Here is a 57,671-nt window from a genome sequence, read left to right on the forward strand (position 1 = left end):
TTCTTTCCGTCGCTCCATGTCTTCTATCCGTCGTTGAGACCCTACTTTCCGTCGACGCTAATTCTATCCGGCGCCTCGAGTTTTTTTCCGTCGTTGCCTGGGTTCTTTCCGTCGGTGCCTGAATTCTTTCCGTCGCTCCGAGACTCCTATCCCGCGGTCATAAAAAAACAGCTGAAATGCTGAGGGCACTGAAAAACTAAAGAAATTCATTTTTTTATATTATAAATCTGTCTTTTGTTGGATTTAGAAACTCAAAAAAGTCGATTTGCATCACATTTTTTGTGGCAAATCGACTTTTTCAGTGCCCTCGAAATGCTTCAGCTGTTTTTCTCATATATGCTTTGATTTTAATCGTAGGTTTTTCCACATATGATAGTAAACACCACCAGAAGTCATTATCGCTGGAACAGTAAAAATAAAGGAACCTGTAAATCCTTGCTCTGCAATGTGTTGAATTGTCCCAGAGGTAAATGTCATAAATACCCATAATACCATAGTTATTGCAAGTGCAATTGATGCTACTAGATTTACAGGCTTTGCAAGACGAGCTAATTTATCAATAGAGGACTCAGCATCACTATAAATAGGTGTCGTTTCTGGAGCTGCCTTAAAAATATGCATATGAGCGCTTGAGCATACATGTGTCCAGCCACCGTAAGCAAATAGTTCAAAATACTCCTCTTCGTCAGCCTTCTGTAATTTACGATAATCAATACTAAAAATGACTTCTTCTGGTTCACCCTTTTCTAGCCCATAGCCTGCACATTGAAATCTTTTTAAATGCCAGCCCTCCGCAGCTTTTTTGCTTAATTCTTTCATATCGAGTGCCTCAGAAAAAGCTAAACCCATTGATGGCATATATCTCTTATTTCGCACTATTTTTGCCCCCTTTGTAATCCCTGCTCTGCTAAATGAATCATGGTCTTTCTTCTTTCAATATCTTCGAGCAATATTTCTCGACCTTTATCCGTTAAGACATAGACCTTTCTGCGAGAATCCGAATCATCATGTAGCTGAATAAGTTGTTCAGCTAATAATTTTTTAATAATTGTATAAAGGGATGCTGGACCAACTACGAAAGTACCCTTTGTTGTCTCCTCTATTAAACTCATGACCGCATAGCCGTGTCGAGGCTCTGTTAAGGCAGCCATAATATAAAAAACAGAATCTGTTAGCTGCTCTAATGATTTCATTGTCTACACCTCCAATATATCACAAAATGATATATCGTTAAATAATATATCATTTTGTGATATATAGAGCAACCCTGACCCAAACTATAAAAATCCCCACCAAGCCGTTTCTTGGAGGGGATCATACCATGCTTATTAATTTTCTCGAACTGGACGATTCCAACGTAGCTGATATCTGAACATTTCTTTTTTCGTGTCCTTATCTAACAACAGAAACTCATCTCCTGCTTGAATCGCATAATAGTTCTCTAATGTACGAACACCCGGATTTTTTTGCTCAGTATTTACAACACCTATATTTTCTTCCCAAATAGTACGATGGTCTTTCATATCATAAAGTAATACGATACGGTCAGCACTTTCTCGCTTCGTTTGTCGATAAGATACAAGAGCTGTTTGTTGTTGCAGATCCACATCTACTACCACTGGCTCTAGATTCTTGTATGCTTGAATAGCAGGTTCAGCTAATACATTGCTACTAAATTCTCGAACCTCATCATAATCCTCCAACGGTTGATTATGCGATGCAAAATAACCTGGAATATCGGATTCTATGAAAAATTTTGTGGAAAGATATTTTTCCGCTTTGTTATCTTCGCTTAAATTTTTGCCATCAAAGCGATAAAATTTCCCATCGATACCCTCAAAATAAAGATTATTTTGCAACAAGATTATGTTGTGGGAACCACTATCTAAAACATCTATTAACTGGCTGTGTTTTTTCGCAAATTCTTTTTCAGAGAGCTTTTCTTTTCCAGTTTGAATATCCAAGAGTGAAAGTTTTCCGTATTCATCATCACTACGATGAACAAGAAGTCCCCCCATAAAATTGCCAATGAGTGTCTCTTTACTTGAAGAAGATTTCGTCCACTGTTTTTCACCTGTTTGCAAATTAATTGCTACAATTTGATGATGTGAAATAATTTGCGTAATCCCATAAGTTGTACCGTTATTTTCAGATCCTCCAACCATTTGGACAGCAATTTTCTGTGAATCATCAGTATAAATAGGAGATTCGGAATTGATTGGGAAGCCTCGACCAGCTAAGCCAAAAGCAATCATCAAAATATTACCCATAAAAGCATAAAGGATAAAAATTATGACAAAAGCACCTTTATGTCGGCGTTTAAACAAAACATACAATAACAATAAAAATCCAACGCCAAGGACAATACCTAGAAAGATATCGTGGAAAAACCAACCATTAAAGCGCCACGAATCAATATATCGTTGAAAAAAATTGTCCAATTCTCCTCCTCCTCATCAGATCAATTTCGCCTTGGCGTAATTGCGTTCGGATTTTGAATTGTGCCCGCACAATTCATTCCTTTAAAAAATCCGTAACATCCGCCAGAGGCTTTATCTTCATTCAGTAGATGTTTGGACACCCTGACAAGAAACCACATCCTCATTCATCTCACCACTTTAAGAGGTAGAAGTCTTCTACTGAATGAAGATATACTGGTTTTCAAATTTAACTAAAATCAGAATAAAGGACATAACGACCACATTGTAAGCATTGAAATAAATACCCTTGATGATGCCCATTATTCATCAGTGATTCTGACAACTCCTCAGTAGAAAAACCAGTATAATTTTCAAATTGTTCTGTAATGTCCAACTCCACTAACTCACTCCAGCCAACATAGCCAATAAATGCACAATAGTCTGAGCAATGAGCCATCCAATTATTACCTTGCCAACTAACATAACCAGGCGTTCTACACATAATTTCCTCAGTGAAATTGGCATTTACAACCGTCTCATCATTTATTAAATCCTGCTGGAAAGAACCGTCGTATTTTTTAGCAGCTGCACCACTATGTATACATGTAGGACAGAGGTATTCAGCCTCTTCAATAGCGTAAATACCTCCAGTATAATAAACATCTACTTCCTGTTCACAGCAATCACAAGTAACAACTTCTTCAGTTTCAAAGATTTTGGATTGTACTGGGTCTGGCAAATATTTAAATTTAGGTATTACCGTTTTAATTGTTTTATCCTCTCTAATTTTACAAGGATACAAAGGCTTCACACAATTTGGATTATCTATGTAATATTTTATTGATCCAAATTTTTTCTGATCTTTCTTGTTCCCTAAATCCATAACTGAAGTGAAAATTTTATATGCCTCTGAATACATTCTAAGCATACAGTAGATGTCTACAAGTATCCTTAAATTCCCCTCAGTTTGCTCATGAAGTTTCACTTTTTCCTTGAACTCATGCATGTGATTAATACTAGCCGGATTAGAAGGATTAAAATTTTTCCTTTGTTCATGCCATTCTTCTAAAATAGATGTAGTCATATATTAACTCCTTCTATCATTGAAATAATAGTTTTCTCGATTTAATTCTTTGTAAAAGAATAATCTTTCATAACTTTACAAATTTCCACATTATATTGCATATACCATTTTTCTTTGCCAAATTGCTGTGCAACTAGATGTTTTGAATTTTCCTTCCATGCCTGAATAGCCTCTAGCGATTCCCAATAGGATACCGTAATCCCCTTCCCTTCGGCATTTCTAGCACTTTCTACACGTAGAAAACCAGGCTGCTTTTGTGCTAATTCATCCATTAGTTCTGCCATTTTGGCATAGCCTTCTCCATCCTCTTCTGTTCTTTCTGATGTAAAAATTACGGCATAATATGTTTCCATAGCTATTTACTCCCTCCTCATTATGTATTATTGTAAACGATAAATACTTATACGGAAATCGAAATATGGAATGCAGAAAGGATTGTGACAAATGGGGATTAATCCAAACATGGCTGAAATCGCATCTCTCCTTGGAGAAACTTCAAGAGCTACAATGCTTGCTAGTATGATGGATGGTCGTTTTCATACTGCCAGTGAATTAGCTTATATGGCAGCTATTAAACCTCAGACTGCTAGCTTTCATCTCGCTAAGTTAGTAGAAGGTAAACTTGTTAAAGTAGAGAAACAAGGTCGTCATCGATATTTTCAGTTAGCAGACGAAGAAATTGCACATTTACTAGAATCTTTCCTAGCAATTTCTCCCCCACCTGAAGTACGCTCTTTAAAACAATCTAGCCAAATGAAATTATTACAGGGTGCAAGAACTTGCTATGACCATTTAGCTGGTAAACTAGGCGTTCAATTAACAGACTCATTGATTAACGCGGGTTATCTAAAGCTAGAAGAAAAGCAGTTTCTCATAACGTCTGAAGGTGCACAATTTTTTACAGATTTCGGTCTTGATTTAGATGATTTAAAAAGAAAGCGTCGATCATTTTCCCATGCATGTTTGGATTGGAGTGAACGACGTTATCATCTAGCTGGTGCACTTGGTCAAGGAATGCTTACACATTTTTTAAGCTTGGGTTGGGTGACTCGTGTCCCATCTATTCGTGCCATTAAAGTGACTGAAAAAGGAAGGGCTGGTTTTAAAGAAGTTTTTCAGTTAGATGTTTAAACAAGCGCAAGGCTTTTCCTTCTTTCCGCGGACAGTCTATGCTCGACTATCTTTCAAAGTCTCTCCGCGGATATTTTTAGCCGTAAAGTTACGGTTCACTAAATATATACCAGCAATAATAAACAGTCCACCGACGACTAATGATGGTTTTAATGGTTCATCTAATAGTATCCAACCTGTTAACACGCCGAAAAAAGGAGCTAAAAACAAAAAGGCACTCGTTTTTCCAGGATCACTATTTTGTAAAAGATAATACCAGCCTGCAAATTGAACAATTGATGAGAAAATGCTGAGCCATAATAAAATGAATACTGAATGACTATTCACAGTAAAAAATGGTTGTTCTAACACAAAACTCGCCAGTAAAAGTAGTAAACCACCAAAAAGCATTTGATAGGCTGATAGCACCCATGTATCAAAAAGAACGCCCCATTTTTTAGCTAGTAGTGTCGCAATTGCCCAAAAAACGGCCGACAGAATGCCAAAGATAATTCCGATTTGCACTTCAACTTGTGCACCCATTGTAATCGTAACACCAATTAACCCCAACAAAACACCACACCATTGATACAATCGGTAACGTACCTTCGTAAATATCGTAGCAAATATGACGACAAGCAACGGATTTGTAAATGTTAGAATAGAAGATTCACTTGCCGTAATCGTCCGTAAGCTTAAAAAGATACAGCCCATTACACCAGCAGTTTGAAATGCTCCAATCGTTAAAATTTTAATCCAGCCTTCTTTTGAGGTCGGATGTGGTCTCTTTAAAGCGATCACGATAACAGCCAACATTACCCCTGCCAGAATAAAGCGGAGTGCAGCCAATAACAGTGGAGATGAATACGGCAATCCCAATTTAACAATGGCAAATGAAGACCCCATTAAAAAAGTCGTTAAAACTAATAAAGCTATAAATTTATAAATATTCATGATTGTCCCCCTATTTCTTTGTCTAAGATCATTATAGACAGGAAAAATTTCAACTCTTATCGAAGTATGGAATACATATAGTGGAGGAAGGAGCTTTTTTCAGTTTCATTTCATTTTTTTATGCGTATACTTAGCTGAATATAGGTAATAGGAGGAAGCTACCTTGAAAATATTATTAGCAGAAGATGATGCACGACTAAGAAGAAATATCGTTCATATTTTAAAGAAAGAATTTCACAATGTGACAGAAGCGGAGAATGGGCAGGATGCGCTAGACCATACGCTTACAGAGAAATATGATCTTGTTATTTTAGACTGGATGATGCCGCAGCTTAGTGGAATAGAAGTGTGCCAGCAGCTACGAAAGACTGGATTTAATGGTAGTATTTTAATGCTAACAGCAAAGGACGACACAGAAGACATCATTAAAGGACTTGATAGTGGCGCAGATGATTACATAGTAAAACCATTTAAAATAGAGGAACTTTTAGCAAGAGTTCGCGCTTTACTACGAAGAAAAGATAAAGTGATAGAACAGGTCATCCAGATCAATCAATTACAGCTAAATGTAGATTCCCGAGTGTTTTTGTACAATAATGAAGTAGTTGACCTTACTAAAAATGAATTTTTACTGTTAGAATATTTATTTATCAATAAAGGTCGTGTACTAACAAGAGAACAGATTTGTATTTATATATGGGGCTACGATTACGATGTTTCGAATAATTCCTTAGATGCTTTAGTCAAACTTGTTCGAAAAAAAATTGATGATAGTCAATCCAAATCACGTATTCAAAATGTCAGAGGTATTGGCTATAAACTGAGGGAACACTAATGTTTCATAAAACGAGAAAAAAATTATCCTATTTGTATGCAGCGCTTTACTTTTTATTATTTTCATTATTCGTTATAGTTCTATACTTTTCCCTCGTTAAATTAATGGAACATCAACAACTAAACGAATTAGAAGACTTTTATGTTAAGCAAGAGCACGATTTTTTTGAACACGTTTATGCAGACACAAAAACCTTAAGTTATGACCCAAATCGCAATTTTTTTTACTATATTTACACAAAGGATCATACATTTGTCCATGGTGACGAATCGTTCAAAGGACTGAAGAAACAGGTTGAAAAAGTATTTGGCAATAGCAATACAAATGAGGAACTCGTAAAACATTATGAATGGCAAGAAGAGCATTTTCTTCTTCTAAAAAAGCCAATTTTCAACAACGATGTAGTAGTAGGGTATATTTTTGTTGGTAAATCTGTGACGTCACAGCATCACTTTTTCCAAATGGCAAAGTATTTACTCATATTATTAACGTGTATTTCGACAGTCTTAATCGGTCTACTGGGCTATTATATGGCAGGTAAAGCGATGATACCTATTCAGTGGTCGTTCAATAAACAAAAAAAGTTTGTATCCGATGCATCTCATGAATTACGAACACCGCTAAGTATTTTTTATAGTTCACTTGAAATTTTAGAAGTGGAGGAAGCAAAACAATTAAGCCCTTTTGGCAAAGAATTAATTGCGGATTTAAAAGACGAGGCTGAAATCATGAAAGAGCTAATAGAAAAACTGCTGTTCTTAGCAAGACATGATCAGCAGCAGATTTCCATCCAAAAAGAAACCATACCATTATCAACTTTACTCCAAAAAGTGAGCACGAAATTCCAAAGGATTATGCCTCCTGAAATCCAGTTTTCTACTGAAATCCAAGAAGACATCGAGCTGCTTGGTGATGCTTCAAAGATACAAGAACTGCTCTATATTCTTTTAGACAACGCGATAAGATATACAAATAGTGGAGCAATAACGCTTGCGCTTTTAAAAAATAAAGACTCTATAAAAATTACTGTTGCTGATAGCGGCGTTGGTATGACTGAACAGGAATTGCCTTTAGTATTTGAGCGATTCTACCGAAGTGATGCTGCTCGTCAACGAAATGGCTCTGGTTTAGGTCTTGCCATAGCAAAAGCAATAGTGGAGCAACATAATGGGAAAATTTACGCAACAAGTAAAGTAGATAAAGGCACTACATTTCATATTGAATTCCCTATATAAATATAAAGGAATCGGGGCTTATTTAAACAGTCCCGATTCCTTTTAATTATTGTGTGACGTTGAAATATTTACTTTTTTCATGAACTGGCTTATTGTTCTTGCTACTAGTATTAACAAGGTAATTCCCGCAGAAGCTACATAAAACATGATAATCAACGCATTTTCTGTATCCGTTCCAATAAGCACTCCATGAGCAAGTGATAATACCCATGCTGGTAGCACAAGAAAGTGAAGCTTTTTCCATAACGAGCGATTCATTGTTCGAATCCATAAATCAGATGTCATGATAACCATTAAAAACAAATAAAATGCAATTGTACCAAGAGCTGATGATAGAGACTGATATTCAGCAGAGAACGGGAATAAAATCTCTACTAGACTATAAGGCTCATAATGATCGATTAAAAGCACTAACATATGCGCTATTACGGTGATTAAGCCTAGCCATCCCGCATCTTGATGTATATGATAAATTAAATTTTTATGTGATTTTACAAATGCTGATTTTCTCAATAAACCAAATATAATGGAAATTGTAAAGTAAAAATACGCTAAAAACCCTAATAATCGAATCCATTCCCACGTACTTAGGATCATTTATTTCTCCCCCGTCATCCTCCAATTTGCTGCTTGCCCTTCTTTAACGATAAAGCGAGCACTTTGTTGACAATTATTTTCGAACCATTGCTGCAATTCATCCCCATCCATAAGAAAGCACAGTTTTGCACCAACCTCCGCATCACATAAAGAGGACGTTACGACTGAAGCTTGTAATACTTCTGTATCTGCGATTTCACCTGTTTGTCCGTTCAATAAATGATGTTTCTTCATTGTTCCTTGCATCCAGCTTCGATAAACTCGATTGGATGTAGCAATAGCACCTGTTTTCATTTTAATAGAGCTAATTTCCTTGTCGTTATCCCAGGCATCTGCCACGCCGATTGTCCAAGTCTTTTCCCCAGATGACCACATTTTCATATCCCCTCCCCCGTCTATTAGTCCGAAATCAGGCGATACCTCTTGCTCAAGCCAATTCGCCAATTTTTCAATGGCATACCCTTTGGCAAATCCACCCAAATCAATTTCCTGCTGTGCTACCTTCATGACTTGCTCATCGCCTAGAAATTGAAATGGTTGATTTGCAATCAGAGGTTTGTTTTGAAATGCCTTACTTTTAGCTGAATCAAATGGGAAAGATTGATTGTAGCCATGCTGTTCTAATTGGCGTTTAAGATACGGTGAGAATAAACCATTAGAACGTTGATAATATTGATTTGCTTGCACTAAACAATCATATAATAACGAACTAATGCGAAGCGTTTCTCCGATTTTCAAATCATTTAGTTGTGATAATTCATTATTTGATTGAAATCTTGACCATTCTTTTGCTACGTAATGAAGCCATTTCTCTGCTTTTTCTTTCCATCTGAAATGAACACCTTTTGGCATAGCTATATATAATTCAGTATTCATTATTTGTAAAGTTAGTGTATCCACATGACCAACTCCATTAAGTTCTTTTCGTTTTGCGCTCGCTTTTGACAGCAGGTTGACTTGTAATTTCAAAGTTTGTCCAATCAAGCTGCACTAGTTCTTTTTCTTTTTTTGTCATATTTTCCTGATCTACATCCTGAATATTATTTGTGCGTGTAGTTTCGGCTTGTGTTGGGCTGTTAATTTGGGTTAGTATCGCTGCAGATAAAAGTATCCCTGACGCACCTAATACCCACTTTGCTTTTTTCGGATCTTTCATAGTGCTTCCCCCTAATTTGTAATTGGCTGGCAGACAAACGTTTGATTACTTTCTTGCCATTCCGCTATATAGCCTAAGCCATTTGTTATTGTACTAATAGGTACATATAATTCTTCATTTACATAAAATGCTTGTGCAGGAGATGGTGTTTTCATATTGTTATCATAGACAACGTTAGTTCCAGCACGGAAAATTAATTCATTTTCTTGATATTGGATATCTAAAATCTTACTTGCTTTGTAAAAGGTTACTTTTGCTCCTAAAACCTGTGCTACTGCTTTTCCTGGTACAAAAAATTCCCCATCTTTTGGTATAACAAAAAAGCTTTGCTCCTTATTTGTACCTTCTACCTTTAACGTGACCTTTTGAGAGCTTGTGAAAGGTAATACTTCTTTATCTGCTGCAACTGTTCGTGTCCAAATATTCCAAGTACCCTTTTCACTTACAGCGTCTTGAAAGTAGTAAGTTTCACCTTCTTCTTCATCGTCATAGTAATATTTCTCATCGTCGTCATCATCATCGTCTTTATAGTCCTTATATTCTTTATATTTTTCATGTTTTTTATCTTCATGTTCGTGATCATCTGCATGTACGACTACGCCATTTGTTATAAAACCTGCCAATATTAGAACTACAACAAGACTAATTTCTTTCATCTTCATCTACAACACTCCTTTCCTTTGCCTTCATTGTAGGTTTTTAAAATGATAGGAGACTGAATTTTTCAAACAAATTTAGACATACAAAAAAGCCATTTCTATTTACAGATTTCACTGTACATAGAGATAGCCTTTTTCATAAGCCTAAATATATTTCTCTTGTTGTTTTACTTTATATTTAGCCCATGCGACTACTAGAATTAAAAGTAGCGCTAAATAAATAAAGCCTAAAATCGCATAGCTTGAGTCAGCCACGACAACTCCTGATAACAGGCTACCCGCTGAGCCACCGAGAGCAACCCAGACATCTATTGAGCCTTGCGTTTTTGCACGAGTGTGAATAGTCGTTGAGTCAATAATAATATCCGTGCCACTAATAAAAGCCAAAGTTCCAACCTAAACCTAGTAATATAAGAGCTACCGCCAACCATAACAAAGAATCACCTGGAGTAAATGCGGCTACTAAATCTGCCGTGGCCAAAATGCGGCAAGGTATTCACTCCCCCAGCATAAATAGTGTCCGCTTCCGTTAAGGAGTCTTTCTTGAACAAGCTGAAATAGACGTACTTGGAATCGGAAGCTTGCAATGCAGAGTCGTTATCCTTATCTGTGTTTGCTGATATTCCAAAAGTGGTAGCGGCAACCAAAGTTATGCAATGTTAGTGACATTTAACAATAACTCTAAAATTACAATTTAAAAAATAAAAACCAAATACTCATTACATACAACGGATTCGGGATAGCAAACTCTTACCTCGCCCATAGTTTTTATTAATACATTGCTGTCCCATATTACATAATAAAAAGCCATCCCCTATTGGATATGACCTTTAGTTAACATTATTTTTACCCTATCATCTTTAAATCTTTCTTTAGATGACTTACGATGAAAAAAAGCAATTTCACCCTAATTCCAAAAATTTCCAATAGGATGAATACCTCCTTAACTTTCTATAACTAGACATAGAAAGGAGGAAAATTTCATGAGATACTACGGTAATATAGGTAATTACAATAACAATTGCTATTACGGTGGTGGCTATGGTGGCTCATCATTCGTTCTTATTGTCGTTCTATTTATTCTTTTAATTATTGTCAGCGCTAGTTTCTTGTATTAATGAAAACCTTTTTTGTTCACAACATAGGAATAAAAAATAGGATAAAGCAGATTAGCCTTACACCTCCTTATTCTAGGGCCACTTTTACCTGAGTGATCCTTTTTATTTAAACCTGTATGTTATTGTTTGAATTCAGATAAAAGTCTATCCCTCTGTTCTTCTTTGAGTTCACACTGTTATAGTATTCAATTTATTTTATTATTTTGTTTAATGGACTTATTACCAATCACCTTACAAATTTGAATTTCCATCACCCTCCTTTCTAAAAACACTTTACATTATATAGATAATTATCAATATCCCTTTTGAATACTGTGCATATTATAAATCATAGAAAGGAGGGAAATTACTATGTCTGAATATTATGGTAGTGGTTCTGGTACAGGTTCAGCATTTGCGCTAATTGTTGTTCTATTCATTCTTTTAATTATTGTCGGCGCTAGTTTCTTGAATAGAGGTTATTAATACCTAACACCGTCTCTAATGCTCCTAACTATTAGGATAATACAAACTTATCCTTTCCCTTCTATTCTTTACTAAGGGTCACTATCCTCCGGTGACCTTTTTAATTTTTCCTCTTTCAATTTTCAATGTCACACTTAATCTTTTAAGATATATTAAAAAGCCACACCTAGTTACATGTGACTTTATCATATATAGTTTCCATTATTATCTTTAAGGGCAACTATTTCTCGCCCATTTAAGCCTAGTTTTTGGCTACCAGTATTTTATAGGATAAAAACAGGAACCCGAAAATTCCGAGCAGATTCCGCTGGTATTATGACAGGCGTTGAAGGTACGATTTTTTATAAAGTCCCTGATGGTGAAATAGCTCTGTATTTTGATAATCCTTATATAGGTTCTAACGATTTCAGTGCACATAGTTCGTCACCAACTATTAAAGCTAGGGCTATTGGTGGTAGTGGAGATTCTTGCGAAGTGACGTATATAGTTTCCAATAAATAAACGATTATTAAAAAAACCAGCAAAGCTAATTCTTATGAGCGCCTGGTCATTTTTTTATTTGTCGTACGAAAACTCGACTTGTTCAATAAATGGCGCCATTACAGCATTCCTTTATAAATCAGAAATGTTACATACCAAAAATAATGTCACTTTTTATTTTTTTCTTTGAAGGAAATCCATTTCTTATAGATGTCCCTTTTTTGAATCAAGAATAAACATAGACGCATCTTGTCCCATAAATATTTTATTTCCTGTATAAAAAGTTTTGAATCGAATATCTCTATACCCTATTTTAGTCATAATGTCTGTTAGCTCTTCTGGATTAAATCCGTTATGAACAATATCTGAAACTATTTTTTCATTTTTATTAAAATCTACGATCAATAGATGTCCTCCTTCATCAAGAACATCAAATAATCTTGATAAAACTAATTCAACATCATGAATATGGAGTAGAACCTGAGCCATAAAAATATAGTCGGCATGTACATCCGGTATACTTTCCTTTTCAATATCAAAGCATAATGTATCTACATTCTGAATATTAAAATTGGTTACTTTTTGCTTTATTTGATTAACCATGTTTGGTGATGTATCCAGAAAAAGCATAGAATTAAACTCGTTTAACAAGTTCATTCCGACAAGACCAGTTCCACACCCAAAATCAATAGCATTCTTGCTTTTAGCGTCAACTAAATAATTTCTGACCGCATCTGATGATACCTTTGCAATTTGGATTCTTTCAGGAGTGTCATATATATTAGCTATCATTTCAAACTTATCAGTATTTCCCATTATTATCTCTCCAATCAGGAACAAACCTAAATACTAAAAAAACTTGTCATTACTTAAGATACGATTCTGCAAATAATAATTCAACTAATTGCTTCATTATTGACAGTCGTAAATTTTAAAATTCGACTCCTTTACATGCGGAGCCAGTCATACTTTTGGGAATATAAAGATAAGACTCATTAAAATAACCCACCTATCAGTTATTAGTATTGGCCATAATTGTTATAAGTCCTTAGCACATTGTTAACCTTCAACTTTTTTAGTTTATTACGGAATACATGGGGCATAGATACCATAATATTCACGTTTATGTCTGGATTACCATTTAAATACTTTTTGATAAAGTAGTTAAAGTACTGAAAATCCTCTTCAAGACTCAATATATTAGAAGATCTTTGAAAGACGTTGATAACCGTAACTTTTTTATCATTGCCAAATAAGACGAGGGTTGGTGAATATACTACTTCATTAGAATTAATCTACGAATAATAAAGCATCTTCTGTACAGACTAATTTCAGGAGGTGAAATCCATGAATAACAACAACCAAAACTTTAACAAAAAAACCCCTAATGCAATTCCAAATGCAATGAACGAAGAATTCGGGAATGAGACTGATGTTAATCAAATTAGACAACAAATCCAGCAAGCAGAAGCTAACAAAAAACAAGCTTCTGGTGCAATGAACTCGATGAACGAAGAATTCGGGAATGAGACTGATATTAATCAAATTAGACAACAAATTCAACAAGCAGAAGCTAACAAAAAACATGCTTCTGGTCGATTTGGAAACGAAAACAATACAAAATAAATTAAATTATCATCCTCAACCGGCAACCTTTTTTCTGCCGGTTTTTTTATTTTACTCATCAACCCTATATCTACAGAAGAATAATAATTTTTCCGTTAACTTTAATATGGTTAAAATAATTCTTGTCATGAGTAATTTCATCACTACCTAACCGTAACGACCTCGCCGTTATGTTTTTTATTTTTAATTCGATGTTGGTTACTCCGAAACTATTCCAAATGTTGTTGTTTAATAATCATTTTATAAACAGAAATATAAATCTTCTGCTGTAGACTTTTAGGTAGTCTCTTTCCTGTTGAGTTACGTACATGTCTGCCAGCACTCGTTGTACCGAACGCCAACAAAAGAATCTTTTTGACTACATAAAACCAATGCTATATTCATAACATTTCTTTCATTTACAACCTCAAAAAAGCTTAGGAACAACTCCTAAGCCTTTTTTATTTCACTAAAGCACCCGTTAGCCATCCATGTCGTGTACAATCAACACTACACCAAAGAAAATGAAAGATTATTACGTTCTTTCATGGGAGTTGAACAAGACGAACACAACCTTTTTGTCACAAGATACTTTTATCAATTATGCCACGGCATAATTGCGTCTGGAATCGGCTTTGTACTTAGGCCTGCATAATGCAGGTCAGTTAGCCGTTATCGCATGGATGCGATGATTTTAGGCTAACATCCTACAAAGAACTCATTTCCGATTCCGTGACATTCACCGGAGACTTTAAGTTCTTTCAGTAGGTGTTTTGACACCTGCTGAAAGAAACTTAAAAATAGCAAAAAACTGACAATGATACTCAGCCTCTTGCTAGAAAAATAATAAGTAATAGCTCATAAAACAAAAAGGATTAAATTATACTTACAGCCTTTAGCCCTATAACGGGGAATATCCGAGCCTACTAAGTGCTAATGCCATTTGATAGTATCCCCTACTATTAGGATGAACGCCTCCTGATGATAATAAAACTTTTTCATTCCCCTTAAATACACTATAGATATCAGCTACTTTAACATTTAATTCCCGACCAAAACTGTTAATCAATGAATTAACCGCTCTAATCGCCTCATCTGCTATAGGAATATCGCTAAATGGATTGTATAAATTTTGTAGGCGTAAAATATATTTATCTTGTTTGTCTAGATGGTGAATTTTTTCTAACATTTTTGAAATGTTTTTCCCTGATTGTTTAATAGCACGAGATATACTTTCTTCGTTTTTATTTATTAGAAATCCTTTAGCAGCGTTTATTAAATCATTCCCTCCAGCTGTTATCGTTATGATATTTGCACAATTTACAGCTTCCGTAACAATTGGGGCATTGAGCATAGTTAAAACATCCTCTGTCGTCGCTCCTGACCTTGCATGTTTTTGATAAGAAATACGCTTTTTTAAAGCTTGCTGGCTTAGACATCTGTAATATTCAACAAATCCAGGATCCAAAAACGGAACACCGATACCCACAGTAAGGGAATCGCCTATCGCAAGATAACGTAAATGATTGAAACCCATATTTCACCTCAACTAATTTGTTATATTCTTATACTATTCAGTAAAAGATGAATGGAGAAGCTTAAAAAGAATGGGCAAACGATGTCTAAGTTATTTTATATGTCTAAGAGGGATATGTGGTGCCCTTTCGCTTTTCGCCGCCTGTAATTCCCTCCAGAATCGGTGCGCCAAACCCAATATGTCGCGCCAAAAATAAACCGAAAAAGCTTGCCAGCGCACCCAATACCAGTGTTTGTGCAATCTGCACAGGTATGATGATCTGCAAAGGCGCGTTATCTGGCAGGGGCGCAAGCGCGTATGTAAACGGCATAACCATTACGCCAGTCACGACGCTTACGGTAGTAAGTAGGAAGAAAAGTTTCCAGTTGACTATCTTTTTCATGAGTCAGTTTCCTCCTGAATCCAATCGGAAACATCATTGATCACTTGTTGATCGACATGTTGTGCAACCTTATATTCTTTTTTCGCTTTTCGTATCTCTCCATAAACAGAGGGCATAAAGGCATGATTCAGGTTTGGATAAAGCTTATACGTTACATTTGGTCTATCTCCCAATATTGTTTTATAACCATTAAAATCCTTTTCTATCGATACATGAAAGTCCTTCTCTCCTTGCAGAATGAAAATCGGCTTTTTTAATACCTTGAGATAATTGGCAGATGGATGTTCGCCCATTTCTTTCAAGTAATAGGCTCTCACATGTTTTCCTAAAACTCTCGTTGATTTTGCTTCTTCATCATTTAGGTTATAGATGTTGTCAAACTTTGATGATAAAGCTGCTATTTGTTTTCTGGCAATCCCTTTCAAAAGCTTATTCAATGAATGCAAAACTTCGTTATTTTGATCCATTAGAATTTCTTCAAATTTGCGTGGAGACCCACCCATAATAATGATTCCAGCAAAATTACCGCCTTCTGCATCAATTCGCGGTGCTAACATCCCACCTAAACTATGACCGATAATAAATATTTTATTTGAATCTATACGTGCATCTCTTCGCAAAAACTCTGCAGCGAGGATCGCATCTTCAATGGTTTCTTCTTTTACTGTTATTGCCGTATCATTTCTCATTTCTTTACCATATACGAATGTTCTTTTATCATATCGCAATACTGCAATTCCTTTTCCAGACAAACCCTCAGCAAGATCCTTAAAAGGATAAATGTTTCCGATTTTTTCATCCATGTTGCTTGGACCAGAGCCTTGAACCAATACAACTGCAGAAAATAATCCTTTTGTTTCATCAGGAATGGTTAATATTCCATTCAGTGGGTACTTTGTTTTAGCACCTAAAACAATTTTTTCTTCACCCATTATGTTTACCTCCTTAAATTGACAACTAAAAGGTAAGTGAATGCATCAAGTAGGCACTCTCAGTTCACTTCTAAATTTGAGCTTTTAGTTTTTCAACAATACTTTTGAATTTCGGTTCATTGTGCAATGGGAAAAATGCAGGAGTTTCCACAACACTTTGTACGATACTTTCTTTTACTATCTTTTCGTCTCTAGGAGGTTCAATATCATAATCCTTCAGCCAGTTTTCAATACTGTCAAAAAAGGAATCTCCTTTCAATTTGTACGGTAAAAGGACGTTCGTACAAATGTATGTGTATTTTTCGAGCATTTCCAATGCTTTTTCCGGTTTATTTTGCATCATATAACCTTGTGCTGCGGCCAAATATAGCAACGACACCAAATTAGGGTCCAGTTTTTCTACTTCAAAGATTTTTGAAATTTCGATAAAACGTACAAGGGCCTGCTCAAATTTTTCAGGCCGATTGGCAACCAACAGCAAGTATGACTGTGCCGGCGCAAGAAGGCCGTGGAGATGTTGATACAGACTGACCTGCAAAGCTTCCTTTGCCTTCTCTATATTCCCTGTCATTTGATAAACTTTGGAGAGTAAAAAGTTATCACTAATAGGTGGCTTCATTGTTTCGTCAAGCAATTCCAAAGCTTCTACTGGCTGATTTAAGATGATATGACATAGCGCTTCCATTGAATTTGCTTGCTTCGCGATCCAAATATCATCACTTTCCTTCTTAATCCGAATACATAAATCAATGGCCTCCTGTAACAGTGCTTCCTGCTTTTCTTTTTCTGTAGCAAGGACAAAATGATTGACAAATAATTTGGCCATTTGCAGTAGCAGAGGAAAACAAGAGAAATATTTCTTTATAATGACACGGCAATGATCAAGTACATCATCAAAAGGCTTGTTGCTAAAATCCTCAGCCAGCCGTTGGTATGTTTTCTTTATATCTTCTTTTGTCATTTGCGGGAGATAGCCAATGAGTTCATCAATGCTTATATTAAAATAGGTTGCCAATTGTGGCAGCAGGGTGATATCCGGATAGCTTTGAGCCGTCTCCCATTTGGATACGGAAGCCTTCGATACACCGATATACTCAGCAAGTTTATCCTGTGTGATACCTTTTTCTTTTCTTTTTACTGTAATAACTTTTGCAATACTTATTTCTCTCATCATTTTCACTCCCTATACTAATATTAAAATGTATTTTACCGTCAATTCCAATGGAGTTATATTTTATTTTAGTAGATAAAATCAACCGTTAGGCAACAAATCCATTGATTCACAAAAATCCATTTCAGCATTTGTGAACACTTTATATATATTGCTTATAGGGATTATTTTTTTAATGACATAGCCAATACAATAACACTAAATTCTCTTAGCCAACGGTTGGAACAATACTTGAATGTAGTGTAAATTTACGGTCTAACTATTTTGTTAATAGAAATGGTTGATGGGGGGTTTTTTTGAACACATCCTAAAATTGTAGAAATGATATTACTCTAATGTACGCTCAATTCCACGCAAATAAAGCTCAACTTGACGCTAAATTGTTACGTCTTAATAAAAGTAAAGGTTGGTTAGTTCCACTGCCATTACATGTAGATTATCCGGAAAGATAATATTTATTAAACGTGACAAATTGTCTCCCTAGTTTAAACTGGGGATTTATAAATGTTTTATTAATAAAATGCATAACGAGGTAATGCTATGAGGTAATTAAGGCATGTAAACAAACAGAAGCAGATGATAAAACAAACTGCTAACTACATAGTTATTTGTTTTTATTAAGAGGAAAAGGTTCTTTCGATACACATTTCGGAGTACCGAATGCCAACAAAGGAATCTTTTGTAATAATTTCAATAATTATTCTTGCTGCATTATTCTTGTTTTGGACAAACTTAAATCTAAATTTACTTTAAAATCTTGCTTTTATATTTAATTTTATCCTTTTAAAATTTTTTATCAGTTAAAATATAATAATTAATACAAGTAAAATGGGAGAGTACTATGATTGAAAATGTTAGAAATCAAATCTTTGAACTAATTGATACAGATTATCAGAAATTTTCTGCTGCGCTAATTCCTAATATAAATAATATTTTAGGTGTTCGGTTACCGGAACTTCGGAAAATAGCAAAGAGTATATCTAAAGATGATTGGCGAAATTACATTAAATTGGCTGAAAATGAATATTTCGAGGAAGTAATGCTACAGGGTATGGTCATTGGATATGCGAAAGCTGACATTGAGGAACTTCTCACTTATGTTTCTTCTTTTGTTCCTAAAATAGATAATTGGTCAACATGTGATAGCTTTTGTTCGGGGTTAAAATTTACAAAGAATAATAAAAACCTTATGTGGGAATTTTTAAAACCATTCTTTTGTTCAAAAGAAGAATATAAAATACGTTTTGGAGTGGTAATGTTATTAAATTATTATATTGAAGATAATTACATTGATAACGTTCTTAAAATCCTAAATAGTATAAAACATGAAGGGTTTTATGCAAAAATGGCAGTTGCTTGGGCTATCTCAATCTGTTATGTGAAATATCCTAGTATTACACTAGAATATTTGAAGAACAATTCACTTGACGATTTTACTTATAATAAAGCATTGCAAAAAATTACAGAATCCAATCGTGTTGATAAGGAAACAAAAAGTTTTATTCGTAGTATGAAACGGTAATATAAATGTGAGCTGAAAGTTAAAATTAACTTAAAAAACATATATTTGCAAAGCAACAAGTCCATTATAGAGAAGAATCTCTACAATGGACTTGTATCTTTTACGCCTATTGACTATTTGAAACTTTCCAGTCTGACCATCATTTAAAACTCCACGTATTCCCTCAAATGTCCGTAGTCCAACACCTCCTCTTTTTGAAAACCACCTTTAACTTCCCATAACCTTGCAAGTTCTCTCGCTGCAATGGTAGATGCCAGGTCACGACCATGTCCAATTGTAATAGATTCAATATATGGTTGTTCTGTAGTAAGTATGTTCATTAATAGTACAAGTTCTTTTTGAGTGTGGGCTTTGCTTTTATCTCTTTTTACAGTTTAGTTATAATATATTTTATACATTTTCTTTCTCTATCTTTTCTTTTTTCCACTCTGCATATTCTTTTAGCATACAAACAGCGCATGGCCTAAAGCCTGCTACAATTGCAGTTTTTTCATCTTAAAAAAACACTCGATGCTTAATATATCCGCCTTTAGCTATGGCTCTTAGTGCCGAGGGGCAATCTAATTTCACATATATTTTTCCTCTTCGATGTCCTCCTAGTGAACCTGGTTTATCACTTTGATATATCTTCAAATCAGCGTTTAACAGAGTGTATGTCTTTTTGGATATTTCTTTTTCAGTACTATTGTCAATAATTTCATTCATCAGCTGTATCCACCTTATGGTTCAAAACCAGATTGACTAATATAAATTTGATCTTTTGAAAATACTTCCAAAAACCTGCTATATACTTTTTGATAAACTTGGGGATTGTACCATTCTTCTAATTCCATTTCGATGTATTTCTTCTCAATGCCTATTTTTTTAGTTCGTTTCCCGTCACTACCATCACCCATAAAATAATCGTCTATACATACCCTACTTACATATTGCTTTAATTTATGCGGAAAAAGTTCTCCACTTGGCAATACTGGAGCAACTGCCACCTGAGTTGGTATTCCAGCAGCGTCTAGTTTTTCTAGTGTTTTTAACCGTGCCTGGATAGGTGGTGCTTCTGGCGTAAAGTGTTTACGAATGACCTCAGAATCAGTCTCAATGGTCATACTTACTCTCACTTTATTTTTTAATTGCTGTAATAAATCAATATCTCTACTTACGAGTGGACTTCTTGTCTGTATTAGTAAAAAATCAGGAGGATCTTCAACCATGACCTCTAATAACGATCTTGTTATCTTTTCCTTATACTCGACAGGTTGGTATGGATCAGTGCTAGATGACATAAATATTGTTACATTTCCTTTAGTTTTTGCTTTACGAAGTTCTTTAGCAAGTAATGTAGCAGCATTGCTCTTCACATCTACCCAATCGCCCCATTCACCTTCTCGAAAAAGAGATACAGGCATTTGGCGTACATAACAATAGGAACATCCAAATGAACAACCTGTATAAGGGTTTAATGAATGAGTATATCCTGAAAGAAAACCGGTCCCTTTATTGAGAATTGTCTTTGGATTTTTATATAGTAATTTATTATTCAATAAAACACCTACTCTTTCAAATTTTCCAAATGCATCACTTATTTTTTCAGACTAGAATTTTCTAGTTCTAAAAGCTTTTTCTTCATTTCAAGCCCACCACGATAACCAGTTAAAGTTCCGTTTTTTCCCACTACACGATGACAAGGAATAGCTAGTAAAGCTGGATTTGCTCCAATAGCTATACCTACAGCACGAACAGCTGATGGTTTGTTAATATAATTTGCTATATCCGAATAAGTCTTTGTTTGTCCATATGGAATGTCATTAAGTGCATTCCAAACTGAAAGTTGAAACGGTGTTCCTTTGTAATCAATTGAAAATGTAAATTGTGTTCGTTTCCCTTCAAGGTATTCTATTATTTCATCTAAATAAGGGTTTAATAATTCTTTATTTTCTACAAGCGTTCGTTTAGGATATTTTTTCTTAACCCAATCACTCAATTCTTCAAACGATTGGTTTTGTGATCCAACGAATAGAAGATTATTAGAAGTTGCTGCAACATAAATTCTCCATTCTTTTTGTGTAAGTAAAGACCAATAAATGTTTTGTTCATTGTTTGTATTCATTTTTTATTCCTCCTCTTTATCCATTAATCGATGTAATTTACGATATTGAATAGGTGTATGACCAAACTTATTTTTAAATAAGGTAATGAAATAAGTAGAATTAGGTATACCTACACATATAGATATATCTGTAATCGATTTATCTGTTTCAATTAAATACTTTCTAGCAGCATTTAATCTAACATGTTGTGTATATTCTGTAGGGGTAATTCCCTTAATTTTTTTAAATGTTCGATGCAAATGAAATGGACTCCCATGCGCAATTGCCCCTAATGATTCAAGATTTAACTTTTCGGTGAAGTTCTTATCAATGTACTCCGTAACAAGAGTTATCCATTCATTATCAGGTAGGTTTTCATTTGTAGGCTTACAACGTTTGCAAGGACGAAAATTTCTATTGAGAGCTTGTTCTGCTGTTAGAAAAATACGCACATTTTCTTTTTTTGGTGCACGTGATTTACATGAAGGTTTACAAAATATCCCTGTGGTTTCAACTCCATAAAAAAATTTATTATTGTATGTTGCATCATTGTTAATAATTGCTTTCCATCTTTCATCAGTCATTATTTCTACATTACTTATATTTTCAAGACGACCTCTTTGAATGTCGGAATTTTTTTTATCCTCCATTATTTTTTCACCTCTTTCTATAGATAACGCCCTTATAAACCTAGAAATTCATTTGGAATCATGAAAAATAATTCCAAGTCCATATCGTTCTCCTGAAGTTACAGTACTTACCCCGTGGCGAACAGTCGTTTTGTAGTATCCATTTTTACCTAAAAACGGTCTATTATTAGTAGGGAAAATCAGCGCACAACCCTGTTCCAATGTAACAACATGACCTCGACTTTGAGCACGAGGAATCTGCTCTACTAATAAGGATTCACCACCTGTATAATCCTTATCTCTTTGATTTAATACAACTACTACTTGGAATGGGAAAAATACATCTCCATACAAATCCTGATGCAAACAATTAAACCCACCTTTTTCATACTTTAAAATTAATGGAGTTGGTCTAAGTTGTTCATGTCGCTCACACTTTTCTAAAAACTCCTGATGTTTAAGTGGAAATTCAGCTGGTTTCTTTAAGTATTCTGACCATCTATTTGCTGCATTAGCTAACTCAGGGTAGAAACTTTCTCTTAAAACTTCGATTATTTGAGGTAACGGATATGCAAAGTATTTATACTCTCCATTCCCAAAACGATATCTGGACATATTTATCGTTGTTCTATATGGCTCCTTTTCGTTATAAAGCTTGATAAAAAATTCACATTCATCTTTTGTTAAAATAGGTGGAAGTATCGCAAATCCATGCTCATCTAACTCGTTATGAATAGATCCCCAATCCAAATTATTGATACGTGTTTGTATATTTGAAGTCATTTGTTCTTCTCCTTGTTGTTTTTTGTACAACAAAGTATAACTGCATGTGAACGAAAAAATAAGTTATTTCTAACGTAATAGCAAGATATTGAAGTTTTTTTCGTATTACTATGTGTTAATATACCAATCGACATAATTATTTTTAACGAAGAAGGGTACGCAAATGACATTGAACAAAATTGAAAATGATATATTTATTACGCACCTAGTGATTTTAATTAGAATCAAACTTTGGATATTTAACAAGAGAGAAAAATGAATGTATGTATGAGGTTGACGGTCATTCAGTCACAAGAATTATAACTATTGAGGATACTTCGTTTTTGATACAATTACACTTTACTGTAAATAAACTTTTGATTGCCCGAATTCCAAATACAGTAAAATTTGTTGAGGACTGGCAAATTGATGCAATTACTCAATTTGTTCGTGAGTGGTTTGACCTAGATAATGATTTAACTGCATTTTATGAAATGGCAAAAGTAGACTCACTTCTTAAAATGCCAGTTGAAAAGTTTAAAAGATTACGAATTATTGGCATCCCAGATTTATTTGAAGCTTTATGTTAGGGTGTTTTAGGTCAACAAATATCAATTTACCATTTGCCTATGCATTGAAAAGGGAATTTGTAGAAAAGTTTGGGGATTATATAGAATACGAAGGCAAAATATATTGGAGCTTTCCATCTTATAAACTAATTTCAAAGCTAACTCCCGATGATTTATCCGAAATTAAGATGACCATCAAAAAAAGTGAATATATTATTGAAATAGCAAAATTAATGGATAATAATGAATTGTCTAAAGATCAATTATTATTCATGAACTTAAAAGATGCGGAAAAAAGATGAATGCAAATTAGAGGAATCGGCCCATGACTGCTAATTATGTTTGGCTGTTTTCTAAAAGATTGTTGCTATTAAAACAAAAATACACAATAAATCTACAAGATGTGTGGAGAATGAACTCTGTCTTTTTGTTTTGATATTTCGCAAACCGAATTTTTAACTAAAGCACTCAGTTTAAATATGACTTCTCATAAATTTTTGGATGTTCGTAATAAGTAGTTGATTTTCTTATTTATTATTTACTCAAAGTGTTCATTAAAATATGGTTTTGATATTCAATTTATGTTAACCTTAAAGCATAATTACATTAACATAAATTGGATGGTGTAAAATGTCTCATAGTTTTGGCTTTTATTCACTCATTGTTTCTTCAATTTTGTTTGTCATACTTGTATTTATGAATTTTTTGGGATATTGGACAGCAGATAGATTCCAACAAATTTTATATTTCTTTTGTATGGTATCGGCAGTTTTCGCTGCGGGTATTGAAACAGGAAAGAAACTGAAAAACAGAAGCTGATTAGAATCGGCTTTTTTACTGCACATTTCCCTCAAATATTCATTCAACATTGCTATGAAACCACTGAATCTGCTTAAAAAGCATCTAAAGAAAGATGCTTTTTGTTTTTTCTTATTGCTTCAACTGTGAAATAGTTAGATTTTTGACAAGCTGAAATAAGCATTTGCTCTACCCGATTTTCAAATGCAAAGTTTTGATGTAACTCAAGCCAACGATACCAGTAAAGGTAACTATCCAAATAATACGTATCAACACCTTGAAATCGTTCCATCCATCCTTTCAAACGGCGATGGAAGTTATTAACGTGTTGTATGTGGAATATCCCTTTTTTTACTCGTTGAAATAAGTTTTAATAAAAACTATATGCAGACATTTTTTTAATAAGCTTCCTACCGATCAGTCTGGACGGAGAGTCTCTTGCCTGTTAAGCTACGTAAAGGTCTACCAGTACTCGGCGTACCGAACGTCTACAAAGGAATCTTTTAGCAATGTATTCAAAAAAAATAACATACACAGAAACCTGCAATATGAACGTGTAGTAGACGTGCTATAATCTACCTACCGTTGTAAACAACCAATACACCGAAGCAAATAAAAAGCCCAGCAAATTATGCTAGGCTGGCACCCTTTATTCTTCCTCTTCAAGTAAAATAACACTTTCCAGATTATTTACAAATCTTCTTAATTCTTTTGCTAATTCATTATTTATATCACCAGCCTGATACCATTCATTTATAAGATTTCTTTGTGCTTCAATGGCTATTAAAGCTAAGTATTCTTTTTGTTCTTCCTGTTCTGAAGAATCCATTTTATAAGATGAATATTGTAAGTGACGATAATAAATTTCCACTTTTTGCACAATATCTAAAGAAAATTCATTCGTTTCTTGAACATGCTTTATAATTGATGATGTCACATAATCTTTTAAATCTTTTTTTACATGATTAATTTGTTCTACAACATCGGCTGGTAGTTTGCTCATCTTCCGTTCACGTAAAAAATGGCGTAAACGACGTTTTAACAAAGTAAACGTTCGGTTATTTAACATATCTTTTCTTTCTTTAAGAATATAGTCAATTTCCTGTTGAATTGATTCATTTAATCCATGCTCAGCCATATATTGCTTCGTATAAATTATTTCTAATTCCATCCCAACTTTTCTAGCTTCCAACATTTGTTGCCTGTACTTTTGAAATGCTTCTTCTGACTGTTTCCGCTCAATATTCAATAACATTGCGTTATATTGATTCATTAACTTTAGAGCTATAGCAGCATTTTCTTCAACTGTTTCATGTTGAATACTACGAATCGCATGTTTTAACATTTCTCTTTTTTCATTCATTAAATTTGGCTGTTTGGCTTTATCTTGTTCATTTAATAAAGGTAAAAATATGGTTGCCATTATCAAGGTGAATAAAATAACACCTGCAGCTAAAAAGATGAGTAATTGACGATTCGGAAATAATTCTCCTTGATTTGTTACTAGAGGTAATGATAATATTCCTACCATCGTGATCGTACCACGAACGCCAACAAGCGTTGTCACAATATGGTCTTTAATTGTCACTGTTTCTTCGTTCTTAAATATTTTTTTATCTACTATATTAAAGAACATCACCCAAGCAAAGCGGATGACTAACACCATCAAGCCAATTCCTAGCACATATAAAATCAGGGTACTATTGCGAATTTCCTCGCTTACTAATATAGAATTTGTAGCAGATGGTAACATCAACCCTAGCAGAAGGAAAATAACCCCATTCAATGTAAAAGTCACAATTGACCAAACATGTTCTGTAACAACTTGTTCTTGTGCTATGAAGTTTTCGGTCTTTTCTTTAACAATTGCCGCAATAATTCCACCTGTTACAACTGTAATTACCCCTGATGCATGAAACACCTCTTCTGCTATCAAATATAAAAGAAAGGGTGTTAGAACTTGTAGCAAGACGTAAAATGTTGAATCCACTATTCCTATACGGCGAAGATGAAGTCGTATCAAAAATATTGCTAATGCACCGAAAATACCTATAATTAAACCAACAAAAAACATATAAAGAAAATCACTTGTTGCTGATTTCAATGAAAAATAACCAGTTACAATCGCCGCTACTGAATATTTAAACGCGATTAACCCCGATGCATCATTGATTAAAGATTCCCCACGAACTAAATTCATTATACGATCTGGAATATGAACTCGTTTGGCAATACTATTTACCGCCACTGGGTCAGTAGGCGATAAAATAGCCATTAAAGCAAAGGCAGCCGCCAAAGGAATCGACGGAATCATCCAGTGCACAAATAGACCACCAACGATAGTCGTTAATAATACTAATACAATAGCGTTGCCTAAAATCGGTAATCGCATTTTCCATAATTGTTCACGAGGAAAATGTGCGCCATCATAATATAGTAACGGTGCAATAAACAATAGCAAAAACCATTCCGCTTCGATTTCAATGGTAAAATCCTTTGCTACTAAAGCAGCTAAAATTCCAACTGCAATCTGAATTAAAGCAATAGGGATAAAAGAAATATAATGCGCCAAGACATTTGTCACTAATAATAATACAAGTAGTATTATTATCGATATTAAGATCTCCATGTACGGCCTCCTTTTTCTAAGAAATATGTCCCCAGTTTTTCTAGGTCAACCAAATTATATTTTACTAATCCCTCCTAATTGTAAATAAATAAGGTTTTGCTGTTCAATAAAATATAGTCTTTCACAGAAGTGAGCTTCAGGAAGCCCCCTTCTTCAGAGGTGGGAGGAATGAAGTGCTTTTTTCTTTATAGAACATACGTTTATATTGTATATTGTGAATAATCGAAAAATAAAGGGGTGGCGGGTAATGACGAAATGGAAGAAAGATTGTTTTATTATAGAACTCAAGTTACTTATAGATACATGGCAAAAGGTTATCCTATTAAAACGTTTTGAAATTGCCCGTACACTCTATAATNTGCAGTAAAATACTTTCATGCAAAAATCAAAACACTATCGAAAACAATTACGTTGTTACCAAAAAGCGAAAAAAACGAATGATTCAAAAGAATTGAAGCAGACCGCAAAAGAATTAAATAACATTCGTCAATCTTTTGGATTAAGTGAATATCAACTGCATGCCAGAACTATATGCCATTCCTTTAAAAATAATTAATTCTGTATCAACTTCCATATCCCTTAATCCTTGATATAGCTCATATGCATTTGGAGTTGGAACTCTTGCATCCTTTTCGCCATGTTGGATTAAAGTGGGAGTACAGGCTGATTTAATATATGTCATTGGTGACGTTTTCGTATATATCTCTGGATCATTCCATGGATCATTTCCTAAATACATCCTAATAAAGTAAGGTATATCTGTATTTACATAATGGGTACTCCAATTAGTAATTCCACCTCCAACTGAAATAGCTTTAAATCTACTACTAAATGTAGAACAGAAAGCTGATATATATCCCCCGTTGCTCCATCCCATAACCCCTACTCTATCTTTATCTGCAATCCCTTTGTCAACTAGTTTATCCACTCCAGATATAACATCATCGTAGTTAGCAATTCCCAATTTTCTATAGATTGCTTTTAAGAATTCATTACCATAACCAGAACTTCCCCTGTAGTTTGGTTCTAAAACGATAAAGCCTTTTTCGATAAACTGTTCATGATTCCTATATTTATTGTCTTTCCAGTTAGCTGTCTTCTTGACAAATGCTACGTTTTTGCCATCATCACTTATGTTTGTACCTGATAAAGTTGGTAATGAAATACTCTCTTCTATACTTAGATATGTTTTTTCATTCATTCCCATTAATAAACCCCCTCGTTAACTCTCTTCCAATATAGCACCTCGTTAGTTCAATAAAATGTATTATACGAATAACGTAAAGGAAAGAAGATATAATAGTCATCTACATTACTAATTAAGAATTCCCCAATAAAATTCCTTTATTTCGATTATCTCCCACCACTAACATTCATAATTTCTCCGAGGATATAATTTGAAGCATCGGAAGAAAGGAAGGCAATTACCTCTGCTATTTCCATAGGTGTTGCAGCCCGTTTTATTGGTACAGATGAAGCCATACGCTCAAGTCGATTATCGCCAGGAGCAAATTTATCGTGAAAAGGTGTTTCTACCATTCCAGGCGCTACCCCATTCACGATAATTCCATATTCAATTAGCTCTCTGGACATTCCAATCGTCATTGTATTTATCGCCCCTTTAGCAGATGCGTAATGAATACTTTCCCCTGCCCCTCCAATTCGTGCAGCCGCTGAAGATACATTAATAATTTTTCCACCTTTTTTTGGAATCATATGTCTTAATACAGCTTGGGAGCATAAGAGAACACTATTTACATTTAATTTGAACGTTTCTTCCCATAGCTCTTCACTCATATCCATAAATGTACTTTGACGGATGCCACCACCAGCGTTATTAACTAAAACGTCAATTGTGCCAAATGAAGAAATAGCTTGTTCAACCATTGAGTTCACTTCTTCTTTATTAATAACATCAGCTTGAATTGCAATGGCGTCTCCATCTTTTTCTTGAATACGTTGGACGGCTTCCATGGCACCCTTCACATTTGAATTATAATTAATAATTACTTTAGCCCCTCTAGATGCCATTAACTCGGCCGTGGCAAGTCCAATACCTGAGCTTGCGCCTGTAATGAGAATAACCTTTCCTAATAAGTTATGCATAGCTTCTTCCTTCCTACAAAATGTTTTTAATAGTAATTCGACATTTTACATCGTTAAACCTTTTGAAGAATTTTTTGTATCATATAATTTATTTCAAGCTTTTCTTGACCAAATGACAACTGGAATAAGGATTAAAGATAATAGACCTCCAGCTAAAGATAATGTTGCATAGCTTGCATTAGCTACTACCCTTTGGCCCTGCAACAGCTCCAAGTGTTGTACCATTTTTAAAACCCTCTGCTTTGCGAAGTTTAGGCTGTCTCTTGCCTGTTGAATTACGTACAAATCGCCAGCCTTCGGTGTACCGAACGCCAACAAAGGAATCTTTTTAAATACATAAAAAATCAATGCTATATTCATAATTTTTCTTTCATTGAAAACCTCAAAAAAAGCTTAGGAATAACTCCTAAGCCTTTCAATCTTTCTATTATTGTGTAACGCTTGATTTGAAATCGTCTAAAGATGTAAAGTAGGTTATCATCCTTATTCCAATCAATAGAGTTAGCTATTTATATCTAATACTATATTTGCTGCCTTATCAGATGCACTTAAACGTAAAGAGGTCTATTAAAAAATTAATATAACATCTACAATTCAAGTTAACGGTAAGATACCATAAAGCAATCGGATAATAAACTCTTTGATATCAAACACATCTTCTTGAACTGCCTAGCAAATTGCAACAATTAATTAGATTCTACATTCGCATCTTTGGAGTAATTATACTGAGAAGGATCAACTGGCGTATAACCTTTTGGCGTATAGAATCTCAATAAGTCACCATTCACGACTTTATCAGATAATTCCAATTTGCGATCTACTTTATTTTTGATAGTTTTCGCAAACTCTAATTGACTATCATCTAGTTGTAAACCTGTCTCATTATCATAAAATTTCCCATTAATTGAATCAATCGTAGGACTGACAAAATCGCTATTTCTAAATGGTACAATTTGATCATGCTCTTTTGATAATAAGTCGGAACCAAATTGAACAAATTTTTGCGTATCAATTCCTAGTAAATGTAATAACGTTGGAAGAAGGTCTGTTTGGCCACCATAAGTATGGTTGGTTCCACCTTGCATTCCTGGAACATGTATAAATAATGGTACGCGTTGTAAATTAGCACTTTCATATGGTGTAATTTCTTTTCCAATGACTTGTTCCATCGCGTCATTATGATTATCTGAAATACCGTAATGGTCACCATAAAGAACAATCATCGAATTATCATATAAGCCTGATTCTTTTAATTGATTGAACACTTGTTTGATTGCTTCATCTGCATAACGTGCTGTTTGGAAATAATTATCTACACTTGCATCTCCAGTATTAGCTTTATTAATTGTTACTAAGTCTTGATTCATTTTATATGGAAAGTGGTTCCCTACCGTAATTAATTTCGTATAAAAAGGTTGTGGTAACGAACTTAAAAGACTTTCAGATTGTTTAAAGAATGGTTTATCTAACAAACCATATTCAGCCATGTTTTCTGAAGATCCAGTGTCATAATAACTAGCATCAAAGAAGTGATCGAATCCAAATGATTTATAAATCTCATTTCGATTCCAGAAGCTTCCGTTATTACCATGGAATACAGCCGATGTATAACCATAATCTTTTAAAATACTAGGAGCTGCTTGGTACGTATTTTGTGCTTTTGTAATATAAGCAGATCCTTGTGGTAATCCATACAAAGAATTTTCCAGCATAAATTCTGCATCAGAAGTTTTACCTTGACCTGTTTGATGGAAGAAATTATCAAAATACATAGTATTCTTATCTTTTGTTAATGAATTTAAAAATGGTGTAACTTCTTCACCGTTTAATTTATAGTTGATAAGAAAGTTTTGGAATGATTCTAAATGTAAATAGATGACGTTCATTCCTTTTGCTCCACCAAAATATTCTGCATTAGGTTTGGCGTAGTTAGCTTTTGTATAGTTAATCACTTCTGTAATATCACTACTATCCGCCAAAGCTCTCTGTGAAGATGATTTCATAGTTTCTACTGAATCATAAATCGTATAGTTATACATTCCTAGATATTTCACAATATAGCTTCTATCAAAACCTCGAGTTAGTAGTTGCGGACGATTAGATTCAGCTAGTCCTAAATTTAGGATTGATACTGCTAATGCAAAAGTAATGATTGCCGTTGCTTTTTTATATCCAAAACGATTGGTATCTTTTTGTATTTTTCTTGAGAATCGTAGGTAAAACATTACAAATACATCCACAAAGAACAAGATATCATAAGGCTTTAGTAAAGAAAGAACACTACCACCTAAATCTCCGAAGTTCTGTGTTTGGAAAATCGTAGGCAATGTAATGAAATCACTAAAAAATCGGTAATAAACAATATTAGCATATAAAAGAATAGACATCAGAGTGTAAACTACAACTAGTGATGTATATTTTCTCTTTCCTCTAAATAAAAATGAAAATCCTAGAAATAGCATTGCGGAACCTAGTGGATTTATTAGTAAAAGGAATTGTTGAAGCGATCCTTCTACGCCTAGTTTAAATTGTGCTGTTTGAGCGATGTATGTTTTAATCCATAACATTAAAACAGCTAATATATATATCCCTAAAAAGTTGTTTAATAGGTTATCTTTTTTACTTATTAAATTTTTCATTTTTGCACCTACCTTTTACTTATTAAATTTAAATCTAAGTGTATATTAACTTAGATTATAAGTATTTTTGTATTGCATTGCATTTGAAAAAATGTTACTTCACAATAGCTTTTTCGTAGCTTATGTATATTACTCCCCATTTAGACTTCTGTCAAGTTGTTAAACATCATAAAAGACAATTAGTATAATTATTTCCAACAATCATAAATCTCGTCATAAAAAATACCCCGAAAACGTTAGTTATTTAACTAACATTTTCGGGGATTTTAAGCCATAACTTTTTCTGTTATATCTCCGTTAAGTTCAACCACGCAACCGTTTCACAATGTGGTGAGTGTTGATGGTGTACAAAGTTTTAGAAGTAGTAGGGTCACCAAAATATAAAAATTCGCTTTCCTCTATTAATCAAGTATAAGCTTTACGGAACCTTCTCAGAATTTATTAAAGACAATTCCTTTGCAACAATTGTTTCAATAAGAAAAGAAAAACCAATAGCATCCCATGTACCATTATTATTGAATAAAATTGAGGATGAATATTACCTCACAGGTCACTTTGCATATGGAAACCCTCTTTGGAGGACTTTTCAGGACATAGATGAAATATTAGTTATATTTAATGGTCCACATGCGTATATTTCTTCTTCTTGATATGAAAATGAAAATGTGCCAACCTGGAATTATCAATCAGTTCATGTTTATGGAAAAGCAAGTCTCATGGAAGGAAATGAGTTAGAACAGGATTTAACTAATTTACTTGAAAAATATGAGAAATTCTGTAAAAATTCTGTATTGTGGGATAAACTTTCTCCTGAAATGTTACAACAAGAGATAAAAAGAATAAAAGGATTGAGAATTAAAAAAAAAGAAGTTCAAGCTGCCTATAAATTAAGTCAAAATCGTAATGCTACTGATTACGCAAATATTATAAGCGAGCTTTAAGGATCCTAATGCTTCTGCAGTGGCAGAAGCCATGAAGAAAAATAGAAAATGACTAAAACAGAAGGCAGAAATGTTGTTATGTCAACGTTTCTGCCATAAATATTTTATTTAAGTGGTTTTGTCATGATGATATCAATTTGTTCTTCAACACCCATATAAAAAGAGTGAGCCCCAGTTTGGATAAAACCTATTTTCTTGTAAAAACCTATGGCATTATCATTCTTTTCCCAAACACCTAACCAGATGTTTTTTTTGTTTTGTGCTACAGCTATTTCCATCGCTTTGTTGATTAAAAGTTTTCCAAGTCCTTTTCCTTGATATTTATTTCTAATGTAAATTCTTTCAATTTCTAGTGATTCATCCCCCATTTGTTCTGATTGAGCCGCATTGACATTTACCTTTAAATAGCCAGCAGTTTCTTCGTTGTAATAGATGAAATAGAATTCCGAATTTGGATTGGACAATTCTTTCTTCAGCCGTATAGTATTAAATGCTTTCTCTAAATAAGTTCTCATATTTTCAGGTGAGTTCTGATCTTTAAATGTGTCATGGAATGTTTCGATACTGACTTCTTGAAGTTTTATTAAATCTCCTATACTACACTTACTAAATTTTACTGTCATTGATTACACTCCTTTATAGTTAACTCTCTATAAATTTAATTTATTTTTATTGTATTTGCAATAAAAATAACTAAAAGAGGTATTAAATATGAAATATGCATTTTATGTAGTAGGCATTTTAATCTTAACATTGGGGATATCTTTCACTATTCAATCTACCCTTGGCATTTCACTTTGAAGTAACGCCTTAAAGACATTGGTTACTCCGAAACATTTCCAAATGTTGTTGTTTAATAACATATTACAAATAGACAAAATTTTCTACCGTGGCACTTTAGTAGTCTCTTGCCTGAAACACAACGTCTTACCATTGAATAATCAATTCCTAATTCTTTCGCTAATGGTTTTTTAACTCATACCCTCTTTTGATTAGAATGAATAAAGTTATTTAATCAAAAATGTAAGAGTCTTACTACAAAATAGAAATCTAATGAACAACTAACTACGTCATTTTTTGTTTTATTGATTAAATTTATAGACAACAAAGAATTAGATGTTAGATGAACATACGCAAAAAAAGAAACAAATAAGAATACAAATAGAATAACTTCAACTTAAATAAGTCGTATTCCTTACTATGCGCTAAGGAATCGACTTTTTGTAAATGATTATTAACAGTTATAAAAATTGACTAGTATTTATTCTAGTGGAATCTCCCTATTAAACTACCTACTTTAAAGCTACTATGGAATATCAAAACTGTCCTGAATAATTTTGATTACTAATACTAGCTTTTTTGTCTGTTGCTCTATTAACCAAAACAAATATTATTAATGCTACAATTACTAAAATGGCACTACCAATACCAACATAATTAATTGAACTAATACTAATTACTCCTCCACCTACTATTGCACCTAGACCTATCCCCATGTATAGGGCTGAAGCGCTGAAGGATAAAATCATTGACGCTTGTGAAGGATTTAAAGAAATTAGGAATGAATTAAGAGCTGGATTCATTCCGAAACCAGGAATCCCCCATAATAAACTAGCTAGTCCTACAAGAATTATTGATAATGTGGATGGAGTTAGTAACATTAACAATGAGAACACCGCTAATAAAATTGAAAATCCAAAAAGTGATAATTTAAGTGTTTTTGGAGCACCAATTCGATCAGTTAAGTATCCCCCGACCAAATTACCGAACAAAGCACCTATTCCTAATAAAAATAAGAAAATACTTATATTTTCCACGCTTGTAATTTCTGTAATTATTGGTGCTATATATGTGTAAGTCATGAAACCACCTGTTGTACTAATAATGCTAACGCTTAATGTTAGAATAATAATCTTGTTGAAGCTCTTTAATCTTTCTTTAATACTCAATGATGCTTCCCGTTCTATTTTAGGTAAGAAAATCATAACTCCTATAACTGTTATTAAAGAAATTACTGCTACAAATACAAAAGAATATCGCCAAGTTATAGCATTTCCAATTGATGTACCAATGGGAGCCCCTAGAATTAATCCTACTGTTATACCAGCAATTACAAATGACAAAGCTTTTCCTCTCATTGTGTCGGGAACTAAACTTGTAGATGCAGCCATAGCTAAGGGCGTAAACACTGCGGCGGCTAAGGAAGCCAATATTCTTGTTAAAAATAATAACTCTAAAGAAGTCACAATTGCAGAAAGACAATTTGCGATCGTAAATACAATCATCGATACGACTAATAAAGTTTTTACAGGTATATTTAAAGTTAGAGTTCCCAAAACTGGTGCACCGACTGCATACGCGATTGCAAATGCAGTGACCAATTGTCCGGCTGTTGCAATTGATACATTCATATCATCCGCAATACTAGGTAACAAACCTGCAATAACAAAATCATCTGTTCCTATAATAAAAGTTCCGAGTACTAATATAAGTAGACGATAGTTCAATTAATCCCTTCTTCCTCTTTTTTCTTTTCTTCTTGCCAAAATTTAAGAAGTGTCTCTAAATGCTGTTCAGTGCCCCTGAGATGTTGGATTTGTTCACGTACACTTATTAATTTTTTTGAGTACAGTTCGATGGCTGAATCTGCACATCCATTATTTTTAACTATTTGAAAATTATTACAAGAAATAATAGGATAAATTTCGTCAGTGTTTAACCCTAATTCCAAAAACAGCTGAACAGCTTGCACTTTCTCGATATCTGATTCTCTAAATTCACGATAACCATTTTTTAATCTAGAAGGACTAATTAGTCTCTTTTTTTCATAATATCGTAACGAACGCTCACTCACTCCCGTTCTCTTCGAAAGCTCCCCTATCATCATTGGTGTTCCCTCCTTTTTTAGTGTTGTTACTGCAATAATAAAGTATTACACCATGTCAGGGTCAATGACTTTTATTTTTTTCACAAGAAATGAACATATGAACAAATGTCTTTTGCCTGAAACCCAACGTCTTACCATTGAATGATCAATATCTAATTCTTTCGCTACTGTTTTATAACTCATACCCTCTTTTGATTTTCATTTAATAAAGTTATTTAATTTTAATTAAAAAGGTAAGAGCCTTACTACAAATTATAAGTAGCAAGGCTCTTTAAGTTTTTTCGTTTACATCCAATAATTATTTATCCCTTAAAAAATGAATAATAAGTTTATATTTCTTATTCAACAAACGCATCCGTTAGCCATCCATGAAGCGCAATAAACAGCACTTCACCACAGAAAATGAAAGATAATTAAGTTCTTTCATGGGAGTTTAAGTGCATTTCTTCACAATCCTCATAGTCAAAATAATATAAATATCCAATAAGAAATCATCTCACCCCTATGAATCTAATGGATTTTAGGAATGGTATCATTTCACTTATAACCAAACTTTGTAAAGCCATTGGTTACTCTGAAACTCTTCCGAATGTTGTTGCTTAGTTACCATTTTAATAAAATCACCAACTGTGGCACTTTAAGGGCGGTCTGTTGCCTGATAAGTTTTCTAGCATGGTCTGCTAGTTCGGTGTACCGAGTGACATCAAAAGAACACCATCAGACGCCCCTGTTTGTGCGAGTATAGAGATTAGCTCTATTTCTGTTGTTCTAAACATTAGTGCTACAACTAAAACCACAACAAACAAAATTACTTTAATTCGCTCTTTCTTTGCCATTTCGTGGGTAACTCTTTGTGCAAACAAGGAATTTTCAAAAATATTTGCCCCTAACTTTAGTCAAGAAGGTTCCAATCCATTATTAGAATACCCAATAGTTCTTTCATTATCTAAAGGAACATTAAATGAGTTCGTTAACAAATGTACCCTTCTAATTATCAACTTCATTAGGGATGCAAGCTGAATAGCCTACTTTCTCGACACCCTCTTAAGTTATCTACTAAATACATGAAGCCAATCTAAAGTATTTTCGCTAAAATCCTTTAAGGTAAAGACGATTTCCTTTTCTGCCCAAGTGACAAATGTTTTCGTTTTATCATCTGCATAAAAGTGCATTTGTCCTACAATTTGTGGTCTTGGGTAGTAGCCACTTTCTGTACCATTTGTTATTTCACTTACTAAATCTTTTTCTTTAATCCATTCAACCAGCTCTTGCTCGGATTTTTCTCTTGAATAAGCAAAAACATACCATCCGCTATTATTTGTCCAGTTGACGACACTTTCGTCGCCAGCAATGAATGGATAAATTAATTCCGGACCCGCATCAGCAACATAATCATCGTGTAATGTTAGCTGTATTTTTACATCATCATCTGCTTTCAATTCATCTTCATAACGAGTAACAGTTAATTGTCCGATGTAGTAGCCATCTGTTATGTTCGGTGCATCTAGTGCTACTTCTTTATCAAATTCATAAAATTCGAATGTAATTTCATTTTCTGTAGTCGTCGTTTTTGCTGTTAAAAATTTATCTTCTGCTATAGGGTAATTTGTAGGAAGTTGAACTTGCCATTCAGCCGGTATAGCCGATTGAAAATCAACATATTGAATTTTTTCTTCATCTATTTGATTATTGTTGTTATCTATTTCAACCTCGTTCTTGTTTGTTTCCTCAGCGGGTTCTTTATTTGGCTCCTCGTTTGAGCTATTGTTACAAGCTACAAGTAGTAACGCTGTGCTGAGTAACATAATAAGTATTTTTTTCATTGTGATTGTATCTCCTTTATTAGTTAGCCGTTGGTGATGGAATGTCCACAGGCTCTCCCCATTGTAAAAATGTATTGCTTGTTGTATCGGATAACCCACTTATTGTAGCTGTGGCAATGTAATATGCACCTAAATAATTGCTTGTGACCCAAAGCTGGACATCTGTGAGTACAGCTCCTCCTACATTAATTGGACCTTCTGGAGCGAGATGCCAAGCTGTATCAACAAAGGCATCTGCATCAGGCACAGGACCTTGCTCAACGACATGCCAAGTAGGTGATTGTGCAAAGTTTTCAGCAATAGTCAGTGGGTAACCAAAAACACGCGTCAATTTCACTACATTAGAAGCAATCACTTCATCTGCATCATTTGGTTCATCTGTTTCCTCCACCCAACCCCCGCCAGGGATTTTCATCCACCCTTTATCGCCATCAACAATCACTGTGCTATCTTCACTTTCAACATACATCGAAAAATCAGGGGTCCACTTGAAATCTACCTTTGAAGTGGCATTAGATGAGATGACTTTATGTGAGCCACTACCCGCTGCTACCATGGCATCTCCCATACATGTGGCTAAATTTTTACCATCAATAACAGCTCCTGTTTCAAATAAAATACCTTCACAGGAAACAGGTAAAGGTGGATTGGCACCAGTATTTTCTTCTCCGACTTCTTTCTCAGATTCCTCCTCGTTATCAACAACTTCTTGTTCAACCTCTGTTTCAGCAGTTTTTTCATTATTCTCTTCTTTTAGAACAGCACTATTATTACTACTACATGCTGTTAGTAGCATTACGCAAAAGACTATACCAAAAAGTTTTTTCATTATAAAAAAAATCTCCTCATTTTAAAATTTCAAGCTATCAAAAAAAACTTAATTGGAAATGTGAATATTAAGATAATTAGGGAGTTAGTATTTATAAAATCATATTAATAGATACTATCACTAGCATTGCATTAATTAAATCATATGATTCGAAATACTAATAATTTTCAATCTTCAATAGATATATGTTTAAACAAAAAAAATCCTTTACAATGGAAGTACAGGGGTTCCTATCCAAATCCAATAGTAAAAGATTACCGTTATGGACAAGAATACACAAATTTCGTCATTTTGTAAATGGGTATCACCCTTAAATATTCAAAAACTGACTGAACTTGTTAAGGAACATAAACAAGACCACTACACAAGGGCCGCATGAGGTAATCAAGATTATTCGGTACCAGCTGGGCTATGATGGGAAATTGGAAAATATCGCGAAAAGTTTAAAGTTTAATAAAGATTACCTGATGGGGATTATTTATACTTTGGAGGAAATCGCCGCTCCGCTCAAAAGCATGGAGGATTTCGCCGGCCGGTTAAAACAGTTGGAGGAAATCATGAATGCCTCCAAATTCAAGAAAAACGAAAATGCAGTTACACTTTCTACCTTTCATAGCTCAAAAGGATTAGAGTTTAAAAACGTATACTTGGTTGATTTGATGCAGGGTGTAATCCCTTCCAAAGATGATGTAGAAGATAAGCATCGGTCCCAATTAACCGACTCATTGATGATTTCTTCAAATCTGATTTCGTCCATAAGGTTGGATAACAACTGTGCCGGCCCTACATCCAAGGTAAGAACCTGATCAGACATAAAATTTACTTCCACATCGATATTTACTGTAAAGTTCAATATCAAAGGGCGAAATCCTTCAAAAAATTAGGAATTAGAATTTTTCACATGCGAAATGTGAGTTAAAAGATCTAGCAAAAGGGAACGAGAACATCCTGGTAATCGGGAATGATAAACAGATGAACAGACTTCTCCTTATGACTATACTACGAGAACGGTTGAGCAACGAAGACGGCAGGTATTTTAAGGACCGGGATGACTTAGACTTAAAAAGTCTAGCTCCTCAATTAATGGAGCTCAAATCAAATACGGTGAAGTCATATGAAGATGCACGAGAGTTCGATCGCTTTATGCCGTTTATTCCTATATTCATAGATGAAATCAACACACCAGCTATAGCTCAATTTTTCCTTGAATACTGTGTTGGTCTAAGAAATCGTGTAACAGCTACATACACCGGATATGGTAGTTAATTATGTCAATAATATTGTTAAAGTTTTTATCATTTATGCAGAAGAAGATGGACAGAAAAAAATCGCTGTAGTTGATAACAGGAGGCAATAAAAATGCACTACTGAGATATACCGAGAACATATACTCTCGTTATATTTTTACGTTCAGGATTAAAGCTTTTGCTATTTTCATCAATTTCCTTAGATTTTGTTGTTTCACAATATCTTTCGAATGATCCTCACAATGGTCAGCAACTCATTTTTAAGTTATGAACGAACAATTACAATTAGTACCTAAGGCAATTTACTTTTTTATTGCACATTAGAAATCCTTCACAAAAAAATGTCTGCTTTCCATCATGTGCAGACATTTTTTATTAATAATATTTTTTGAGATATGTATTCTATATCAACAAAATGACTGTAGGAAATGGGGTTCATTTTATTAAAGACATATGCATTGGTTACTTTGAAACTCTTCCAAGTGTTGTTGTTTAGTTTATGCTGCTGTTGTTAGTTCGGAATATAGTTTGATTTAAAAATGCTATTCATTCCTTATTTAACAGCAAATACAAAAGCTCCATTCTGAAAAAAGATTGATCAAAATGGAACTTTTCGTTTTAACTAAGTTTGAGACTTTTATAAAAAAGTTTGATCATTTCCTAATAGTGTTCCTTTACAATCGCACCCTTTAATGGAATAACGAACTAGCTTCTATTAGCTGATTTGTTGAATAAAGAAGTATCATTTCTGGAGTTTTTCGGCTTCTTTATTATCCTGATTTGCTAATTCGCTTTCACCAATTTGCTCATAACAATTTGCTCTGAGTTTATATAGTGGAATTTTATCTTTATTAAGTTCTAACGCAGTAGTATAATATTTAATTGCTAATTCAAATTTATCTTGGGATTTCAATAAGTCAGCGATGATTCTATAAGGAATAGTTTCGTTAGCTTTAAGCGTAATAGAGTTCTTTAAGTCAGAAAATGCTTCTTCATTTTTACCTATTTCCACATATGCAAGTCCCCTATTATTTAGTACAATAGGGTCATTGGGATTATTATACAAGTATTCAGTTAAGTAGTCTATAACATCTTCATACTCATTAATCTCACCGTACATAAGCCTTAAATAATAGCGTTTAATCAGTTCATTATCCAATAATATCCTCCTCAATTTCGTACTTTCTTTCAGTATATTTTAACATAATTTTCCTAATTTCGATATTGAGTGTTATTCAAAAAAATGGCTCGTTTCTGGAACAAGAAAAAATCCTGCATACCGACACAGGATTTTTGATCAATCTTTTTTATAAACGATCAGATTTTATTATAAATGATCAATCTTTTTTACAAAGCTCCAGCTGAAGGCCCGTTTGTTGAACACAAGTTAAACAACACTCTTCAACTAACCGCCCCGTTAATTCAATAAGAAAAAATAGCTGCATATGTAACTCAATGATCTTCAAGTAAAGCACTCCGTTACTTCAATAAGGCTGTGCATTAAAAGTAATCGGGGATATCAAGTGATATGGAGCCAATATCATTTTCTTTTGAGTAATACATACAAACACTGTCTTTATATTTTTGACTATCATTAGGTAGTACAATAAAACCTAATCCTTTGTAAAATTCTATCCCAATATCACTATAAAGGAAAAAGTTGTTACATTTTTCTTCCTGTTCTAATTTATTTATCGTTTCTTTGACCAATAAAGAAGCATATCCGTTTTTTCTTAAATTTAAGGGAGTAGCGATTGAACCAATCCCTTTTACAATTTGGTTTTCAGAAAGATTTAATTCATATACGATGAGGGAACTTAATAGTTGCTTTGTATCTGTTGCTTCAAGAACGTACCACTTTCCCTTTTTATACTTATTAGAATCCTGGCACATAGTTATATATTCTTCATATGGCAGATTATCTCCCCAAACATCATAGCCCATCTTATAAATTTCTATCATATCCTCTTTTATTGCTTCCCTAATTTTTTTCAAAGTACCTCTCCTTGTGTTTTATACCGTTTATACATTCTTTTCGACATTAAGGTTATCAAGACCTCTATTCTAATTGTGCTAAACTGCTCCGTTAATTCAATAAGAAAAAAAGAGCTGCATATGCAACTCAATGATCTTCAAGAAAAGCTACTCGTTAGCCATCCATGTAGCGCAAAAACCAGCGCTACACCACAGAAAATGAAAGATTATTACGTTCTTTCATGGGAGTTCAATAGCGTTTTGCTTATCTTAGAAACGGCCTTATTTTAAGTATAATTCTTCAGAAATTCTCGATATTTGTAATAAGTAGTGGATTACCTTATTTATTAATTTCCTCATATTGTTCTAGTTGATTTAACTAAATTACTTCTAAATCATCCACTTCAAACAATCTTTTTTTACAATCTAAACAGTAAGCATATTTACTTATTTTATGGTCTAAAAAATCGTAGTAATCACCGTTTTCTGCTTCCGAACCATCAAAATGATGTCTATGAATGGTACTTCCTTTTACATAATCCTTTGTATAGAACCCTTCTGTTGAGTCACAATGAGGACATTTTTACTGGTGCTACATACATAATTCCGCACCTCCTAACTGCACAATCTTTATCTCAAAATACTTAACATGAATATTTTTTTCAAAAGAAACTATTAATTAGATTAATGCCATCTCTCATTTTTATAACTCTACATATTATAGATTGTAGAAAGGAGGTATTTTTATGGAAAACTGTGGAGAATTTCGCGAAGAGCGTCGCAACAATGGTTCAGCATTCGCTCTAATCATTGTACTATTCATTCTTCTAATTATTGTCGGCGCTGCTTTCATGAATAACTCGTATTAACATTTCCGAATTTTATTATTGTCATAGATGCTTAATGTACAAAAATCACAATTAATAACCACTAAAACTCCCGTTGCTCATAATCATAGTAGGGTAAATCTAATTTAACCTAACACCTCTAGATTTGTTGGTCAGGGTCACTTAGCACCGGGTGACCCTTTAATAGTTTCTTTCCTCATTTATTTGCCTACTTTACTGAACATTTTCTTTCAGATATTCACTTAATATAGTGATGTAATTTAAAATTCCACTTTGATATATCTTTTAAAGTAACCTTCTACTCCTTCTTATTCAACTAACCTGCGCCGTTAGTTTAAGTACATTTCTTCACAATCTTCATAATTAAGATAAATATCCAATAAGAAATTATCTCACCCCTAAAAATCTAATGGATTTTAGAAATGGTTTCATTTCACTTATAACCAAATTTATAACGCCATTGGTTACTTTGAAACTATTCAAGTGTTGTTGTTTAGTAACTATATTATAGTTGACGTTGTAATGATCGTATTGCCAAATCTAGAATAACGAATTTGTGTAAAAGTCTTTGTTATTCAAATTTTATCATACAACTGTTTTCTTCTTGTGAAGAACTGGAACAACGGCTAAAACCTTAATAATAATAAATGTACGTTTAGCTTGCTTTTAAAGCAAAATGCTTGAAAAGAATCATCAACAATTTTTCATGATTTTTACCCGCCTTTTTGTTATTACACCGCTCTTAGATATATACATTATGTTTAACATTTGATTACGTTTCATCGCTTTCATAAGCCGTTCTTTCATCCTCTACCATCCCCCAACAAGAATATTTGTTTGTTATCGCAAAAGAACAAACGTTTGTATTCAAGCAAGCGTAAAATAATGGTAAATGAAAAAAGACCAGCTCGATTCTTAAAACGTAATTGCCAATCCGCTGTCTTTTAAATGTACTTTTGTATCCAAAACTGATAATTTAATTTTTAATTATTGTCAATGCTTACAATTTTATAACGACTAATTACATTTAAAAATTATCAAGGAATGAACATATGAACAAATTAGAACAAATAACTAATGAATTACTTGAAGCTGGATATACAATCGAGGAAATTATAGCAGCCTATAATAAGGTAATTAAGGCAAGTAAACAAACAGAAGCAGATGATAAAACAAATAGCTAATTACATAGTTATTTGCTTTTATTAAGAGGAAAAGGTTCTTTTGATTTACATTTCGGAGTACCGAATGCCAACAAAAGAACCTTAAATTAAGTTGTTTTTTAATAAAGTTTTATTTAAATTCACTCTAAATTCTTGATTTTTCACTACATGTTTTGAAAAAATTGCATTACTTTGAAACTATTTTAGACACCATTAAAAATTTTAGTATCAATAAGTTATCTCAAGCTTTTCTAGACCAAATGACAACTGGTATAAGAATTAAGGATAATAGACCTCCAGCTAAAGATAATGTTGCATAGCTTGCATTAGCTACTACCATGCCTGAGAGCGCACCACCAGAAGCTCCTGCTAGTGCAACTAAAACATCTATTTTCCCTTGCGTTTTTGCTCTAGTGGAAGGTTCAGTTGAATCAACTATTTGTGTAGTACCACTAATTAAGCCAAAGTTCCACCCTAATCCAAGTAAAGAAAGAGCAATGATTAATAGAACCATAGAATCACTCGGTGCGAATGCCGCTAATAAACCAGCAAATAACAACGTCACTCCGGAAGCAATACTCATGACTGTTCGTCCGATTTTATCAACAAGAATACCTGTTACAAGCGACGGAAGATACATTGAACCTACATGAAAACCAATAACAATTCCAACCTCCGATAAACCGTGACCATGATGTTTCATATGTACAGGTGTCATTGTCATAATTGCAACCATTACAATTTGAGTAAGTACCATAACCGTTGCACCGACTGTAAGACCTCTTTTATTTAGTGCTTTTTTATTTAAGGATTCTGTCTTATTTCCATGCTCATTTTCTTGTTTGTGTGCTTCTATCATTTTTGCAATTTCTAATGGATCGGGACGTAACATAACAAAAAGGACAAGACCCGCTAAGATAAAGGCTGTTGCTGATAAGATAAATGGACCCGCAAGAGCCGGTACACCAATAGAAACAGCAAATTCCCCCATAATATCTACTAAATTTGGCCCTGCAACGGCACCGAATGTTGTCATAACCATTGTAGTGCTGATAGCTGTTGCTCGTTGTTTATTATTTGCTAAATCTGTACCTGCATATCGAGCCTGTAAATTTGTTGCAGTCCCTGCGCCATAGATTAGTAGAGAAGCAAATAGTAAAATGACACTATTCATCATAGCAGCAATTACTACACCAATTGCACCGAGTCCACCGACAATAAAACCTGTTGATAAACCAGTGCGACGCCCATAACGTTGTGATAGTTTCCCTACAATTAAAGCTGCTCCTGCTGACCCTAAAGTAAATAAAGCGGACGGTACTCCTGCATAAGCATCCGTTCCCAGCATTTGCTGAGCTAAGAGAGCCCCTACCGTAATACCTGCTGCAAGACCCGCTCCACCAAAAATTTGTGATAGACTTACAATGAGCAAGACTCGCCTATATAGTTTTTTTAGCTTTTCAGGTGATTCTATATAACTCTCAATTGAATCTTGTGATTTATCGAACACTTATCAACACCTTCTTTCTATAATTTATCTAGATGGTTAAAACGTAACCATCTTATCAGCCCATTCTACAACTTTAATGCAATCATCCATTGTAGAAATTGGACAGGAAAATGTTTTATCAAGAGATCGCAATTTTTAACATGTTCCGCAAGCTAAAAGTTCACCCATTAACTCTTTAAATTTATTCATTTCTTTTTTAACATTAAACCTTGGATGTTCAATGTTTTCACATTCTACAGCTTCACCCATTTTAACTTCATAAAAAAGAGAAGTACACTTTTTCATCCTGTATCCCATGATTGTTGCTTAATAACCATGTGAAAAAGTACATTAAAACATCATAAAGAAGGTAGAACTATCAAAAATAGTATACAGATTTGACAGTTCCTTTTTTACTGTTATTCAATGTGCATGCATAACAACATTCTTTTTCTTTGAATATAGTAAAAAAGTGATTGTTAAGCTTAAGCTAATAATACCGAAAACAAGCCCCATTCCACTTAAACCAATTAAATCTAACATCATACCTGTCGACAATAAAACGACCTGAAAAATGACTGAATCTATCATATTGCGGAATGAGAAAAATCGACCATGGAAATCTTTTGGTACCTGTTTTTGAAAAATCACCATTGTCGTTGGGAAAAAACAGCCTACTGAAAAACCAAACACTCCAAACGCCATGAGTGCAAAGAATTTAATATCCGATAATAATAGCATTAGCTCCATCGAACCAATGATAAATGCTAATGTAAAGAGCAGTGTCCCAATTTTCACTCGTTCCGTAATGAATTTTAAACCAGCTGCACCTAGCATGAAACCTATGCCCTCAACTGTATACAATAATCCTGATATCGTCGTTGAATGATGGATCTCAGAAATTTTCATAATAACTAAATTAAAGGAGCCTAAAAATAATGTTGGAATTAACATTAAAACAAGTGTCATTAAAACAACAGGGTGCTCCTTCACCATTGGTAATACCTCTTTAAAGCTGCCCTTTTTCTTATTTGTTATCGACTGATTTGCCGTTTCATCTAATTGTAGGAAGCTTGTAATAACAAACATCATCATATAGACGATAAATGAAATGATGTACAACCATTTCAGCTCAAAGAAACTTAACATGAATCCTGCAGCAGCAGTTCCAATAATTCTTGATATCGTTCGAGCATTCATTTGCCAAGCATTTAATGTAATTAAATCCTTATCCTTGACAATCATTGGAATGATAGATTGTAGAGCAGGCATATAAAAGGCAGCTGCTATTTGCAACGTAATTAAAAAAAGAATCATCCAAATAACCGAATTTGTATAAAGTGCCATAAACATAAATAACACACTTATAATTCGCCCTACACTCGCCAGCTGCACAACTGTTTTTTTCTTTGACTGGTCAATAATACGTCCTGCCAACGGACCAACGACTAAACCTGCCAATATACCAATAGCAATAATTAATGATTTGTGAAAGTCAGAGGGAACGACCTCTTGCATAAAAGCAAGATTCCCTATAATCCCAGCCCACAAGCCAAGGCCAACGACAAATTCACCTAATAAAATAATCCATACATTCCGATTACGCCACATGCAGTATCTCCTTGTTGTTTCAAATATTAATTAGTACATAGTAACAAAATTATAAATATTCGTACATATAAATATTACAATTCTTCTATATTTTATCTTTATAAAAATATTTATATCATCATCATTTTTCCTAAGGCATTATAAACCTTTAATTATGTTATCTCTCCTTTTCGAATCGCTTTTAAAAGTATACTATTTTCTTATAATGTAAGAATCATGCAAAAGTTTGAAATAGGCGATTCGAGTTTATTCCACGCTACTTCTGCCTTAGTGGTTCGGACTTGCATTCTATAGATTACATGCTCGTAGGGCGCACAAAAAAACGCCCCACCAAAGGACGTTTTTAAATTTTTACTTACCATAGATACGTTGCATTATTTCGTCAGAATGCTCGTTAAAATAAGTTTGACCGAAGAATTCTATTATATAATGATGTTCTTCCTCTTCCGTTAACAATCCGTATGCTTTCCCGACAGTTCCCCCTTGATTTTTCCAAACAAAATTGTGTGCATCTACTGCATTTGAAAAGTCATCGTTTCTCCATTCATTAAGAATGTCTCTATATTTCTTTTCATGCTTGTAATTTGTATGGTCTAAAATTGTTAACATTGTTTCAACATTATTTTTTGTTAAAGGCATGAAGTCCCATTTATCTTCAGCTTTGACTTTTTGATGTGACATTGCATGAAGATATTGTTCAAATTTTGTTTCATTCGAAAGCCGATTTTTGTTAACTTTTTCTGTAGTTAAATCAAAATCAAGATACAATCCGTCTAGTTGAGAACTATTAGGAGTTACTTCAACTGTTTTACCCTTTTCATTTGATTTTTCATTACCGAACACAATTACCGTTGTAATTCCGACTATTATAGTTAACAATATGGCTAAAATAGTGTAAGAAAGTTTTTTCATAAGAAGCACCTCCCTTTACTGTTAAATTGGCACATCACCATAACGTGTGGTTGATTTCCGTTCCGACTGGGCGCTTTGTTGCTGCCGCTACGCTTTCGCACAGATAAAACATTGCCGCTGACGCTTCGCTTTCGCACAGAGCAAAGCTTCCTGGGGGCATCCGATGAGCCGCTTGGGCCAACAGATGTTTTTTGCGCGAAAGCGTAGTGCTAACGTAGCGGCAGCAGAGGGTTTTGTATGTGCGAAAGCGTAGCGACAGCAACAGCACGATGTTGGTCACGAAGGCGTTATCACAGGACGTGATGCTTTTAGCCTTCGTTCCCCTATGTGCTCGCTCCAGGGTCTAATCTGTGACGCTAATCCCCAAGGAGTCGCCCAGTCGGAACGAAGATCAACTTACATATATATGGCATACGTTTTAACGAATGTCATCCATAACTTTTGGTGTTGAGCCGTTAAATTTACTAAATAAAATATATTTGTTAAATTCAAAATCGTTTATCTCTGACTATATCCTTCACGTTAAATCTTTCGTCCAAGTGTAATCTTTTATATCTAAATCTATATATCAAATAATAGTCAACATCGTTTCGTTTTATTCATTTCAATTTTCTCTTCTTTTTATTGATCCCCTAAATATATATTGAAACGTTTTGCTGAACAATAATGTTCTTTGAACAGCTTCCCTTCGTATGGAACTTTTGAAAGATACTCGCTCAAAGTCTTGATTTTTATAAGTCGCGGGTGTTTTGACTAGACACTACACTGCAACAAACCTTTAAATATGATATCTCTCCTCGAATTGCTTTCAAAAATATACAGAAAGTAGACAGTTTGAGAAGAACAGAAAGATTGTATTAGAGGAGCTAATTACAAAAAAAAACACCGTTTGATTAAAAATCAAACGATGTTTCTTCTTTACATAGCTTCTAATTTACTAACGAGCGATTTTCTGCGGCGCTCGACTATTTTTTGACCTACTAATGTAATGACAAATATTAATCCTACTGTTGTTGCCATCATCCCTGCAATGGACGTATCCCAAAGCTTCGCTAAATAATAACCCATTACCGATGCCAGAGCACCAAATAGCATGCTATACATAAACATTTGTTTAATCGTTTTGCTTATTAAATAAGAAGTGGCAGCTGGTCCTATTAGCATAGCGACAACTAAAATTGCGCCGACACTATCAAATGCAGCAACAGTTGTAAAGGAAATCGTTGTCATGAAGCCATAATGTAGAAAAATAACTGGAATACCGATAGAGGCAGCATAAACTGGGTCAAAGGTTGTTAACTTCATTTCCTTAAAGAATAATAGAAGGAACCCAATGTTAATCATCAGTACAAACAATAGCATCCATACGGCCTTTGGCATTGTAATTGATAGCCATGTCCATCTGTCCCAAGGTACAAATGCAATTTCCCCCATTAAAACATGCTCAACATCTAAATGTACATTCCCAGCAAATAATGTGATGAGTAGCACACCTGCGGCAAACAAGGAAGTGAATACAACGCCAATTGCAGCGTCCTCCTGAATGCCAGAAGAATGTAGTAACTGCACTAGGTAGGCCGTTAGTATTCCTGCGAATGCCGCACCAACTAACATCCAAAAGCCATTTAATGTTTGTGTAATAATATAAGCCATGACAATACCAAATAATACGGTATGACTAATCGCATCTGCGATCATCGACATTCTACGCAAAATTAGAAAGACCCCTGCAATCCCGCATGTGACCCCTACTAAAACACCTGTAAAAACAACCCAAAATTCAATCATCCCAACTCACCTTGCTTTCGAAACTGCATTTTCCTACGATATTTATTAATTTGCCCCGCCGGACTAATAAAATAGGAAATAAAGAATATTGCAGCTGCTACTAATACGATAATTGGACCTGTCGATAATCCTGTTCGTATTGAACTAATAAAGGTTCCTGTGATACCGGAAATACCACCAATTGCTGCACTAAGCACAAGCATTGAGCTCAATTTGTTTGTCCATAATTTAGCACTTGCAGCGGGGATAATTAGTAATGCTGACATTAAAATAACACCTACTGCCTGAATGCCTGTAACAATAGTCATCACTATTAATATGGTTAGCGTGGCCTTTAACGCTTCAATCGGTAAGCCAATTCCTTTGGCATAAACAGGGTCAAAGATTAAGAGCTTCCATTCTTTATAAAGAAGCAGACTAACCAAAATAATAATTGTTGCGCTTATAAACAACCACATTAAATCAGCCTTTGTCATCGTCGCTGCTTTCCCAAAAATAAAATTGTTAAGACCGCTTTGATTTCCTAATGGACTGCGATTGACAACTGTTAAAAATACAACGCCAATCCCGAAAAATACAGTTAAAACCAATCCAATTGCTGCATCTGCCTTCATCTTTGAAAAAGAGACAATCCATTGTATGCAATAAACGGACAAAGCTGATGTGATGCCTGCCCCAAGCATTAATATAGGTAATTCTTTTTGCCCTGTTACTAGAAAAGCAAGAGCGATCCCTGGCAATGCAGCATGTGCCGCCGCGTCGCCTACTAAACTTTGCTTTTGTAAGAAGGAGAAGGTACCTGTTATGCCAGCCGCGATACCAAGTAACATCGTACCGACTAATACCCATAGTAAGTTACCAGTTAACATATTCATCCTCCTTAAGCGTTTTGCATCATGAATAGTTTACCACCGTACGTTTTTTGTAATTGCTCTGGTGTAAAAACATCTTCTGTTGCGCCTGATGCTAAAATTGTTTTATTTAAAAGAATTGTATAATCAAAATATTCCTTTACTGTTTGTAAGTCATGATGCACGACAAAAATACTTTTCCCTTGAGCTTTCAAGTCTTTTAAAATATCGATTATCGTTTTTTCGGTAGCAGCATCCACCCCTGCAAAAGGTTCATCTAAGAAATAAATATCAGCATTTTGGGCTAATGCTCTTGCTAAGAAAACTCGTTGCTGTTGTCCGCCTGAAAGTTGACCGATAGAGCGCTCAGCAAAGTCTTGCATGCCTACGCTAGCAAGAGCCTGCTGTGCTAAAATTTTATCCTTTCTAGACGGCCTTTTAAATAATCCAGTATGTCCGTAACGCCCCATCAGAACTATATCAAGAGCATTTGTTGGAAAATCCCAATCTACAGCATTGCGCTGAGGAACATACCCAACTACTAAGCTTTTCGGTTCAAAGACTTTCCCAAGAATTTCAACTTTCCCCACTTTATTCGGTAGCTGATTTAAGATGGCCTTTAAAAAGGTAGATTTCCCCGCTCCGTTTGGGCCAATAATGGCTGAAAGATGACCCGTAGGGACCGATACACAGGCGTTTTCTAATACCGTTTTCTTATCGTATGCGACTGATAAATTTTCAACTGTTAATGCGTTCATCTTTCTCACCTACTTCAATGCATCGACGATTGTGTCGATGTTATGTTGATACATACCGATATATGTACCTTCCGTTGTTCCCTCAGCACCCATAGCATCCGAGAATAATTCCCCACCAATCACTATGTCGTGACCTTTTTCTTTCGCACCTTCAATAACAGCTTTCATTGCTTTATCGGAGACACTTGATTCTATAAAAATGGCTTTAATTTTGTTTGCCACTAAAAAATCCACCATTTCCTGCACATCTTTCACACCATATTCTGAATCTGTACTTAGCCCCTGTAAGCCACGCACTTCAAATCCTTGGCTTCTACCAAAATAATTGAACGCATCATGGGCTGTTACTAAAATACGCTGCTTTTCTTGGATTTCATTTACTCGGTCCTTCGCAGATGTTTTTAATTCATCTAATTTTTTCAAGTAAGCTTCTTCATTTGTTGCAAAGTCGTCTTTAAATTGAGGGTATTCTTCTTGAAGCTTGTCTCCAATTGCCTGAACAACCCCTTTCCAAAGCTCAATATCAAACCAAATGTGTGGATCATGTAGCATAGCATCATCATCACTAGCAAGTAGATCCTTTTTATCTAGTTTTTCTCCAACAGCAAGCACTGTTTTGCTTTTTGACATCTGCTCAAAAATATCAAGCATTTGCCCCTCTAAATGTAACCCGTTATAAAAAATAACCTCTGCCTTATCCAATTTCGATAAATCACTTTGAGTCGCTTTGTATAAATGGGGATCTACTCCCGGCCCCATCAAGGCAGTTACCTTTAAATGGTCGCCACTAATTTCTTTAATGGCATCCGCAATTTGCCCAGTTGTTGCGACAACTACTCCTTCCTTTTCACCTTCTGTTTCAGCAGAACAACCGAAAAGCAAGAGTGATAGTGATAAAACAAGTACACCTAAAAATCTTTTCATGCTTTCATACCTCTTCTTTCTCTTTATATTTAAGGCGTTGTTATCGTTGATTTTAAATATTACTCGTCAGACATTTTTTCGCGGGCTATAACGGTCGCTTCCTCGCAACGCTTCGTTAGGAGTTTTCTGTTTGTTATGCCCGCTCAAGTAGCCTTAGTATCAACACAGCCTTAATTTACATTGATTTTCTAACAAGCCAGCGCCAGCCTATCCAGAAAACAATTATCATCATCGCTACTCCAACAGACTCTGTCAGTTTCCACAAAAGTATAAGAATCAGTAAAATAATTAACGGAAGAATCGTCAGCTTCAAATCATCCAACTCTTTCATTCATTCACTCTTCTTTCTTGAATGATATTTTGTTTCCCTTAGGAAAAATATATGCTTAATATGAAAATAATTCAACTCTTTTATGAATTTTTCTTATAAAAAGTTTTTTTCACCAAGAAAATTTGGTACTCCTATTACTTTCGCCTAGCACAAAAACACCAGCATTTTGTAGTACAAAAAATGCTGGTGTTTACGCTCAAATTTAATTTCTTTGTATAATTTTTAATAGACAATATCTCCCCCATCCTGCATATCAATAACATAATATGGCTTATCTTCATCATATTCTGAAGGTAGCATAATAGATACCTCATATTGTGCTATTTTTACTTGATGAAATTGCATCATAATTTAGCGCCTCACCTTCTTTGTAACGAATCTACCACAAATGAGAATCATTATTAATCAATGCTTTATTTCAGGCATGTGATTAGGAAAATATGAGGTTATCATCGACCATTTTTTGTTGATATTTTGCTTATGCATGTCCAATTGTAGCGAAGGAAACGGCTCGACGCTCGCCATCAGGAAGCCTTGCTCTGCGCGAAAGCGTAGCGGCAGCAACAAATGTTTTATCTGTGCGAAAGCGTAGCGGCAGCAACAAAGCGAGTAGCCCGTATAGAAATCAGCATCTTCTAATTAATAAATATGGTTAATCAACACACCTGACTTTACTTATCATGATGTGGCTTTCCAATATACTCATATGCATAAATATGTGTTTTAGTAAGCTCAATAATATCTTGAATCAGTGTCTCTTCTGGTTTTTCATAGCCACTTGTAATCCACTGCATCATCAAACCATAAAATCCGTAAGACGTATAATGCTTAAACATTTCCATATTGACAGGCTGATTGTTAATTGTTTCAAATTTAAATTGCTCCATATAAATTTTAGTAATCGTTAGTGGCATTCTAGTATGTAATCCAGGAATCGTATCATCAAAATTTAACAACTCAAAAAATATACGGTTCTTATAAATATAATGAATAATATTAAATGAAGGAGCTCTAAGCTTTGTAGTATAAACCTTTTCACCAAATTGATAAGGCTCCCCTACCGCTATTTCGAGCCCCCTTAACATTGTGTCTAGTAAATTTTCAGCAAGCTCAAATTTATCTTGAAAATGTACATAAAAAGTGCTGCGATTATACCCAGCACGTTCTACAATATGTTTTACCGTAATGGATTGGAAGCCTTGTTGTTTAATTAACTGAATTAATGCCTCATAAAAATGTCGACGAGTTCTTTCCTGTCTTTGTGTCCATTTTGTCAAAATTTCTTCCCCCTTTTTAGACACTTTCTTTTGTTATGTCTACTACTTAGACACTTGCAGTTATATTAATGATTGTTTCCTTATTGTAGCGTTTTACAATAAAAGTACACAGTGATACGCACATTGTGTAAGAGAAAATGATTTTTAAGGGAGTGTAATTTATGGGGAAGTTACAAGATAAAGTGGCGATTATTACAGGAGGTGCATCTGGAATTGGTGCAGCAACTGCTAAATTGTTTGTAGCAGAGGGCGCAAAAGTTGTTCTCGTAGATTTAAACGATGGAAAAGGGAAAGAATTCGAGGCACAATTAAAATCTTCAGGGGCAGAAGCTATTTTCTTAAAAGCTAATGTTACAAATGAAGAAGAAGTAGCGAATATTTATAAAACAACCATCGAGACATTTGGTAAAGTCGATGTCCTTTTCAATAATGCAGGTATTGGTCGTGTCACACCAACGGAGGAATTACCTTATGCGGAGTGGCGCAATACAGTCAACGTCGACTTAGACGGCGTGTTCTTAATGGCTCAAGCCGCTATCAAAGAAATGTTAAAAGCTAATGGTGGCGCAATTGTTAACACTGCATCGATGTATGGCTGGGTTGGTTCTCCTGGTTCAGCAGCTTACAATGCGGCTAAAGGTGGGGTTATTAACTTAACACGCTCTTTAGCTCTTGAATATGCAACTCGTGGTATTCGAGTGAATGCCCTATGTCCTGGCTTTATCGACACACCAATTATTCCAGAAGAAAGTAAAGAACCTTTACGTCAATTAACACCAATGCAGCGTTTAGGTCAAGCAGAAGAAATGGCAAAAGCTGTACTATTCATGGCTTGTGATGACTCTACTTTCATGACAGGAAACACATTAACAGTAGATGGTGGTTACACTGCACAATAAGTTCTACCTAAAATATTCGCTTCCTTCCATAGGATAGCGAATATTTTTACATCAAACATCTAGTTCCTTCCCCATATTTTAACTGATACTTTTCCATTACTCGGCTAAAAAACGAGGCTAGAACTTGCTGAAATAGCATACCGAACACTACAGGCATGACTGTTTTTGCTGGAAAGTATGTAGTCGCAATAACAACCCCTACAGCAATATTACGCATCCCTCCTGTAAAAACGAACATTGTAATGATGCTTATATCCTTCCAAAGAAAATGCCCTAGCACTAAACATAACGCATACCCTGATACAGCTAGTACAAATACGACCAAAATAACACTAACAAGTTCCCAGCTAATATTTTTAATATACGGGGCAATTGCGCTACTATTAATCATCACAATGCTAAACAAGCTTAGTTTTGAAAAAGGGGCTAATTTCCTTCCTAGTGTCACCGCAATATTACCTTTAGTAAACTCGTTCAACGCTACGCCTACAAGAGAAGGCACAACAATCATCCATAGTAAATCTAGCATCAGACCAGCAGTATCAATGTCGATTGTTTGCCCCGCAAGAAAATGTAGTAAAACAGGAATAACAACGGGTGATATGAGTGTATCAATTAAAATAATTGCAAGACATAATGCAAGATGTCCCCTACAAATACTTACCCAAATAAAACTCGTTACCCCTGTTGGCACAGCGACTGCTAAGACAAAGCCTATTGTTAGTAAATGATCGTGAAAGATGATGGTTGCTATAAAATAAGCCCAAATTGGCATTAGTAGATGTAAAAATGCAATAGCCATTAAGATAACTATTGGATATTTTTTAAGACTTTTAAGCCCCTCAAAATTCATACTCAAACTACCTGCAAATGTCATAAAAGCAAACAGCCACGGCACTAAAAATAAAAGCTGATGCCCTACATTCTCTAACAGTACACCGATCACTAAGCTAAGCGGCGTTAAAATAGGCATCCATTTTTGGAGGTATTTATTAACATTATTTACCATTTCTATTTCTTCCTTCTTTCTTTAAAGAACAGTTTTCTTTAGCTTCCTTTCTAGTAAAATACACTAGAAAAATTTGCAGTTTTTATCCATATCCTGCAAACTATTAACATAACTTGCTAGAAAGGATGAAAGAGACTAATGAGAAAAATAGTGTGCGCTTTATTGCTTTCCATATTTGTTATGACAAGTGGATACACCGTACAAGCTGCTGGCTTTAAAGATGTACCAGAAGATCACTATGCCTATGAAGCCATCATATGGGCAGAGAAATATGATATCGTTAATGGCTATGCAGATGGTACATTTAAACCTAATGCAACAATTACAGAGCAACAATTAGCTAAATTACTTGCCAATTTTTATGAGCTTGAATCACCGTTTGATGAGTTAAAAAAACAGACCCCTGCAGCAATCTGGTCTGATGAATATTACAATCGACTTGCAAGCTATGGTGTACCACTAAATGGATATCTTGATAACAATATTCGAGCAGCTAGTGTGAAACGCGGTGTTGTAGCACAGGCAATTACACATTTAGCTCATGGCAAAAGTGGATTAGACCAATCCATACAGTTTTTAATCCATTATTACATTTCCACTGGTCAAAACCCTCAGTATGAAAATCGTAATTTGCAGAAGTTTTTCGGCGTTACAAACAATATGACCCGGGCTCAAGTTGTTACAATGCTCCACCGTATGGATGAAAGGAATTTTTATGAAATTTCAGAGGACGCACAAGCAATTCATGAAAATACTAGCAATGCTTCTTTAAATACACGAGCGAAAAATGGGCAGAATCAGCTAGATAAAACAATGCAGCTTACAACACCTTCTAAAAGTGCTTGGGAAGGTACCTATTCGTATTACTATAAATGGGGTAAAGGCGCAACTGATTTTAATCGCCGTGATGCCCACATTACCAACGCAACAAGCAAAAGCTTTAATATTTTCATTACTGCCAATGATGGAACAGCTGCTGGGAATGTCGATGGGATAGCAACGATTACTTCCAGCACTAAAGCTGTGATGAACAAATCCTCAAACGGCAATCGCTGTGTATTAGAATTTGAACGTCTTAATAATGCGATTAAAATTACCGAGGTTGATTGTCGTGCAGAGCATGATGAAGGTACTAATTTTTCTGGGACTTTGAAGAAACAATAAGTTTTCCATAAGTCCAACTGGAAATCTCCAAACTTTTATAGGAACACCCTTATGGACCTTTATAAATCACAATAATACTATTCAATAGTGAAAAGAACTAAAAAGTGCGAAATGGATTAAAAAATTCATTCGCACTTTTTTTAAATTGTTTTGAACTAGTGTCATTGCCTTTCAAACACTATGCAAGAATACCGTCTATACAACAATGCGTTTTTCGATACAATTATGTGTACCTTAAAAAGGTTTAGTATTGCACAACCATGTTTAACAGTAAACAAAAAGAACCCATTTTGAAAAAAGATCGATCAAAATGGATTCTACAGTTTTTATTATAGATATAATTATTAGTTGAATAGTTTTAGGATAGTAGAACATTGGGATCCGTTAATTTAATAAGCATATCTGAATTAATGAATGTTAGCTTTACGGAAGCCATCAAATACATTGTATGCGGCAGCTATCATAAAGAGGGAAATTCCACCACCTACTATCCACGTTTTAAATTGATTAGTAGTAGTAGCAAATAAATCCGACATATACATAATGAAATCTTGGCTTAGTAAATTGGGATTTAATAGTATTACAATAAATACAATAGTGCCAATTAGCTGTAGGGCCGTATTGCATATTGCCATTCTTTTCGTCCATTGCCGCTTGATTAATTTATAAAGGGATAATGTTATTTCTAAACCTATTACAATAACAACGATAGGCCAATATCGAAGCAAAACTTCTTGATTGAAAGTGGGAGTCACAAATACAAGTCCATCTCTCCCTCCTTCATATACACCTACAAGATAATTCGCATAAAAGTAAAATGTTGCCCAAATCCCAGTCCACATTAAACTTAAAAAGACTTCGTACTTTGATATTGCTTTTTTCTTAGGAATATAAGGTTTATTTTTTAAATCATCAGGCGTCCATTCTTTAAAGCGTGCTGTTAATGGCTGCCCACCTCTTCCTTTATCTGTTCTTTCCAATACAACAAGCATAAGTGTTAGCCAAAAGAATACTTGGATCCCTACTTCAATGACTCTCTGAATTCCTTCAGTCATAAGGTTCAAACCAATATTTAAAACCGCTTGTTCCCCACTATATCCAATAAAATATTCGGTAGTCATTGCGATTAACGAAATGACAGCAGCAATCGGTAAAATCATTTTAAGTAAAGTCATATATACATCAAAATAGCGTGGACCAATTAAGTACATTGGCCAATCTCGATAATTACTTGCCAATGCCACTGGACTTCCTAATTTTTCAAGAACCTCTTTTACATCTTCTTCACTATAATCATCTGGCAGCATATCCTCTATGTTTGACCGTAACTCAAGTATAATATCCTCACGTTTTTTTTCAGGAAGCCTTTGAGCAACTTCTCGAATATAAACCTCAATTAAATTCATCGTCTTCCTCCCCTTTCAATAGGTTATACAGCTCTTTCGAATTCTCTATCCATTCCTTTTTC

General features: G+C 34.5%; 63 protein-coding genes and 5 pseudogenes (1 of these 68 cut by a window edge). 17 read left to right on the plus strand and 51 right to left on the minus strand.

What is annotated here, in order from left to right; translation table 11 throughout:
- Nucleotides 1-330: 330 nt before the first annotated feature.
- The 5 genes from AN161_RS26435 to AN161_RS26455 form a co-directional block, all read right to left on the minus strand.
- The gene (locus tag AN161_RS26435; RefSeq protein WP_241774666.1) at nt 331-876 is read right to left on the minus strand and encodes a DUF2812 domain-containing protein; all 546 of its coding nucleotides are present in this window, start codon (nt 874-876) and stop codon (nt 331-333) included.
- Nucleotides 876-1,193 (minus strand): helix-turn-helix transcriptional regulator, encoded by a 318-nt coding sequence (locus AN161_RS26440; RefSeq protein ID WP_053597291.1) that lies wholly within the window; start codon nt 1,191-1,193, stop codon nt 876-878. The genes AN161_RS26435 and AN161_RS26440 overlap by 1 nt, the downstream gene beginning before the upstream one ends.
- A 135-nt stretch (nt 1,194-1,328) precedes the next feature.
- Nucleotides 1,329-2,441 carry a PA2928 family protein gene (locus AN161_RS26445; protein ID WP_053597292.1) on the minus strand — a complete coding sequence of 371 codons (1,113 nt, stop codon included), beginning with the start codon at nt 2,439-2,441 and terminating at the stop codon, nt 1,329-1,331.
- A 226-nt stretch (nt 2,442-2,667) separates the two neighbouring features.
- A complete protein-coding gene (locus AN161_RS26450; protein ID WP_053597293.1) occupies nt 2,668-3,504 on the minus strand; it encodes a CbrC family protein in 837 nt (278 codons plus the stop codon).
- 41 nt (nt 3,505-3,545) lie between these two features.
- Nucleotides 3,546-3,857 carry an antibiotic biosynthesis monooxygenase gene (locus AN161_RS26455; protein ID WP_053597294.1) on the minus strand — a complete coding sequence of 104 codons (312 nt, stop codon included), beginning with the start codon at nt 3,855-3,857 and terminating at the stop codon, nt 3,546-3,548.
- A gap of 91 nt (nt 3,858-3,948) precedes the next feature.
- Here AN161_RS26455 and AN161_RS26460 point away from each other — a divergent pair, with 91 nt between their 5' ends.
- Nucleotides 3,949-4,635 (plus strand): helix-turn-helix transcriptional regulator, encoded by a 687-nt coding sequence (locus AN161_RS26460; protein ID WP_053597295.1) that lies wholly within the window; start codon nt 3,949-3,951, stop codon nt 4,633-4,635.
- 36 nt (nt 4,636-4,671) lie between these two features.
- On the opposite strand, the gene AN161_RS26465 is transcribed toward AN161_RS26460, so the two are convergent.
- Entirely contained in the window at nt 4,672-5,568 is an 897-nt protein-coding gene (locus tag AN161_RS26465) for a DMT family transporter (protein WP_053597296.1), read from the minus strand.
- 163 nt (nt 5,569-5,731) lie between these two features.
- Between AN161_RS26465 and AN161_RS26470 the strand changes: the two genes are divergently transcribed.
- Nucleotides 5,732-6,403 (plus strand): response regulator transcription factor, encoded by a 672-nt coding sequence (locus AN161_RS26470; RefSeq protein ID WP_053597297.1) that lies wholly within the window; start codon nt 5,732-5,734, stop codon nt 6,401-6,403.
- A complete protein-coding gene (locus tag AN161_RS26475) occupies nt 6,403-7,638 on the plus strand; it encodes a HAMP domain-containing sensor histidine kinase (protein WP_053597298.1) in 1,236 nt (411 codons plus the stop codon). Before AN161_RS26470 ends, AN161_RS26475 begins: the two co-directional genes overlap by 1 nt.
- 42 nt (nt 7,639-7,680) lie before the next feature.
- On the opposite strand, the gene AN161_RS26480 is transcribed toward AN161_RS26475, so the two are convergent.
- The 5 genes and pseudogenes from AN161_RS26480 to AN161_RS26500 form a co-directional block, all read right to left on the minus strand.
- Nucleotides 7,681-8,235, minus strand: a complete 555-nt coding sequence (locus tag AN161_RS26480) for a ferric reductase-like transmembrane domain-containing protein (protein ID WP_053597299.1) — start codon at nt 8,233-8,235, stop codon at nt 7,681-7,683.
- A complete protein-coding gene (locus AN161_RS26485; protein WP_241774667.1) occupies nt 8,236-9,135 on the minus strand; it encodes an FAD:protein FMN transferase in 900 nt (299 codons plus the stop codon).
- Between the two features lie 13 nt (nt 9,136-9,148).
- Nucleotides 9,149-9,391, minus strand: coding sequence for a hypothetical protein (locus AN161_RS26490; protein ID WP_053597300.1), 243 nt, complete (start codon nt 9,389-9,391; stop codon nt 9,149-9,151).
- Nucleotides 9,392-9,402: 11 nt separating this feature from the next.
- The gene (locus AN161_RS26495; protein WP_143115080.1) at nt 9,403-10,053 is read right to left on the minus strand and encodes a copper amine oxidase N-terminal domain-containing protein; all 651 of its coding nucleotides are present in this window, start codon (nt 10,051-10,053) and stop codon (nt 9,403-9,405) included.
- Between the two features lie 141 nt (nt 10,054-10,194).
- Nucleotides 10,195-10,534 (minus strand): annotated as a pseudogene (locus tag AN161_RS26500) (MFS transporter); the annotation flags it as partial.
- Between the two features lie 499 nt (nt 10,535-11,033).
- Here AN161_RS26500 and AN161_RS28025 point away from each other — a divergent pair.
- Nucleotides 11,034-11,168 carry a YjcZ family sporulation protein gene (locus AN161_RS28025; RefSeq protein ID WP_075807373.1) on the plus strand — a complete coding sequence of 45 codons (135 nt, stop codon included), beginning with the start codon at nt 11,034-11,036 and terminating at the stop codon, nt 11,166-11,168.
- A gap of 351 nt (nt 11,169-11,519) precedes the next feature.
- Nucleotides 11,520-11,633, plus strand: coding sequence for a YjcZ family sporulation protein (locus AN161_RS28030; RefSeq protein WP_075807374.1), 114 nt, complete (start codon nt 11,520-11,522; stop codon nt 11,631-11,633).
- A gap of 684 nt (nt 11,634-12,317) precedes the next feature.
- Here the strand turns inward: AN161_RS28030 and AN161_RS26510 are convergent.
- Nucleotides 12,318-12,929: a class I SAM-dependent methyltransferase gene (locus tag AN161_RS26510; RefSeq protein WP_053597303.1), complete on the minus strand. Its 612-nt coding sequence runs from the start codon at nt 12,927-12,929 to the stop codon at nt 12,318-12,320.
- 531 nt (nt 12,930-13,460) lie between these two features.
- On the opposite strand from AN161_RS26510, the gene AN161_RS26515 reads away from it, so the two are divergent.
- Nucleotides 13,461-13,739, plus strand: coding sequence for a gamma-type small acid-soluble spore protein (locus AN161_RS26515; protein WP_053597304.1), 279 nt, complete (start codon nt 13,461-13,463; stop codon nt 13,737-13,739).
- An 880-nt stretch (nt 13,740-14,619) separates the two neighbouring features.
- Here AN161_RS26515 and AN161_RS26520 read toward each other — a convergent pair.
- The 4 genes from AN161_RS26520 to AN161_RS26535 form a co-directional block, all read right to left on the minus strand.
- On the minus strand, nt 14,620-15,255 hold the full coding sequence (locus tag AN161_RS26520) for a GDSL-type esterase/lipase family protein (protein WP_053597305.1): 636 nt from the start codon (nt 15,253-15,255) through the stop codon (nt 14,620-14,622).
- A gap of 103 nt (nt 15,256-15,358) precedes the next feature.
- Nucleotides 15,359-15,637 (minus strand): hypothetical protein, encoded by a 279-nt coding sequence (locus tag AN161_RS30280; protein ID WP_053597306.1) that lies wholly within the window; start codon nt 15,635-15,637, stop codon nt 15,359-15,361.
- Entirely contained in the window at nt 15,634-16,569 is a 936-nt protein-coding gene (locus AN161_RS26530; protein WP_053597307.1) for an alpha/beta fold hydrolase, read from the minus strand. The genes AN161_RS30280 and AN161_RS26530 overlap by 4 nt, the downstream gene beginning before the upstream one ends.
- Before the next feature lie 70 nt (nt 16,570-16,639).
- Complete coding sequence (locus AN161_RS26535) at nt 16,640-17,740, minus strand: helix-turn-helix transcriptional regulator (protein ID WP_053597308.1); 1,101 nt, start codon at nt 17,738-17,740, stop codon at nt 16,640-16,642.
- A 326-nt stretch (nt 17,741-18,066) separates the two neighbouring features.
- Here AN161_RS26535 and AN161_RS28035 point away from each other — a divergent pair, with 326 nt between their 5' ends.
- Together AN161_RS28035 and AN161_RS26540 are read left to right on the plus strand one after the other, a co-directional pair.
- A complete protein-coding gene (locus tag AN161_RS28035) occupies nt 18,067-18,192 on the plus strand; it encodes a hypothetical protein (protein ID WP_277815993.1) in 126 nt (41 codons plus the stop codon).
- 389 nt (nt 18,193-18,581) lie between these two features.
- Complete coding sequence (locus AN161_RS26540) at nt 18,582-19,262, plus strand: DNA alkylation repair protein (RefSeq protein WP_053597309.1); 681 nt, start codon at nt 18,582-18,584, stop codon at nt 19,260-19,262.
- Between the two features lie 143 nt (nt 19,263-19,405).
- On the opposite strand, the gene AN161_RS30040 is transcribed toward AN161_RS26540, so the two are convergent.
- The 6 genes from AN161_RS30040 to AN161_RS26565 form a co-directional block, all read right to left on the minus strand.
- Nucleotides 19,406-19,582, minus strand: a complete 177-nt coding sequence (locus tag AN161_RS30040) for a hypothetical protein (RefSeq protein WP_158003112.1) — start codon at nt 19,580-19,582, stop codon at nt 19,406-19,408.
- Nucleotides 19,583-19,757: 175 nt separating this feature from the next.
- Nucleotides 19,758-19,967, minus strand: coding sequence for a hypothetical protein (locus tag AN161_RS26545; protein WP_343069222.1), 210 nt, complete (start codon nt 19,965-19,967; stop codon nt 19,758-19,760).
- Between the two features lie 14 nt (nt 19,968-19,981).
- Nucleotides 19,982-20,800, minus strand: a complete 819-nt coding sequence (locus tag AN161_RS26550) for a radical SAM protein (RefSeq protein ID WP_053597310.1) — start codon at nt 20,798-20,800, stop codon at nt 19,982-19,984.
- Between the two features lie 38 nt (nt 20,801-20,838).
- Entirely contained in the window at nt 20,839-21,366 is a 528-nt protein-coding gene (locus AN161_RS26555; protein WP_053597311.1) for a methylated-DNA--[protein]-cysteine S-methyltransferase, read from the minus strand.
- 3 nt (nt 21,367-21,369) lie between these two features.
- Nucleotides 21,370-21,996, minus strand: a complete 627-nt coding sequence (locus AN161_RS26560; protein ID WP_053597312.1) for a bifunctional transcriptional activator/DNA repair enzyme AdaA — start codon at nt 21,994-21,996, stop codon at nt 21,370-21,372.
- A 48-nt stretch (nt 21,997-22,044) separates the two neighbouring features.
- Entirely contained in the window at nt 22,045-22,758 is a 714-nt protein-coding gene (locus tag AN161_RS26565; RefSeq protein ID WP_053597313.1) for a 2OG-Fe(II) oxygenase, read from the minus strand.
- A gap of 323 nt (nt 22,759-23,081) precedes the next feature.
- On the opposite strand from AN161_RS26565, the gene AN161_RS26570 reads away from it, so the two are divergent.
- Entirely contained in the window at nt 23,082-23,327 is a 246-nt protein-coding gene (locus AN161_RS26570; protein WP_158003113.1) for a DNA glycosylase, read from the plus strand.
- 871 nt (nt 23,328-24,198) lie between these two features.
- Here the strand turns inward: AN161_RS26570 and AN161_RS26585 are convergent.
- The 6 genes and pseudogenes from AN161_RS26585 to AN161_RS26610 form a co-directional block, all read right to left on the minus strand.
- Nucleotides 24,199-24,465: pseudogene (locus AN161_RS26585) on the minus strand (hypothetical protein); the annotation flags it as partial.
- 288 nt (nt 24,466-24,753) lie between these two features.
- The gene (locus AN161_RS26590; RefSeq protein WP_053597318.1) at nt 24,754-26,733 is read right to left on the minus strand and encodes a sodium:proton antiporter; all 1,980 of its coding nucleotides are present in this window, start codon (nt 26,731-26,733) and stop codon (nt 24,754-24,756) included.
- Nucleotides 26,734-27,256: 523 nt separating this feature from the next.
- Nucleotides 27,257-27,940: pseudogene (locus AN161_RS26595) on the minus strand (prolyl oligopeptidase family serine peptidase); the annotation flags it as partial.
- Between the two features lie 146 nt (nt 27,941-28,086).
- On the minus strand, nt 28,087-28,839 hold the full coding sequence (locus tag AN161_RS26600) for a glucose 1-dehydrogenase (protein ID WP_053597320.1): 753 nt from the start codon (nt 28,837-28,839) through the stop codon (nt 28,087-28,089).
- Between the two features lie 93 nt (nt 28,840-28,932).
- Entirely contained in the window at nt 28,933-29,199 is a 267-nt protein-coding gene (locus tag AN161_RS26605) for a hypothetical protein (RefSeq protein WP_053597321.1), read from the minus strand.
- Between the two features lie 326 nt (nt 29,200-29,525).
- Nucleotides 29,526-31,478 (minus strand): LTA synthase family protein, encoded by a 1,953-nt coding sequence (locus AN161_RS26610; protein WP_053597322.1) that lies wholly within the window; start codon nt 31,476-31,478, stop codon nt 29,526-29,528.
- Between the two features lie 386 nt (nt 31,479-31,864).
- Here AN161_RS26610 and AN161_RS26615 point away from each other — a divergent pair.
- Nucleotides 31,865-32,471: pseudogene (locus AN161_RS26615) on the plus strand (FMN-binding negative transcriptional regulator).
- Nucleotides 32,472-32,523: 52 nt separating this feature from the next.
- Here the strand turns inward: AN161_RS26615 and AN161_RS26620 are convergent.
- Nucleotides 32,524-33,042, minus strand: a complete 519-nt coding sequence (locus tag AN161_RS26620) for a GNAT family N-acetyltransferase (RefSeq protein WP_053597323.1) — start codon at nt 33,040-33,042, stop codon at nt 32,524-32,526.
- An 88-nt stretch (nt 33,043-33,130) separates the two neighbouring features.
- Here AN161_RS26620 and AN161_RS29240 point away from each other — a divergent pair.
- A pseudogene (locus AN161_RS29240) lies at nt 33,131-33,214 on the plus strand (YitT family protein); the annotation flags it as partial.
- Between the two features lie 521 nt (nt 33,215-33,735).
- Here AN161_RS29240 and AN161_RS26625 read toward each other — a convergent pair.
- From AN161_RS26625 to AN161_RS26640, 5 genes are all read right to left on the minus strand, one after another.
- The gene (locus AN161_RS26625) at nt 33,736-34,926 is read right to left on the minus strand and encodes an MFS transporter (RefSeq protein WP_053597324.1); all 1,191 of its coding nucleotides are present in this window, start codon (nt 34,924-34,926) and stop codon (nt 33,736-33,738) included.
- Nucleotides 34,923-35,306 carry a MerR family transcriptional regulator gene (locus AN161_RS26630; RefSeq protein WP_053597325.1) on the minus strand — a complete coding sequence of 128 codons (384 nt, stop codon included), beginning with the start codon at nt 35,304-35,306 and terminating at the stop codon, nt 34,923-34,925. The genes AN161_RS26625 and AN161_RS26630 overlap by 4 nt, the downstream gene beginning before the upstream one ends.
- Nucleotides 35,307-35,986: 680 nt before the next feature.
- Nucleotides 35,987-36,142: a hypothetical protein gene (locus AN161_RS30045; protein WP_158003114.1), complete on the minus strand. Its 156-nt coding sequence runs from the start codon at nt 36,140-36,142 to the stop codon at nt 35,987-35,989.
- A gap of 213 nt (nt 36,143-36,355) precedes the next feature.
- Nucleotides 36,356-37,129, minus strand: coding sequence for a hypothetical protein (locus tag AN161_RS26635; RefSeq protein ID WP_053597326.1), 774 nt, complete (start codon nt 37,127-37,129; stop codon nt 36,356-36,358).
- A 19-nt stretch (nt 37,130-37,148) separates the two neighbouring features.
- Nucleotides 37,149-37,958, minus strand: a complete 810-nt coding sequence (locus AN161_RS26640; protein WP_053597327.1) for a hypothetical protein — start codon at nt 37,956-37,958, stop codon at nt 37,149-37,151.
- Nucleotides 37,959-38,293: 335 nt separating this feature from the next.
- Here AN161_RS26640 and AN161_RS26645 point away from each other — a divergent pair, with 335 nt between their 5' ends.
- Complete coding sequence (locus AN161_RS26645) at nt 38,294-38,764, plus strand: 3'-5' exonuclease (RefSeq protein WP_053597328.1); 471 nt, start codon at nt 38,294-38,296, stop codon at nt 38,762-38,764.
- A gap of 184 nt (nt 38,765-38,948) precedes the next feature.
- The gene (locus tag AN161_RS26650; RefSeq protein WP_143115082.1) at nt 38,949-39,224 is read left to right on the plus strand and encodes a hypothetical protein; all 276 of its coding nucleotides are present in this window, start codon (nt 38,949-38,951) and stop codon (nt 39,222-39,224) included.
- Between the two features lie 723 nt (nt 39,225-39,947).
- Here the strand turns inward: AN161_RS26650 and AN161_RS26655 are convergent.
- The gene (locus tag AN161_RS26655) at nt 39,948-40,364 is read right to left on the minus strand and encodes a tetratricopeptide repeat protein (protein ID WP_053597330.1); all 417 of its coding nucleotides are present in this window, start codon (nt 40,362-40,364) and stop codon (nt 39,948-39,950) included.
- Nucleotides 40,365-40,705: 341 nt separating this feature from the next.
- On the minus strand, nt 40,706-41,200 hold the full coding sequence (locus tag AN161_RS26660; protein WP_053597331.1) for a GNAT family N-acetyltransferase: 495 nt from the start codon (nt 41,198-41,200) through the stop codon (nt 40,706-40,708).
- Nucleotides 41,201-41,925: 725 nt separating this feature from the next.
- On the opposite strand from AN161_RS26660, the gene AN161_RS28050 reads away from it, so the two are divergent.
- Together AN161_RS28050 and AN161_RS31210 are read left to right on the plus strand one after the other, a co-directional pair.
- Nucleotides 41,926-42,048 carry a YjcZ family sporulation protein gene (locus tag AN161_RS28050; protein WP_075807376.1) on the plus strand — a complete coding sequence of 41 codons (123 nt, stop codon included), beginning with the start codon at nt 41,926-41,928 and terminating at the stop codon, nt 42,046-42,048.
- Nucleotides 42,049-43,079: 1,031 nt separating this feature from the next.
- Entirely contained in the window at nt 43,080-43,211 is a 132-nt protein-coding gene (locus AN161_RS31210) for a hypothetical protein (protein WP_143115084.1), read from the plus strand.
- A 220-nt stretch (nt 43,212-43,431) separates the two neighbouring features.
- Here the strand turns inward: AN161_RS31210 and AN161_RS26670 are convergent, their stop codons facing one another.
- From AN161_RS26670 to AN161_RS26705, 12 genes are all read right to left on the minus strand, one after another.
- Entirely contained in the window at nt 43,432-44,700 is a 1,269-nt protein-coding gene (locus AN161_RS26670; RefSeq protein ID WP_053597332.1) for an MFS transporter, read from the minus strand.
- 135 nt (nt 44,701-44,835) lie between these two features.
- On the minus strand, nt 44,836-44,985 hold the full coding sequence (locus AN161_RS30285; RefSeq protein ID WP_198926951.1) for a hypothetical protein: 150 nt from the start codon (nt 44,983-44,985) through the stop codon (nt 44,836-44,838).
- Nucleotides 44,986-45,102: 117 nt separating this feature from the next.
- The gene (locus tag AN161_RS26675; RefSeq protein ID WP_053597333.1) at nt 45,103-46,290 is read right to left on the minus strand and encodes an MFS transporter; all 1,188 of its coding nucleotides are present in this window, start codon (nt 46,288-46,290) and stop codon (nt 45,103-45,105) included.
- Nucleotides 46,291-46,641: 351 nt separating this feature from the next.
- The gene (locus AN161_RS26680; protein ID WP_053597334.1) at nt 46,642-47,202 is read right to left on the minus strand and encodes a DUF6241 domain-containing protein; all 561 of its coding nucleotides are present in this window, start codon (nt 47,200-47,202) and stop codon (nt 46,642-46,644) included.
- Nucleotides 47,203-47,236: 34 nt separating this feature from the next.
- Complete coding sequence (locus tag AN161_RS31215) at nt 47,237-47,362, minus strand: hypothetical protein (protein ID WP_277815991.1); 126 nt, start codon at nt 47,360-47,362, stop codon at nt 47,237-47,239.
- 758 nt (nt 47,363-48,120) lie between these two features.
- Nucleotides 48,121-48,990, minus strand: a complete 870-nt coding sequence (locus AN161_RS26685) for a metal ABC transporter permease (protein ID WP_053597335.1) — start codon at nt 48,988-48,990, stop codon at nt 48,121-48,123.
- Nucleotides 48,987-49,859: a metal ABC transporter permease gene (locus AN161_RS26690; protein WP_053597336.1), complete on the minus strand. Its 873-nt coding sequence runs from the start codon at nt 49,857-49,859 to the stop codon at nt 48,987-48,989. The genes AN161_RS26685 and AN161_RS26690 overlap by 4 nt, the downstream gene beginning before the upstream one ends.
- Nucleotides 49,860-49,870: 11 nt before the next feature.
- Nucleotides 49,871-50,599 carry a metal ABC transporter ATP-binding protein gene (locus AN161_RS26695; protein WP_053597337.1) on the minus strand — a complete coding sequence of 243 codons (729 nt, stop codon included), beginning with the start codon at nt 50,597-50,599 and terminating at the stop codon, nt 49,871-49,873.
- A 9-nt stretch (nt 50,600-50,608) separates the two neighbouring features.
- Nucleotides 50,609-51,523, minus strand: coding sequence for a zinc ABC transporter substrate-binding protein (locus AN161_RS26700; RefSeq protein WP_053597338.1), 915 nt, complete (start codon nt 51,521-51,523; stop codon nt 50,609-50,611).
- Between the two features lie 175 nt (nt 51,524-51,698).
- The gene (locus AN161_RS30290; protein WP_198926952.1) at nt 51,699-51,854 is read right to left on the minus strand and encodes a hypothetical protein; all 156 of its coding nucleotides are present in this window, start codon (nt 51,852-51,854) and stop codon (nt 51,699-51,701) included.
- Nucleotides 51,855-52,076: 222 nt separating this feature from the next.
- Nucleotides 52,077-52,202: a hypothetical protein gene (locus AN161_RS31220; protein ID WP_277815992.1), complete on the minus strand. Its 126-nt coding sequence runs from the start codon at nt 52,200-52,202 to the stop codon at nt 52,077-52,079.
- Between the two features lie 323 nt (nt 52,203-52,525).
- Entirely contained in the window at nt 52,526-53,131 is a 606-nt protein-coding gene (locus AN161_RS26705) for a TetR/AcrR family transcriptional regulator (protein ID WP_053597339.1), read from the minus strand.
- A 161-nt stretch (nt 53,132-53,292) separates the two neighbouring features.
- On the opposite strand from AN161_RS26705, the gene AN161_RS26710 reads away from it, so the two are divergent.
- Nucleotides 53,293-54,030 carry an SDR family NAD(P)-dependent oxidoreductase gene (locus AN161_RS26710; RefSeq protein ID WP_053597340.1) on the plus strand — a complete coding sequence of 246 codons (738 nt, stop codon included), beginning with the start codon at nt 53,293-53,295 and terminating at the stop codon, nt 54,028-54,030.
- Nucleotides 54,031-54,076: 46 nt separating this feature from the next.
- Here AN161_RS26710 and AN161_RS26715 read toward each other — a convergent pair whose 3' ends face one another.
- Complete coding sequence (locus tag AN161_RS26715; RefSeq protein ID WP_053597341.1) at nt 54,077-55,039, minus strand: bile acid:sodium symporter family protein; 963 nt, start codon at nt 55,037-55,039, stop codon at nt 54,077-54,079.
- Nucleotides 55,040-55,177: 138 nt separating this feature from the next.
- On the opposite strand from AN161_RS26715, the gene AN161_RS26720 reads away from it, so the two are divergent.
- The gene (locus AN161_RS26720) at nt 55,178-56,203 is read left to right on the plus strand and encodes an S-layer homology domain-containing protein (RefSeq protein ID WP_053597342.1); all 1,026 of its coding nucleotides are present in this window, start codon (nt 55,178-55,180) and stop codon (nt 56,201-56,203) included.
- Between the two features lie 407 nt (nt 56,204-56,610).
- Here AN161_RS26720 and AN161_RS26725 read toward each other — a convergent pair whose 3' ends face one another.
- Nucleotides 56,611-57,609 (minus strand): hypothetical protein, encoded by a 999-nt coding sequence (locus tag AN161_RS26725; RefSeq protein ID WP_053597343.1) that lies wholly within the window; start codon nt 57,607-57,609, stop codon nt 56,611-56,613.
- Nucleotides 57,596-57,671 carry the 3' end of a PadR family transcriptional regulator gene (locus AN161_RS26730; RefSeq protein WP_053597344.1) on the minus strand. 272 nt of this gene lie beyond the right edge of the window, so the window shows 76 of its 348 coding nt (coding positions 273-348); its start codon lies beyond the right edge, outside the window — the gene reads right to left on this strand; its stop codon occupies nt 57,596-57,598. The genes AN161_RS26725 and AN161_RS26730 overlap by 14 nt, the downstream gene beginning before the upstream one ends.

The sequence above is a fragment of the Lysinibacillus sp. FJAT-14222 genome, assembly GCF_001278875.1.
Taxonomy (GTDB): domain Bacteria; phylum Bacillota; class Bacilli; order Bacillales_A; family Planococcaceae; genus Lysinibacillus; species Lysinibacillus agricola.

Excerpts from the sequence above, each read along its gene's own strand:
- AN161_RS31215 (WP_277815991.1), bottom strand. The coding sequence starts at position 47,362 with ATGCCCCCAGGAAGCTTTGCTCTGTGCGAAAGCGAAGCGTCAGCGGCA.
- AN161_RS26475 (WP_053597298.1), top strand. The coding sequence starts at position 6,403 with ATGTTTCATAAAACGAGAAAAAAATTATCCTATTTGTATGCAGCGCTT.
- AN161_RS26530 (WP_053597307.1), bottom strand. The coding sequence starts at position 16,569 with ATGGGTGAAGAAAAAATTGTTTTAGGTGCTAAAACAAAGTACCCACTG.
- AN161_RS30285 (WP_198926951.1), bottom strand. The coding sequence starts at position 44,985 with ATGAAAAAGTGTACTTCTCTTTTTTATGAAGTTAAAATGGGTGAAGCT.
- AN161_RS30045 (WP_158003114.1), bottom strand. The coding sequence starts at position 36,142 with ATGGCAAAGAAAGAGCGAATTAAAGTAATTTTGTTTGTTGTGGTTTTA.
- AN161_RS26605 (WP_053597321.1), bottom strand. The coding sequence starts at position 29,199 with ATGAATATAGCATTGATTTTTTATGTATTTAAAAAGATTCCTTTGTTG.
- AN161_RS26440 (WP_053597291.1), bottom strand. The coding sequence starts at position 1,193 with ATGAAATCATTAGAGCAGCTAACAGATTCTGTTTTTTATATTATGGCT.
- AN161_RS26680 (WP_053597334.1), bottom strand. The coding sequence starts at position 47,202 with ATGAAAAAACTTTCTTACACTATTTTAGCCATATTGTTAACTATAATA.
- AN161_RS26450 (WP_053597293.1), bottom strand. The coding sequence starts at position 3,504 with ATGACTACATCTATTTTAGAAGAATGGCATGAACAAAGGAAAAATTTT.
- AN161_RS26520 (WP_053597305.1), bottom strand. The coding sequence starts at position 15,255 with ATGGGTTTCAATCATTTACGTTATCTTGCGATAGGCGATTCCCTTACT.
- AN161_RS26715 (WP_053597341.1), bottom strand. The coding sequence starts at position 55,039 with ATGGTAAATAATGTTAATAAATACCTCCAAAAATGGATGCCTATTTTA.
- AN161_RS26600 (WP_053597320.1), bottom strand. The coding sequence starts at position 28,839 with ATGCATAACTTATTAGGAAAGGTTATTCTCATTACAGGCGCAAGCTCA.
- AN161_RS26630 (WP_053597325.1), bottom strand. The coding sequence starts at position 35,306 with ATGATGATAGGGGAGCTTTCGAAGAGAACGGGAGTGAGTGAGCGTTCG.
- AN161_RS26555 (WP_053597311.1), bottom strand. The coding sequence starts at position 21,366 with ATGAATACAAACAATGAACAAAACATTTATTGGTCTTTACTTACACAA.
- AN161_RS26495 (WP_143115080.1), bottom strand. The coding sequence starts at position 10,053 with ATGAAGATGAAAGAAATTAGTCTTGTTGTAGTTCTAATATTGGCAGGT.
- AN161_RS26560 (WP_053597312.1), bottom strand. The coding sequence starts at position 21,996 with ATGGAGGATAAAAAAAATTCCGACATTCAAAGAGGTCGTCTTGAAAAT.
- AN161_RS26710 (WP_053597340.1), top strand. The coding sequence starts at position 53,293 with ATGGGGAAGTTACAAGATAAAGTGGCGATTATTACAGGAGGTGCATCT.
- AN161_RS26565 (WP_053597313.1), bottom strand. The coding sequence starts at position 22,758 with ATGACTTCAAATATACAAACACGTATCAATAATTTGGATTGGGGATCT.
- AN161_RS26610 (WP_053597322.1), bottom strand. The coding sequence starts at position 31,478 with ATGAAAAATTTAATAAGTAAAAAAGATAACCTATTAAACAACTTTTTA.
- AN161_RS26480 (WP_053597299.1), bottom strand. The coding sequence starts at position 8,235 with ATGATCCTAAGTACGTGGGAATGGATTCGATTATTAGGGTTTTTAGCG.
- AN161_RS26620 (WP_053597323.1), bottom strand. The coding sequence starts at position 33,042 with ATGACAGTAAAATTTAGTAAGTGTAGTATAGGAGATTTAATAAAACTT.
- AN161_RS26465 (WP_053597296.1), bottom strand. The coding sequence starts at position 5,568 with ATGAATATTTATAAATTTATAGCTTTATTAGTTTTAACGACTTTTTTA.
- AN161_RS26720 (WP_053597342.1), top strand. The coding sequence starts at position 55,178 with ATGAGAAAAATAGTGTGCGCTTTATTGCTTTCCATATTTGTTATGACA.
- AN161_RS26515 (WP_053597304.1), top strand. The coding sequence starts at position 13,461 with ATGAATAACAACAACCAAAACTTTAACAAAAAAACCCCTAATGCAATT.
- AN161_RS28030 (WP_075807374.1), top strand. The coding sequence starts at position 11,520 with ATGTCTGAATATTATGGTAGTGGTTCTGGTACAGGTTCAGCATTTGCG.
- AN161_RS26725 (WP_053597343.1), bottom strand. The coding sequence starts at position 57,609 with ATGAATTTAATTGAGGTTTATATTCGAGAAGTTGCTCAAAGGCTTCCT.
- AN161_RS26490 (WP_053597300.1), bottom strand. The coding sequence starts at position 9,391 with ATGAAAGATCCGAAAAAAGCAAAGTGGGTATTAGGTGCGTCAGGGATA.
- AN161_RS26540 (WP_053597309.1), top strand. The coding sequence starts at position 18,582 with ATGATTGAAAATGTTAGAAATCAAATCTTTGAACTAATTGATACAGAT.
- AN161_RS26510 (WP_053597303.1), bottom strand. The coding sequence starts at position 12,929 with ATGGGAAATACTGATAAGTTTGAAATGATAGCTAATATATATGACACT.
- AN161_RS30040 (WP_158003112.1), bottom strand. The coding sequence starts at position 19,582 with ATGAACATACTTACTACAGAACAACCATATATTGAATCTATTACAATT.
- AN161_RS31220 (WP_277815992.1), bottom strand. The coding sequence starts at position 52,202 with ATGATGCAATTTCATCAAGTAAAAATAGCACAATATGAGGTATCTATT.
- AN161_RS30290 (WP_198926952.1), bottom strand. The coding sequence starts at position 51,854 with ATGAAAGAGTTGGATGATTTGAAGCTGACGATTCTTCCGTTAATTATT.
- AN161_RS26700 (WP_053597338.1), bottom strand. The coding sequence starts at position 51,523 with ATGAAAAGATTTTTAGGTGTACTTGTTTTATCACTATCACTCTTGCTT.
- AN161_RS31210 (WP_143115084.1), top strand. The coding sequence starts at position 43,080 with ATGAACAAATTAGAACAAATAACTAATGAATTACTTGAAGCTGGATAT.
- AN161_RS26535 (WP_053597308.1), bottom strand. The coding sequence starts at position 17,740 with ATGAGAGAAATAAGTATTGCAAAAGTTATTACAGTAAAAAGAAAAGAA.
- AN161_RS26675 (WP_053597333.1), bottom strand. The coding sequence starts at position 46,290 with ATGTGGCGTAATCGGAATGTATGGATTATTTTATTAGGTGAATTTGTC.
- AN161_RS26590 (WP_053597318.1), bottom strand. The coding sequence starts at position 26,733 with ATGGAGATCTTAATATCGATAATAATACTACTTGTATTATTATTAGTG.
- AN161_RS30280 (WP_053597306.1), bottom strand. The coding sequence starts at position 15,637 with ATGAAAAAGATAGTCAACTGGAAACTTTTCTTCCTACTTACTACCGTA.
- AN161_RS26685 (WP_053597335.1), bottom strand. The coding sequence starts at position 48,990 with ATGATTGAATTTTGGGTTGTTTTTACAGGTGTTTTAGTAGGGGTCACA.
- AN161_RS26640 (WP_053597327.1), bottom strand. The coding sequence starts at position 37,958 with ATGAAAAAACTTTTTGGTATAGTCTTTTGCGTAATGCTACTAACAGCA.
- AN161_RS26695 (WP_053597337.1), bottom strand. The coding sequence starts at position 50,599 with ATGAACGCATTAACAGTTGAAAATTTATCAGTCGCATACGATAAGAAA.
- AN161_RS26635 (WP_053597326.1), bottom strand. The coding sequence starts at position 37,129 with ATGAAAAAAATACTTATTATGTTACTCAGCACAGCGTTACTACTTGTA.
- AN161_RS26455 (WP_053597294.1), bottom strand. The coding sequence starts at position 3,857 with ATGGAAACATATTATGCCGTAATTTTTACATCAGAAAGAACAGAAGAG.
- AN161_RS26650 (WP_143115082.1), top strand. The coding sequence starts at position 38,949 with ATGACTATACTACGAGAACGGTTGAGCAACGAAGACGGCAGGTATTTT.
- AN161_RS28025 (WP_075807373.1), top strand. The coding sequence starts at position 11,034 with ATGAGATACTACGGTAATATAGGTAATTACAATAACAATTGCTATTAC.
- AN161_RS26460 (WP_053597295.1), top strand. The coding sequence starts at position 3,949 with ATGGGGATTAATCCAAACATGGCTGAAATCGCATCTCTCCTTGGAGAA.
- AN161_RS26545 (WP_343069222.1), bottom strand. The coding sequence starts at position 19,967 with ATGAATGAAATTATTGACAATAGTACTGAAAAAGAAATATCCAAAAAG.
- AN161_RS26690 (WP_053597336.1), bottom strand. The coding sequence starts at position 49,859 with ATGTTAACTGGTAACTTACTATGGGTATTAGTCGGTACGATGTTACTT.
- AN161_RS28050 (WP_075807376.1), top strand. The coding sequence starts at position 41,926 with ATGGAAAACTGTGGAGAATTTCGCGAAGAGCGTCGCAACAATGGTTCA.